Source organism: Vallitalea sp. (assembly GCF_025211055.1).
Lineage (GTDB): Bacteria > Bacillota > Clostridia > Lachnospirales > Vallitaleaceae > Vallitalea.
Genome location: NZ_JAOARO010000086.1, coordinates 1 through 57,671 on the forward strand (window position 1 = coordinate 1; position 57,671 = coordinate 57,671).

Sequence of the window (57,671 nt, forward strand, 5' to 3'; positions counted from 1 at the left end):
AAACTAATAAAACAGTAAGCAACAATATTAGTTTTTTGGCAATTAATACTTTATTTTCTATCATTCTAATTCTCCTTGTTAGTGTTCTATATTTTTATAAATAATAGTTTACAACATTTTAAATGTTATGTAAATAATAAAATTATTTAACAATAATATAGTGTGTCAACTAATTAGCATTAACAATAGAATGGGATTTCTTCGGGACTGATTCTTCCTAATGAATATTGTTTCGATAAGGATTATTGCCTTTTGGCAACTCGAAGAAGTACGAATGAAATAAAAGCTCATCCAGAAAAATATAAATATATGCCCCAAAATCAAAAATTCGATTTCCTTCCAGTTGAGAAGTTAAAAGAACTGTATCATATGCGCTGGGGGATTGAAACCTCATTTAGGGAACTAAAGTATGCCTTAGGATTAATAAACCTTCATTCAAAAAAAGTTCAGTTCATCATACAAGAAATTTTTGCTCGCCTAATTATGTACAACTTTTGTGAGCTTATAACTCTTCATACTGTTATAAAACAAAAGAAAGGCACAAAACATTTATATCAGGTGAATTATACAATAGCCATAGCCATCTGCTTGCATTTTTTCAAATGTAGGGGGCATGAGCCCCCTGATGTTGAAGCACTTATTAAAAAGAATATTTTACCTGTCAGGCCTGGACGCAAAGACCCTCGTAAAGTCAAATCCAAGTCTGCAGTAAGCTTCATATATAGAGTAGCATAATTTAATTTAAAGTAAAACTGTTTTGCAGAGAAAAATCACTCTGCTTTATTCGCATGTCTAAAAATACAATTTTTTATTTATTAATGTTAAATCGCAATAAGAAAAAAGAGTCTTGCACTATTTCATAGTGTAAAACTCTTCCTATACATCTTAACTTAATGACATTGCCTTATAGGGGCTTGTTTTTACTTTGAGTTATTACAAACTTCTAAAATACTTTTGATATAATATGATATAATATAGAAATCCGAAATCAAAAAATGTGATAAAATAGGTATTTACAAGAGTGTTATGACATGATATAATAATTAGCTGTCAGTTCGAAACCATCCTGACACTAAACAAAACTAGGGAGGAACATAAAAATGAATAGAAGTACAAAGTTTTTGACGAAAGCAGGTTTGATTGCGGCTATTTATATTGTACTCACATTAGCTTTTAGACCAATAAGCTTTGGAGAAGTACAAGTTAGGATTGCAGAGGCACTAACAATATTACCATTTTTTACTCCAGCTGCCATTCCTGGATTATTTATAGGATGTTTGCTTGGTAACTTTTTAGGTGGTGCAATATTATACGATATAATATTTGGAAGTTTGGCATCATTGATATCATCAGTACTAGTATATATGTTAAGACGATATAAATATCTAGTACCTATACCACCAATAGTAATCAATGGTATAGTAGTAGGCTTAATCCTTAAGTATGCATATGCAGTACCATTACCATTAATATCACTAATGGTATTTGTTGCAATAGGACAGACTATTGCTTGTTATGGTCTTGGATTACCGCTGTTGTTTTTCATACAAAAGAATAATATATTTAAAAATGATTAATGATTAATAAATAGTATTATTATATCTAAAGCTATAGATATAAATTATAATAAGGTATATTTAATTTTAGAAGTCATAAAAAGCGCTATATAGCGCTTTTTTAATGTATAGATCTTTAATTAATACGTTTACTTAAGATTCTCAGGATTCAAACACTCAAGTTCAGGTAAAACAAACATACCATCTTTTCTAATAAGAACATCATCAAAATATATTTCTCCACCACCATATTCTGGAGTTTGAATATATACAAGATCCCAGTGTACAGTAGAACGATTTCCGTTATCAGCATCATCATAAGCATTACCAGGGGTTAGGTGTATACTACCCATAATCTTTTCATCAAACAAAGTTTCTTTCATAGGATGAATCACATAAGGATTAACACCTATAGCGAATTCACCAATATATCTTGCACCTTCATCAGTATCAAGAACAGCGTTAATTTTTTCATTATTATTTGCAGTTGCTTTTACAATCTTACCATTCTCAAATTCAAAAATAATATTTTCATATGTATAACCAAGATAAACAGCAGGTGTATTATAGCTAATTTTTCCATTGATAGAATTTTTTACAGGTGCTGTGTAGACCTCACCATCAGGTATATTAACTTGACCATCACACTTAATAGCTGGTATATCTTTGATAGAGAAAGATAAGTCTGTACCTTCACCAATAATTCTTACTTTGTCAGTACGATTCATAAGTTCAACTAAAGAATCCATTGCCTTAGACATCTTAGCATAATCAAGATTACACACATTAAAATAAAAGTCTTCAAAATCTTCTAAGCTTGTATTAGCTCTCTGTGCCATTGCATAACTTGGAAAACGTGTAACAACCCAACGAGTATCGGGTACACGAATTTGATGATGAACTGGTCTAAAATGAAACTCTTCATATATCCTTCTGTTTTCAGTAGGTACATCACTTAATTCATTATTATTATCATCTGAACGAATACCAATAAAACAATCCATTTCTTTCATTATTGTTGCGTCTCTTTTTGCCATAATATCAACTTGTTCTTTAGTGCAATGAAGTAATAATTCTCTCTTAATAGATTCGTTTTCAAAATTAACAAATGGTACTCCACCAGCGGCATAAACCTCTTTAATAAGTTGTCTTGCAAGAGGGTCTGTATTATGACCTATTTGATTGATTAAAACTTTATCTCCTTCTTTAACTTTAACAGCATAATTAACTAGATTTTTAGCTAATTTAACAATTCTTTCATCCATTATAATTCCTCCTTTTATATACATGGAAAGTTCTTAGTTAGCATAATATACCAACTAGAACATTATACCTTAAAAAAAATAAGACTAAACCTTGCTACGAAAGAAGCATAATAGCCTATTTATTATATATATTATATGTATTATTTTAAAGTATACCACAATCAGGAAAAAAAAATAAGGTCATATCAACTACAAAAAATTATTAATTTAATTATATAAAAATCTGTTGAATATGGTATAATACCAATTAGAAAAGTGAAAAAGGAAGGAGAACTGTTATGGAATTTACAACAGTTAAAGAACTATTCAGAAATACTAGTCAGTATGTAGATAAAGAAATCACAGTAGCAGGCTGGATAAGAAGTGTTAGATCATCAAAAGCATTTGGATTCATTGTTCTTAATGATGGAACATTTTTTGAAAATTTACAAGTTGTTATTAATAGCGAACTAGAAAACTTTGCTGAGGTATCTAAATTAAATGTAGGATCGGCTATAATTGTAAAAGGTAAATTTATTGAAACTAAAGGCGCAAAACAACCTTTTGAAATACAAGCTATAAGCGTTGAAATAGAAGGAGCATCCTCACCAGATTATCCATTACAAAAGAAACGTCATACATTTGAATATCTAAGGACAATATCTCACCTTAGACCAAGAACTAACACTTTTTCAGCAGTATTTAGAATACGTTCAGTTGTAGCTCAGGCAATACATCGATTCTTCTCAGATAAAGGATTTGTATACGTTCATACTCCAATCCTTACAGGTAGTGACTGTGAGGGAGCAGGGGAAATGTTCAGAGCTACTACACTTGATTTGAATAACGTTCCAAAGGACGAAGAAGGGCATATAGATATTAAGCAAGATTTCTTCGGAAAAGAAACTAATCTTACAGTTAGTGGTCAGCTTAATGTTGAGACTTATGCAATGGCATTTAGGAATGTATACACATTCGGTCCAACATTCAGAGCAGAAAACTCTAACACTGTAAGACATGCAGCAGAATTTTGGATGATTGAACCAGAGATGGCATTTGCTGATTTGATTGATGATATGGATATAGCAGAAGAAATGATCAAATACATTATTACTTATGTAAAAGAAAATGCTCCAGAAGAAATGGAATTCTTTAATAAATTTATTGACAAAGGTTTATTAGAAAGACTTGATAATGTACTAAACAATAAATTTGAGAGAATCACTTATACTAAAGCCGTTGAGCTTCTGGAAAAAAGCGGAGAGAAATTTGATTATCCTGTAAAATGGGGAGCCGATCTTCAAACAGAGCATGAAAGATATATAACTGAAAAAGTATTCAAAAAACCTGTATTCGTCATCGACTATCCAAAAGAAATAAAAGCTTTCTATATGAAGTTGAATGAAGATAATAAAACAGTTGCAGCTATGGATCTATTAGTTCCTGGTGTTGGTGAAATTATTGGTGGCAGTCAAAGAGAAGAAGACCACGATAAACTAATATCCAAGATGAAAGAATCAGGATTAAAAGAAGAAGACTATTGGTGGTATCTTGATATAAGAAAATACGGCGGATGTAACCACGCTGGATTCGGATTAGGATTTGAACGTATGATTATGTATATAACAGGCATGAGTAACATAAGAGACGTAATACCATTCCCTAGAACAGTAAATAATTGTGACATCTAAAATAGTCTGCTAAGACTACCGTATATATAATAAAACTCGTTTTTCTAATGGAATTACGGGTTTTTTATTGAAATTTTTTCATATAATTATTGTAAATTAAAGTAAATTTGGCGATAATTATAATGAAACTTACTTGTTTTATAGAAAAACAAACTATATAATATACTAGTATCCAAATAAGAGTATCTATAATACGAATAATTATTAGGAGGTTAACTTTGTTAGAAAAACAAAGTAATGATAACAATGGGAAAAAACACTAAAGATTTGAAGGATACCAAGACTATAGATAAGAAAACAATATACAAAAGAGTTCTTAAGATTGGACTGGGGTTTCTAACACTTATCGTATTATTTATAGGATTTCTACTAATATATTTGCATAATTCGTCGTTTACAGTTGCTTTTAATCAAATAGAATTCGGTGGATATTTCAATGATAAAGAATTAGGAAAGATTATTGAGATAAAAGAAAATAATGTATCTATAGAGATACCAATAGACGTTATAACTACATCTTTTAATCATAAGATTGATGAGATGAAAATACAAAACGGTTACATTATTAATAATGGCTTCATTGATACTAATGAAAGTAAAGCATATATCAATACTACTATACATGGAGTAAACATACCAATATCCACGGATGTAACACTAGAGATCAATGATAGAGAGATACAAATTAATTTTACTAACATGAAACTAAGAAACAAGAACTTCTTATCATTACCTAAATCCATAGAAGAATCTATAAAGGATAAGTTGATTAAGAATAAAGAGATATTAAATATAAGCTTAGATGACTATAATATACCAGACATAGCAACTATCCATAGTATCAATATGGAGTCAGACAAAGTAGTTATTGGTTTAGTCATTAATGAAGCTAGAACAAAACAAATACTAGTAGACATTGCTAAGTTTAAAAGTGAAGAACTCTATGGTATATATAAAAATAATGGTGACAATACTCTAGAAAAAGTTTTAGATATTATTGATAAAGAAATAATATCCAACAAAGATATAGAAATGATACTGACAGATATACTCATAGGAAATGAAAAGCTAATAAAAAATATATTAATACTGACAGATGAGAGTAAAATTGATTACGTTCTTAATGATTATGGAAAATATATTACTCATTATAGTAAAAAAGATATAACAAATGAGAAAAACAAGCTTATTCTAGGGAAAATTAAAAATTATTGTACCTTATTACTTGAGCAAGTAGAAGAATTACCCCAAAAGAAGTACGTAGTATACCTAAATAATCCTTATGACATAGACAGAGATGTATCTGTTTTTATAAAAGATATAATCGTTAAATATAATCTTGATATACCAGAAGATGTATATGACAAGATGAATTTTTTATATAATTATATAGATAAAAATTATATGATTGCATATAAAATAGATAATAAAAAATATGCAGTGGTTGATAAAATGAATTATGACTTTATTGATAAAAAAGATTATTTAGCTTATCAATTTGAGAAACCACTAGAGACAAAAGTATTTTATGATGAAGATATTGAAAAGAGTATAAAGGAATATTTTGCTTCAGAGGTATTTATAAGATATATGAATACTGATGGTAGATATGCTTTTGCAATAGCCTCAGATTCTAATAATTATCAAAGCTATGAGAGATTTGCTCTAGAAAAGAACGATACATGGAAGATTATAGATACAGGTATTGATGATTTATATACTTTTAGTATTAATCATCCTGGATTTAATATAAGAGCTATAACTGATGATTTTATTGAAGATAATATATATAGTCTATCAGAAAAAGATATAAATGCTGTATTGGACCAATTGGAATATAGAGATATAATACCTGACAGAAAAGAAATAGGTATAAAATATTGTTCTTATGATGGTAAATACATTTCTATAAAATTGACTAATGATGAAGAATACGTATTTTCAATAAAATATTCTTATTTGGATAAGGTCTATAAAAAAGAAGTAGCAATAAATAAATGGAGAAATATATCTCCACTTATATTATTACAAGATAAAAATAATGACAAAAATGATGCAAAAACTAATCAATAGATAATTTATGGATTAGTAAGTTACTAAAGAAAGGAAGACATTATGGAAACAGTTATGAAGCAGTTAGACAATATCAAATTTAAAGCGCTGGAAATATTGACAGCATATGGTTTTAAAATCTTAATGAGTTTAGTTATCTTAATCGTAGGATTAAAAGTTATTAAATATCTAGTTAAGCTAATTGAGAAGTTCTTGAACAAATCAAAAGTAGATATATCATTATCTAAATTCTTGTTATCAGCAACAAGATTAATATTGAAGATATTACTTGGTATCATCATAATGGAAAATCTAGCTATTCCAACAACCTCGCTTATAGCAGTTATTGGAGCAACTGGTATTGGTGTTGGTATGGCTTTACAAGGAAGTCTTGCTAACCTTACAGGAGGAATCTTAATATTATTATTGAGACCATTCAAAGTAGGAGATTTCATTGAAGAAAAAGCATTTGGACATGAGGGTATAGTAGAAGATATTCAAGTGTTCTATACAACGCTTAGAACAAGAGACAATAAAGTGATAACTGTACCTAATGGAAGTTTATCCAACAGCAGTATTATAAATCATTCAACAATGGATATTAGAAGGGTTGATTTAACTTTTGGGGTAGCTTATGAAGAGGACACTTTTGCTGTTAAAAGGGCAATAAAAGAAGTTATTGAGAAACATGCTCTCATACTTAAGGATAGAGAACCATACATTAATATTAGTGAACATGGGGATAGCTCAGTTAATTTTGCTGTTTTGGTATGGTGTAAAACAAAAGATTATTTACAGGTGAAGTTTGACCTAATAGAACAGATTAAGATTAAGTTTGATGAAGAAAATATTTCAATCCCTTATCCTCATATGGATGTAAACATTGTTAATAATGAAGGTAAGATTGCCAAGTAAAGAGAATTGTATTAAGAATATAGATTCACTAATATGAAATATATTTTCAAGAGGAGATGTTTAGATGGAAAAGTACAAAGATTATATTCTTGATTTTCTAAAAAAAATACTAGAAACAGAAAGTCCCAGTGGATTTTGCCAAAACATCATGAAACTCATAAAAGAAGAAGCTAATGACATGGGCTATGACATGGAATTTACTAACAAAGGCTGTGGAGTCATAAGAATTGAAGGTAAAAATAAAGAGGTTCTAGGATTATCAGCTCACGTTGATACTTTAGGAGCTATGGTAAGATCCATTAAATCTAATGGAACAATTAGGTTCACTAGTATAGGCGGATATCTTATGAACAGTATAGAAGGCGAATACTGTAAGATATTCACAAGAGACGATAAAGAATATGATGGTACCATACTAACTACAAAACCTTCAGTTCACGTATTTTCTGACGCATCAGAGCATAAAAGAATAGAAGAAAATATGGAAGTAAGAATAGATGAGAGTGTATCATCTAAAGAAGATGTAGAAGAACTAGGAATAGAAGTAGGTAACTTCATTGCTTTTGACCCTAGAGTTAGGATAACAAAAAGTGGTTATATAAAATCTAGACATCTAGATGATAAAGCAGGGATAGCTACTATTTTTGCTTTGATGAAATACATAAAAGATAATAATATAATACCTGATAACACAATAAAAATATTTATATCTACATATGAAGAAGTAGGACATGGTTCTTCTTATATTCCGCAAGATATAACAGAGATGATTGCAATAGATATGGGTGCTATGGGGGATGACCTTTGCTGTACTGAACATGATGTATCTATCTGTGTAAAAGATTCATCAGGGCCTTATGACTATAATATGGTTAATGAATTAGTAAGCATTGCAAAAGATAAAGAGATTGGATATGCATTAGATGTTTACCCTAACTATGGTTCAGATGCATCTGCTGCACTGCGTGCAGGAAACAACATTAGAGGAGCACTTATTGGACCAGGGGTACATGCATCTCATGGTATGGAAAGAACTCATATAGAGGGCATTCTCAATACCTTAAAGCTATTATTGGGGTATATTAATTAAATATTATTATAAAGGTTAATTATGGAGTTTGGAATTTAAGTCAATATTGTTATATGTAGTATATTTTGCAATAGTATAATTTGTATACTATTTAATTACAAAGTATTTGCTTTTTATTAATATTATGATTAGACGTTATATATACAGATAAAAGCAAAAACCTCAGGAATTAACCTGAGGTTTTTGCTTTACCTACCGTTGACTAAACAAACTGTTCTACAGAGAAAATATTCTTATCTCCTCTAAATCTAGAGACAGTGTACTCTACAGGTGTCTCAAATTTATTATAACCTTTTACATGAAATAATTGTATTGCAGTTGTCTTATTAATTTCAAGTAATTCACAATCTTCCTTAGTAGGAACAACAGCTTCCATTTCTTTAACTATTTTATAGACTTTAGTATTAATATTGCTAGATAGTATGCTATATAATGATTCTTCATTCATATTATTATCGAGAATATGTTTACAAAATGAATAAGGTAAATAAGTTTGAGAAATTATTAGTGGTTCATTATTTACAAATCGGAGCCTCTTTAAATAGATAACGTCTGTATTCGGTGCGAGATTTAAAGCAGATGCAACTTCTGGGGTAGCGGAAACTACCTTAAAATCTAAAACCTTAGTACTAGGGGTATATCCATTTCGTAACATTTCATTATCAAAGCCCTCTGCTTTCTGAGTAAAATCATGTTTGATTTTGGTTTGAGCAACAAAAGTACCTCTACCTTTTACACGATAAAACTTTCCTTCATTAACTAATTCAGTCAACGCTTGTCTGATGGTTGTTCTGCTTATACCATAAATATCACATAGCTCAAACTCAGTAGGTATCATATCACCTGGTTTTAAAACTTCATCCTTCATCATTTCAATCAAAATATTTTTGAATTGAAAATAAAGAGGAATAGGAGTTGACTTGTTAACGGTATACTTTTTAAAACTATCAATACTTGCCATAATTCATCACCCTACTTTATTATATTTTTAGTATAAGGTTTATCTGCTACAACACCTATTTTACAATAATTGGAGAAAAAAGCAAGGGCTAATTTCATTAAATATTATAATAGTTAAAAATTGCTATATAAAAATGTTAGTATACTAGCGATTTTGCCCTAAAAATAAGCCAATCTTATTTTATAAAATATATTTTTAAATATTAAATGTGATTTTTACATAAAATGAAATTTCTTTTATACAAATTTGATATAGCATTTATATATTTATGTGCTTAATTTTAGAAACTTCCCTTGATAGGAGTACATAGAAATTGTACACAAAAAATTAATAATTGTAGTGTTGAGCTTTTATTACTTATGCTTTATACTAATAATATTAAGATTTTTAATGTCATTTATGTATATAATATATCGGTATTATTTGGAAAAAACTTAATAGTTACCTTGATTTTGTGCTATACTGTTTTAATAAATTAGTAGAGAGGACTTAAAATGTTTGGATATGTACAGATTGATAAACTTGAATTAAAAGTAAGAGAATATATGACATACAAAGGATATTATTGTGGATTGTGTATGGCGTTGAAACATAATTATGGAAATCTTAGCAGACTTACATTAAATTATGATATGACATACCTAGTTATCATTTTAACGTCTCTATATGAACCTATTAATAATTGCTCTAATTGCAGATGTGTGGCTCATCCTCATAACAAACAGTTGATGATAGATAATGAGGTAAGTGAATATTGTGCAGCGTTAAATATTATGTTAGCATATAATAATCTAAAAGATGACTGGAAAGATGAACGAAGTATAAAAAGTCTTCTTGCAATGATACTGTTTAATAGAGGGTATAGAAAAGCCAAGAAAAAATATCCTGAGAAAAATGAAGTAATAATTAAATTCATAAAAGAATTAGAAGAACTTGAAAAAGCTAATTGTAAGGATATTGAAAAGGTATCAAATGTTTTTGGACATCTAATGGGACAATTAATGATTTATAAACAGGACCATTGGAAGCAATATTTAAATAATATTGGCTTATATTTGGGAAAATATATTTATATTTTAGATGCTTATGATGATATAGAGAAAGATAAGAAAAATAAAAGTTATAATCCATTCTTATTATGTGAAGAAGAAAATTTAGAAGAGTATGCTAAGAACTTGTTAAACCTCAATTTATCTTTTTTGGATAGTGAACTGGATAAATTACCTTTGGTAAAAGAAAAACCTATTCTAGATAATATAATATACTCTGGAATTAAAAATAGAATGAGAATTATTTTTGACAAAGATGATTGTAATAAATGCAACAGATTAGAAGAAACCAATTAAATTCTTACTAGGAGGAAAAGATAATGAGAGACCCTTATGAAGTATTAGGTATAGAAAGAGGAGCAAGTAAAGATGAGATAAAAAAGGCGTATAGGGAATTAGCAAAAAAATATCATCCAGATAGATATGCAGACAATCCATTAAACGACCTTGCTGAAGAGAAATTCAGAGAAGTTCAAGAAGCGTATGAGTCACTAATGAACAATAATGACTATACAAGTTCAAGTTATAGCAGCAGTAATTCTAGTTCTGGGTATACATCATCAGAGTATATGAATGTAAGAAGTTATATTCAAGTTAGAAGATTCCAAGATGCAATGAATATGCTTAATGCTATGAGCGATAAAAATGCTGAATGGTATTATTTAATGAGCATCTGCCTTGTTGGTACAGGCTATACCAATCAAGGATTCGAATATGCTAGAACAGCTGTAAATATGGCTCCAAACAATATAGAGTATAGAAATCATCTAACAAGACTTCAAAATGTTCAGAATGGATATAATACTAGAGCATATCAATATAATAGAGGGAACAATAATTCAGATGCTTGTGGATGCTGTTCACAGCTCATATGTGCAGATTGTTTATGTGAATGTCTTGGAGGGGATTTAATTTCATGTTGTTAAAAACAAAGAGATTAGCATACTTAGGAATATTATTGGCGATTAATCAGATTATATTATTGTCAAGTACAATATTTGTTAGTAATACAATAATTATTTTTGCACTAGCAGCTATTTTAATAGGTGTAGTAATCATTGAATTCAATTTAGCAAGTGGTGTGAGCTTTTATATAGCATCAAGTATACTTGCACTTATATTAGTACCTGATAAGATACAAATCATAACATATATTGCGTTTTTTGGGCTATATAGTATAGTCAAATACTTAATTGAAATATTAATAAATCGTAAAAACTTATCAGTAATAATAGAGGTCGTATTGAAGATAGTATATTTCAATATGATATTGGTAATTTATTACTTTATTATAAAGCAGTTTGTATCAGTTTTACCCTTTAATGTAACATGGTGGGTCATTATGGCAGGAGAAGTATTCTTTATTGCATATGATTACTTCTTAGGTTATTTTCTACATATATATGCAAGTAAAATAAAACCAAGATTAAAAAAATATCTTTGAGAGAAATATTTCCACATAGTATGTAGAGAATAATACGATCTAGTCAGTTTTCTTGAATGTAAATATATATTTTAGGTGATAATATATATTACATTAAGTATATAAGTTGTATTAATTTTTAATACAAAATAAAATAACGGAGTGGTTTTGATGAAACAAAGGATTGGAATTGTAACAAGTGGGGGAGACTGTCCAGGCTTGAATGCAGCAATTAGAGGTGTAGCAAGAGCTTCTTATGGTATGATCGATTGTGAGATAATTGGTATAAAAGATGGTTTCAAAGGCTTAATACATTGTAATTATCAAGTGTTGACTCCAAGGGACTTCTCTGGAATACTTGTTAGAGGAGGAACAATACTTGGTACATCCAGAACTCCATTCAAGAAAATGAGAAAAATTGAAGAAGATAATATTGATAAAGTAAAAAATATGGTAAATAATTATGAGAAAATGAAATTAGACTGCTTAGTGACGCTTGGAGGTAATGGAACACATAAAAACGCTAATCTCCTTAGGGAAGAAGGACTTAATGTGATAGCTCTTCCAAAGACTATTGATAACGATATATGGGGTACAGATATAACTTTTGGATTCCATAGTGCAGTAGATATCGCAACTGAAGTAATCGACCGTATTCATACAACAGCGGATTCTCATGATAGAGTCATGTTGGTTGAGTTAATGGGTCATAAGGCAGGTTGGTTGACATTACACGCAGGGGTTGCTGGTGGAGCAGATGTAATTTTGATTCCTGAAATTCCTTATGATATAAATAAAGTTATAGATTCCTTGGATAAAAGACATTCTTCAGGTAAAGACTTCTCTATATTAGCTGTATCAGAAGGAGCACTTTCAACCCAAGAATCCAATATGAAGAAAAAAGAGTTGAAAAAATCAAGAGAAAAAATGAAGTATCCATCAGTATCCTATAGATTAGCTAAACAGATTAATGAAGCCTTAGGTCTAGAAACAAGAGTAACTATACCAGGACATCAGCAAAGAGGAGGTTCACCTTCACCATATGATAGAATATTGGCAACAAAGCTTGGTGCATATGCAGCCGAGATGATAGCTAACAAAGACTATGGAAAAACAGTTTCAGTTGTCAATAATAAATTATGGGCAACACCTTTAAAAGAAATAGCAGGTAAGTTGAAACTAGTTGAGAAAGATAATCTGCTAATAAGTACTGGTAAATTGGTTGGGGCGAGTTTTGGAGATTAAGGGAGTGAGTGAACTCTCTTTTTTTATAGAAAATAATAGAGCATAATTACTTTTCTTATATTCTACGGAAAGTTTTACGTGACGAAGTGATTAATATAAAGTAAAATAATGTTAGAAAGGGGAACGGGTATATGATAAAGTTTATTCATACAGGTGATGTACATATTGGTATGGAATTCAAAAGTGCTAGCTTCTCTAGTGAATTTGCTAAAAAGCGTAGAAACGAAATAAAAGAGACTTTTATGAATATAGTGTCAAGAGCAGGAGAAATGAAAGCGGATCTATTACTTATAAGTGGAGATTTATTCGAAGACGAATACATTACCATAGGAGAACTAAAAGAAATCAATAATAGCTTTAGTAAAATTAGTTCTACAAAAGTAATAATGATTGCTGGTAATCACGACCCCATAATAAATAACAAGTCATATTATAACCTAATAGATTGGTCAAACAATGTTTATATAATGAATACAAATACTGATAAAATTACATTTGAAGAATTAAATGTTGATATATACGGATTAAGTTGGAATAAGAAAGAGATAAAAGATAATCTGTTTAATGAATTAGAAGTTGAGAACAAAGACCGTGTTAATATATTATTAGCACATGGAGATATATATCAAAGATCCAATTATCTGCCTATAGACAAGGATAACCTAAAAAGTAAAAACTTTGACTATGTGGCTCTTGGACATATACATAAACACGATTTTATAGAATCTAATATAGCTTATTGTGGAAGTCCTGAACCTCTTGATTTTGGAGAAACAGGAGTTCATGGAATTATAGAAGGTATCATTAGAAAAGATAGATTAGATGTTGACTTCCTGCCTTTTTCTAAAAGACAATTTATTGGAATAGAAGTTATAGTAGAAGATTATATGACAATTGAGGATATAATAGATAATATCAAGCATATAGTTAGTGATTATGATTTCAAGAACCTATATAGATTCAATTTGAAGGGTATAAGGGACAAGGATATATTGTTTGATAAACAGTATATAAAAGAAAGAGTAGAAGAATACGTAATATATGCTGAGATTATTGATAATACTACCCCAGATTATGACCTTAATAAATTAAAACAAGAAAACGAAAATAATGTTATAGGTAAATACATTGAATATATGGAAAGACAGAATATCCAAGATGAAATATCAAAATTGGCTTTATATGAAGGTATTGAAGCGTTACTAAGTGAGAAGGTGAACTGATTTGTACATAAATAAAATGGATATAATAAGTTTTGGGAAATACCAAGATAAGGAGATTAAATTAACCAATGGTATAAATGTTATATATGGGGATAATGAAGCAGGAAAATCTACTATACATAAATTCATTGAAGGTATGTTATATGGTTTTTATAAGCCTTATAGAAAGAATAAGCAGTTCACACCTGATTATGATCGTTTCCTACCATGGAATAATAGTAATAAGTATAAAGGAATATTGGTCTATAAACATCAAGGCAAAGAATACCGTATTGAGAGAAACTTCATGAAACGTAACGATAAGGTGGAGATCTTTGATAATGGTACTGGAGAAAATATTACTGAAAGATTTGAGTATGATAGTGCTACCAAATTATATCAGCCAGCTTCTAGACACATAGGTATCAACAAATCAACCTTCAATAATACAATCAGTATCGGTCAGCTTAGTAGCAAAACTTCTGATGAACTGGTGAAAGAAGTAAAAGACAGCCTTATCAATCTAGGCGAAAGCAAGGACGAAGAAATATCAGTAAGGAATGTTATTGATAAATTAAAAAAGAAATTAGACGATATAGGTACCGCTGGTAGAAAAAAGACAACCCCTTATGGTAAACTCACCGAAGAAATAAAAAATCTGAAAAAAGAAAAGGTTGAAGCTGAAAAGATATGGCAGAAAGTTTTAGAAAGACAAGAAGAATTGAATAACATCAATAATAAATTAAAGGAAATGGAAAACAGAAAAAAGGATAATGAAGAATTACTTGATTATCTTAGTAAAGAGGAAGTTAAAAAAGCCTATGAAGAAGGATTAAGGCTTAAAGAATATATAGATAATAAAACTTCTGAATTAAAAGATATTGAACAGTTCAAAGATGCTGATATAGAACTTATAGATGATGCTATTAAGAAACTTAATAATCTAGAATTATGCAGAAGGCAGTATAATGAATTAAAATCAGAGCTAACCCAGATAGAGAACTATCTAAAAAAACAATATGAGATATATAATCAAGTTAAGGTATTGGAAGATGAAGATATAAATGATATTGACAGTATAGCTTCCCAGTATAATATCTATAATGATATGGTAATAAGATCTAATGAATTAAAAGACTTAATAAAGGAACTTAAGACAAGTTTAAATTATGATAATGATAACAATAGTGTTATTGAAGATGACTATGAGTATACTAGACTGGAAGAAGAAAGAAAAGAGATCAAATACAGCAAATCAGTAGAAACTGAATTAAAAGAACAAAAATATCAAGATATGCTAGCAAATCAAAAACATGGTAAATTAATATCTTCATTATCATTTCTGATTTTTGTTGGTCTTTTGGTAAGTGGTATCATATCTTCTCAAATAATAGTTATAGCTGTATCGGTAGTGTTTGCTTGTGTAGCTATATACACTACAATTGGTTATAGAAAAAATAAGGGTAAATTAGATATTCTGCTTAATGAAATCAATAGGGTCAAATCAGCAGAAGGAAAAAAACAAAATAAATTAGATGAAATTGTACAAAAGCAAAATGAAATATTGAAGAAACATAGGTGTACAGAACTTATTGAGTTAAGGAAACTAAAAGATAAAGTAATTCATATGAATGTAATTCATGAAGATAATAAGAAAAGATACACAAAGGCTATGTATGACCTAGAAAAATTAGAACTTGAAAAGAAGCAAAAAGAAGAAAGGTTAACATATTATGTAAACTTATTATTGGATTCTAAGAGCCTAGATATCAATAATATTAACTTAGTTAAAGAAAAATATGAGATTTTTAAAGATACTAGGAAAAACATTAATCATAAAAATGAAGATAAAAAGAATAGATTAGCAAAATATAATAGCATCAATGAGCAAATATCTAAGTTGAATAAAGAGATCAAAGAGATAGCTGATAGGTATAATGTTCAAGATGAAAAAGGATTTCAACAAGTAAAAGATAAGAAATATCTATATCATAACATGATAAGTAACATCAACAATAAAAAAGAATTGTTAAGCAGATTGCTTGGGGATAATACTTTAATAGAGTTGGAACAAAAGTTGACAAAGTATAATCAGGTACAAATGACTACTGATAAATCTAAAGAAGAACTATTATTAGAGCAAGATAATATTGTAAATGATATTATACATATTAGCAAAGATATAACTTCTTATGAGACTAAAATAGCTAATTTACAAAAAGATGTTAGACCTATAGTAGATATTGAAGAAGATATATCAAATAAATTGAATATAAAATCTGATTACGATAAGAAGATTAAGGCTCTCACAATGGCAAGAGATGCTATTGAAAATATTTCAAGAGATATACAGAATAACTTTGCACCAAAACTCAACAAAAAAGTTTCTAATATAATTAGTAATATCACCAATAAAAAGTATACTGATATCAAGATAAATCCTAATATGGAGATTCTTACATATGAACCTGAAAATCATGAATTAATCTCTATAGATTCTTTAAGCAAAGGAACTATTGATCAGATGTATTTTGGATTGAGACTTGGACTTATTGATATTATAAAAGAGGATAAGTCATTACCACTGATATTAGATGATTGCTTTGTCCAGTACGATAATGATAGATTAAAGATGGTTATGGAAACCCTTGAGAATCTAGATAGGCAGATAGTTCTATTATCATGTCATAGGAGAGAGGAAGAAATATTGAAGAGGCTTAATGTGGAGTTTAACTATATAGCTTTGTAAGTTATGATTTATCCAAGAAAAACTTCTAAATACAAAAAAATAATAGGTAACTAGATGCAATATATAATAGGAAACTATAGCAAAAAAATATTGAAATGTCCTTGAAATGTCAAGATAAATTATATATACTTAAACCAATAAAAAATTTAAGCGCTAATTATAGGAATATTTTTTTAGAATTTGTTATAATTTTTAACAAAAAAGGATAAAATATTATGTAAGATAAAAAATTTATATAATTAATTGGAGGTGTTTTAATGTTTACCAATATTGAATTGAAGAACTATAAATCTTTAGTAGATATTAATGTTAATTTTACTGACTCAAAAAAACAACCTAAAAAATTAGTTCTTTTATATGGTGAAAATGGTGGGGGTAAGTCAAATTTAGTCTCTGCATTTAGCACCTTGATTGATATGATAAAAACATTAGAAGTAAGAGAGTTTATAGCTAGTGTAGTTGAAGAAATGAATGAGGAAGTTAATATTGAAAGGATAAAACTTCTTCAAAAGCTTAGAAATAATTATAGAGATTTAGAAACAATTATACAACAAACACATACATGTAATTCTGAGGAGAACATGGTATTGAAGTATAGTTTTAATATTGATGGAAAAGAAGGGTATTATTATATTGAAACGGATAATGATTCAATAGTTAAGGAAGAGTTATATTATGTTATAAATAAGAATAAAGGATATCATTTTCAAATAACTAAAGATAAATCTATACTTAATCCTAATATCTTCAAAAATAAGATATATAATGAAGAACTCTATGATAAAATAGAAAAATTTTGGGGAAAGCATACTTTTCTATCAATTATTAATTATGAGTTAGTAGAGAAAAATAAGAGTTATGTCCATGAAAGATTATCACCAAGATTTCTAGAGGTATTCAAATTTTTTAGTAACTTTTGTTTTAGAGTTAATGAGGGTACTACTAATATAAGAATAAGAAGCGGTATCGAATATAATGTATTAGATGAGCTTCTTGAAGGACAAATATCTAGTACTAAAGAATATTTATTAAAGATATCTGAACGTTTTCTAAATCAATTTTTTACTCAATTATATGCTGATATTAAGAATGTATATTATGTGAAAAAGAAAGATGAAGAGAATATTAAATATGATCTATGGTGTAAGAAATTAATTGGTAATAAAATACGAGATATTAAATTTAGAAATGAATCAACAGGAACATTGCAATTATTAGAATTAATTCCGCTAATATTAGCTTCAATTGGTGGAAATGTAGCAATTATTGATGAGTTCGATACAGGTATTCATGATTTATTAGTTACTAATATTGTAACTGCTTTAAATGATTCTATTGATGGACAATTAATAATGACAACACATAATACTTTACTAATGGAAAATCAAATTCCGAAAGATTCATTATATTTTATTGTTACGGATTCAGATGGAAATAAGGAAATTCCTTGTTTGACTGATTATGAGAGAAGAACTTATCCTAGAAATAATATTCGAGATTTATATCTAAAAGGTATGTATGAGGGGATACCTTCTATGATGGATATAGATTTTGAGGATATCTTAGAAACTATGAAAGATAATTAATTTTTTGGGGGAATACTAATGAGAAAGTTATCATATACAAAAGCTGTAATAATCTGTCACGGAAAATCAGAAGTTCAAATATGTAAATATATTAAACAAAATTTACGATTAAGTATTGAAATTAGTGCTAGGAAAAATGGTAGTTTACCAATTCAAATTAATAGTTTAAAAAGTTATCTTAATAATGATGTTTATAAAAATCTAGATTCGTTTATAAATAAGTTTTCTAAGGTTAATATTGTAGGAGAGGGTAAAAATCAAAAGATTGAGAATTTCAAATTTTTTATTATAATGGATACTGATGATTGTACCAAGGAACAAAGAGAAGCCTATAGTAGCAAAGAAATGTTTAAAGATCATTGGGCTTATGAATATATAGTTCCCATTTATAATATCACTAATTTAGAAGACGTACTTAAAAATTGCTCAATTAAGTGTACAAAAAATACTAAGAATAAGACCAGTACATATATTCGAGTTTTCCCAACTGATCCCAAATATACACATTCTAATGATAGAGTTCAATTAACCGATTTTAGGAATAAGATTGAAAAATGCAAGTATTCTAATATGGATATCTTAATTGATTATTGTTTAAAATGCAAACCTAATAACAAAAATTAAAAGGCTAATAAACACAGAAGTTATCAGCCTTTTAATTGAACGCACGTGGTAGGAATCGAACCCACAACCCTCTGATCCGAAGTCAGATGCTCTATCCAATTGAGCCACACGTGCGTATTGTAAACCACTATTAAGTTTTTTACCTAACCTATTATATCACTAAAACCATAATAGTCAATATGTTTATAGTATATAATAACACTATGTTTCATTAACATTATTGATATTTTTTCATTCTTATATCTGAACCAAAGATTTTAAGTGGTTCATAGTTACCAAATATACGTGATACAATTCTATCGGAGTATTGTTTTGACCAATCAGTTGGTGATAAGTTGGTGGATATCAATGTTGATTTCTTATTCAATAATCTTGTATTAAGGCAATTGAATAACTCAACTCCAGTAAAACGATTATTAAATTCAGTTCCTAGGTCATCGATTATTAACAAATCGCAATCAAAAATAGACTCAATCTGTTCTTCGGGAACTTTTTCATCACCATTATTGAACTTATAATCCTCAAATAACTTGAAAAGTCCAAATGATGTTAAATAAATTACTGTATGAGAACTATCCAATAAAGCTTTTGCTATACAATTACATAAAAAAGTCTTCCCAAGACCAGCTTGTCCAAACAAAATGATATTTGTAAATTCACTATCAAAGTGATTAACGAATTTCTTACATTTTCCATATATTTTACGTATATTTTCTAATGGTGATAAGTTGAATCTTGAATCAATCTTATCTGAATAATAGTTAAAAGAAAATGTACTGAAATTTTCTTCTTCAATAATATTTTTAATATTAGATTGTTCATAAGCAATATTAATCATGGCTTGTTTTAGGCAGATACATTTTTCATTACCGATATAACCTGTATCTTTACACAGATTGCAATCATATTTTGGTTGAAGATAATCTTCTGGATATCCATGATCTAGCAATAAACGTATTTTCTTTGAGGATAGAATGAAATTACTTTCTTGAAGTTCTTCAATCTTTTTTTCTGACTCATCTGGATGCTCAATAATATAATATGTAGTATTAACACTATTAGAAGCTATCTCATCATCTAAAACTTTTATAAGAGGTATTCTATTGTAGATTTCTTCTTTTCTTTTAGTAATTTCATGCTTGATACTAAGCTGTTTCTTATCGTAATTTTGCATGATTAACTTATATTGAGAACGTTTTAGATTCATAATATTAGCTCTTCCTTTCTTTTAATAACACTTTATGAAATATTTTATTAGTAGCTTCCGTCAGTTTCTTTAATGAGTAGTTCCATAGCTTTTTTCTCTAATTCATCAAAATTATATGTACGTTGGTCATAATTAATGAACTTAGATTGATTTTTAGTACTGTCAGTTTTCTTAGTATTAGATTTTAAATGATGTTTTTCATCAAGCTCATTAACATTTTTAATGGTCTTTACGTTGTTCTTATGCCAGTTGTTAATTATAGCATCAATATAACTGAATTGAGGTTGATGGATTGTCTCCATTGTCCTATTACATGCTTCAATAATGATTTCTATAGAAAGATTATAATCATTTAACCATTTCTTCATATATGTAATTTGTTTTGGAGTAGGATTCCTATCACCAATACCTAGGGATTTCATAATTTTAAAATAACTATTGTTAAAAGTCTCAATTCTATTTTCTGCTTTAGCAATTGTATTAATACCTTCATCTGCCCAGTTGATGGCTACTTTTTCAATATAACTCATATTTCTATGGTTATTGGAAACACAGTACTCAATGAGAAGTTCAATAACTTCAAAAGGAAGTCCTAGCCAATCATTAAAACCGATTAGAGTGTTGATATCCTGTTGAGTCAACATTTTACCAAGATACTTTTGAGTTATGTAAATCAGTTGCTTATAATTTTGTCTACTCATAAAAGATGTAATCTCATCAATTTTATATTGAGGTTTTGATGAGATATTGATTCTAGCATCTAACTGTTTTGTTGTAGCAGCAGTTTCTTTCTGTGTATCCACAATGGCATCTACATTATCAATATTAGTAAGGTCATTTAATTTTATTGACCTAATAACTTTCTTATCATCATATTCAATTATCATGACATTAGTTGATTCCCAATATCCTATAGCCCTCATGACATCTGTTTCAGTTAGATGAAGTTTATCAGCTACGTCTAACATTGATATTGATTGTATATTTTTTGATGCATATCTAATAATCAATAAATACACTCTCACAAAATCTCCATTAGAGTTTGATAAGAATTTATCAATGAATTTATTTGGTATCAAGGTAAATTGATTAATATTTTGTGGATAAATAGTAATCATACTCATAAAACAAATCTTCCTTCCGATAACATTTTATGTAAACTAAGCTATGGTTATTTAACTTAATTAGGCTCATTAATATATAAATCGCTCTTAGTATAACATAAAAAATTATATTTGTGTGGTAAATAATGTTTTTAAAAAACTCTGAATAATATCAGAAAATTTACTGTTAAAATGTTGAAAGTGATAGTTTTTTAAACATTTGGAGTATATTGTTTAACAAAACATTAACATTTACCTGTTGATAACTTTGTGGATAGTGTGGATAAAGTTTTACATAACTTATTAACATATGTTAAAATTCTATAACAATATCTAAAAATCAAGTGTTGAAAAAAATAATTTTCGAGTTACTAACAGATATTATGTAAACTATTTAGCCAGTAACTAACCACAGTTTCCCTGTTGACAACATTGTGGATAATGTGGATAACTATCCCTTAATTAGTTCTTCCCCTATAATTCTCACGTCTCCTGCTCCCATAGTTATCAACAGGTCATTTGGATAACAATTCTGGAGTAAAAAAGTCTCTATTTCGTCAAAAGAAGAGAAATAAAAGGCTTGCTTTCCAAGTTTAGTAAGTTCAGACAATAAATCTTTGGAATGAATTTCGCCAGTATTTTTTTCTCTATCTGAATAAATATCTGTCAATATAATATTATCGGCGGAACTTAATGAATAGGCAAAGTTCTTCAAGAAAGCTTTTGTTCTTGAATAGGTATGTGGTTGAAAGACAACCCATAATTTGTTATGAGGGTATTTTGTTGCAGCTGAGAGTGTTGCTGATATCTCAGTTGGATGATGAGCGTAATCATCTATAACATTAACTCCCCTTATATTTCCTTTGTATTCAAATCTCCTGTTTGTTCCTGTGAAGTTCATTAGACCTTGTTTCATATCAATAATATCAACATCAAGGCAATTACTAGCAGCAATAGCAGCTAAGGAATTATAAACATTGTGTATACCGTTGACTTGTAAATTGATTTCTTCTATTTTTTTACCATTGTACATAAGGTCATATATTGGATAACCATACTCATTATATCGTATATTTTCAGCATAATAAGTATTATCATTACTTTTTCCGTAAGTAATGATATTACAATCTAGGTCAGATATTATTTCTTCATAATTATCAATATCTCCATTTATGATTAAATAACCATCATTTGGTAATTTATCAGCAAAAGATTTGAAAGAATGTCTTATATGATTTATATCTTTAAAATAATCAAGGTGATCTTCTTCTATATTAAGTATAATAGAAATAAAAGGATTAAACCTCAAAAAGCTATCACAGTATTCACAGGATTCGGTAACAAAATAGTCAGAATCACCTACACGAATATTTCCATCAATTACATTGAGTATACCACCTATTGATATAGTTGGATCTTTCTGTCCTTGAAGAAGGATATGGGATACCATTGATGTAGTTGTAGTTTTTCCATGAGTACCAGATACTGCAATTGGATACTTGTATGTTTTCATAATCTGTCCAAGTAATTCAGCTCTACCTATTAATGGAATGCCTTTTTCCAGTGAAGTCATATATTCAATATTATCTTCTTTGACAGCTGCTGTATATATTACTAATTCAGTATCATCAGAAATATTGGAAGTTCTATGCCCTAAAAATACATTTATACCAAGGGCTTCTAGTTTTTTTGTTGTTTGAGTAGTTTTTATATCGGAACCAGTTATTTTAAAACCTTTTTGATGCAGAATTTCTGCTAAACCACTCATGCTTATGCCGCCAATTCCTATGAAATGAACATTTAATGGCTTATTAAAATCAATTGTATACATTACTGAACACTCCTCATTTTTATTATTATATTTAGGGAATTTTTATTTTCTACAAATCTGCTATGGGAAACGAGGCGTAGCCTCTTTTGTTATGCTGTAGTGATAAAATCTTATCTAATATATAGTATATAGAATTAATTATATAATCGGCACAAAATAATAAGGATTTTATATGCCTGTATTAATCAAAGGGTAAGAAATTTAATTCACTTATTTAATATTATAACTATAAGAGTTAACTTTTAAAAGAGAAATATAAAAAAATGCTAAAATGGATGGATTCTATGTTTTTTAATGGTATAATAATAAATATGAGACGAGTGTTGAATAGCCAATTGAGTAAGTATTGCTTAAGCTAAAATATGAAGAGATAAGGAGAATTTTTTTGTGGGCAAAAAAGTGAGTAGAACAGATAGAATTGCAGTGATTACAAAGATGTTGGTAGAAAATCCCAACAAGATTTTTACATTAAATAATTTCGTGGAGATCCTTAGTTATGCCAAATCAACTTTAAGTGAAGATATTGATGTAATAGAAGAAGTATTTAAGAATTTTGAATTAGGTGAGATTAAATCTATTTCTGGTGCTGCTGGAGGTATTTTCTACAATCCTAAGCTTACAGATGAACAAATAGAGAATATATGTAATGAATTATGTGAATTGATAGATGATAAAAAGCGAATTATTCCTGGTGGGTATGTCTATATGAATGATATATTCTATAACCCTAATATCTTACAGAAAATTGCTAAATCATTAGCTGCACCATATTTAGATAAAAAGATAGATTATGTAGTAACTATAGAAACTAAAGGTATTCCCCTTGCAATTATGACTGCTAATATTCTTAATATACCAATGATTGTTGTTAGAAAATCAGCTAGGTTGACAGAAGGAACTACTATTCAGATGAATTACATAGCTGGTTCTTCAAGAAGGATTAATACTATGGCTTTGGCGAAGCGTTCTATACCAAAAGGAGCTAAAGTATTGTTTGTAGATGATTTCATGAAAGCAGGTGGAACTGCTAAAGGTATAACGGATTTGATGAAAGAATTTGAGGCGGAAGTGATGGGGATAGCAGTGGTTATGTCTACGAAAGAACCGGAAGATAAGTTAATCGATGATTATTATTCTTTATTGGAATTTGATGGTATTGATGAAAAAAATGAAAAGATTAATATATATAGGAAAAAGAATAATAATGTGTGATTAATTTTATGGGGATTTGATAAAAGATTTGTGTGAAATTGGACAACGGTTGTATGTCGAAACCATATATAATGATAATACACTCTCGTTACGTTTGTTGTTTTTAGCTGTTTTTAAGGAATGACAACAAATCGTAAAAGTTGTGGATTATCACTATATATGGTTTTTTCTATATATGGCCACATTTGAGTTGTTAGAAATAGTATTTCATAATCTAATGATGGTAATAAGATATGGAAGTAAAAATTATTATTTTCTTGTAATAAACTTGGAACAAAAGTGGTATTAATATAATAGTGAAAAAAATAGTGTATATCTAAGTTAGGAGGTAAGTAGTGAAGAGAAAAAACATTATAGCTATGCTTCTTGCTGGTGGTCAAGGTAGCAGGCTTGGAATATTAACAACACATGTGGCAAAACCAGCAATAGCATTTGGAGGCAAATATAGGATTATTGATTTTACGCTTAGTAATTGTATTAATTCAGGAATTGATACTGTTGGGGTTTTAACTCAATATCAACCATTAAGATTGAATAACCATATTGGGATTGGTATACCTTGGGACCTAGACAAAAATTATGGAGGGGTCAGTATTTTGCCACCCTTTGTCAAGAAACAAACAGGGGAGTGGTATTCGGGAACAGCTAATGCAGTTTTTCAGAATATAGATTTTATTAATAACTATTCGCCAGAATATGTACTTATTTTATCAGGTGATCATATCTATAAGATGGATTATGAGAAGATGTTGAATTATCATATTAAGAAGAAAGCAGATGCTACTATAGCAGTATTTGAAGTACCTATAGAAGAGGCTCATAGATTCGGTATTATGAATACAGATGAAACCAATAAAATAATAGAGTTTGATGAAAAGCCAAAAGTTCCTAAGAATAATTTAGCTTCTATGGGGATCTATATTTTTAATTGGAAAGTATTAAAAGAAGCTTTGGCAAGAACTAATAGTATGTATCAAAAGAATGATTTTGGAAAACATGTTATTCCTTATATATTAGGTAATGAGGGTAAGCTGTTTGCATATAAATTTCAAGGATTTTGGAAGGATGTGGGGACACTTCAAGCTTATTGGGAAGCGAATATGGAACTGATTAAGCTTGTTCCTGACTTCAATTTATATGAAACTTATTGGAAAATCTATACTAAAAATGAGATACAGCCACCCCAGTATATTTCCAAAGATGCGTGCATTGAAACCTGTATAATTGGTGAAGGTACAGAGATAGAGGGTAAAATATATAATTCTGTCATAGGGTCTAATGTAAGTATAGGTAAAGATACTATAATAAAGGATTCAATAATAATGAGTAATACAGCAATCGGTGATAATTGTAACATTTATAAGAGCATCCTCTCAGAAGAATCAATCATAGGGGATAATGTAAGGATGGGTATAGGAGAAGATGTTAAGAGTATAGATTATCCAGAACTTTACAATTCAGGTATTTCTGTAGTGGGTGAAAGAACATATATACCTGATAATATAACTATAGGAAAAAATTGCGCAGTATATGGAAATTTGGATATTAATGATTTTAAGGATAAAGTTTTAATGAGCGGTAAGTCAATAATTAAGGAAGAGGTGGATTAATGCGAGCTATTGGAATTATTCTTACAGGTGGAAAAAATGAAAAGCTCCATGAGCTTACTGATAATAGAGTATTAGCTGCTATGCCTATTGCTGGTTGTTATAGGGCAATAGACTTTTCTTTAAGTAATATGACTAACTCTGGAATCAAAAAAGTAGCAGTTATAACTCAATATAATTCTCGTCCTCTAATAGAACATTTAAGTTCTTCCAAATGGTGGGACTTTGGGAGAAAACAAGGAGGACTATTTATTTTTAGTCCAAATAGATCTCAGAAGAGTAATTTCTGGTATAGAGGAACAGCAGATGCAATCTATCAGAATCTAGATTATCTAAAAGATAGTCATGAACCTTATGCAATTATTTCATCTGGAAATGTAATATGTAAAGTAGATTATAATAAGATATTGGAGTACCATGTTGACAAAAGAGCAGATATAACCATAGTATGTAAAGATATGAAAAATACAAATGAAGATTTAAGAAGGTTCGGAATGGTTTTGAAAGATGATGAAAACAGAATAATTGATTTTGAAGAGAAACCTCTAGAACCACAGGGAACAATCATATCTACAGGCATTTATGTAGTCAGAAGACGATTGTTGATTGAGTTGATTGAAGAGATATTATCTGGAGAAAGATATGATATAGTTAATGATATTATTATCAGGTATAGAAAGAAGAAAAAAATATATGCTTACATGCATAATGAATATTTTAATAGTATTGAAAATATTAAATCATATTATAATTGTAATATGGATTTTTTAAATAAATATAATAGAAAATATTTTTTTGGAAATTTTCCATATATTTCTTCCAAAGTGCAAGACGAACCACCAGCAAAATATAATTCTGGTTCATTGATAAGCAATAGTCTGATATCAGGGGGATGTATAATAAATGGTAGAGTAAATAATTCGATACTTTTTAGAAAAGTTTTTATTGGTAAAAATACTTATATTAATAACTCAATTATACTAGATGGAGCCTATATAGGTAATAATTGTTGCATCGAAAATTCTATAGTTAATACTGATACAGTTATAGGGGATAATTGTAAGTATAAAGATAGAAAAGGAAATATCAAAATTGTTGTAAATAGAGAGTGCATATATATGTAGTTCAGATAAATATTTAAAAAAGCTGAAATTATACAAAAAAACATTGAACTTTTCTGAAATATGTAATATAATTATTGTGAGTTATCACTAAAGAAAAAATATGTGTGTAAGGTGGAGGGGGATTCTTCCCCTTAACAACAAGTTACGGAAAGGGGTTAACACATGCAAATCACAGATGTAAGAATACGTAAAGTTGCAAAAGATGGGAAAATGAAAGCAGTAGTATCAGTTACTTTTGATAATGAATTTGTAGTTCATGATATCAAAGTAATTGAAGGAGAAAAAGGATTATTTATTGCAATGCCTAGTAGAAAGGCGCTTGATGGTGAGTTTAGAGATATAGCTCATCCAATTAATTCTGAAACTAGAGAAAAAATTCAGAAATGCGTATTAGAAAAATATGAAACTCTAGTACTTACAAACGATGATACAGCTGATGAGATAGCAGTATCATTCGAGGAATGATTCTTCAGGGCACTTCATTATGAAGTGCCTTTTTGTTCTTATAAGAAAGTCCTGCTTTTTAAGCATATGAAATAGAAACGTTTTCATGCTGTTAAGGAAACTTTACTAACTACTGAAACTTCTCTATGAAGACGAGGCATAGCCTCTTTTTTTAATGCAGAAATATACTTTTCTGGTTGTAAATATTTTGCTTTTTTACTTGGCAAGAATATCAGAAAACTATGATGGTTTAATATTAATTTATAAGTTATTTAACTTGCATATATTTAGTAAGTGGTGTAAAATGATTAGGGTTAATTAAAAACCAAAGGTGGTGTATAAGATGAGTAGATTAAAAGCAGTCATATTGGCAGCTGGTGCAGGTACAAGAATGAATTCAGAATTACCAAAGGTTATACATAAAATACTTGGCAAAACAATGCTTGATTATGTTATCGAAGCAGCTATGGAAGCTGGTGCTGAGGATATCCTAGTAGTAGTTGGACACGAAAGTGAAATTGTTAAAAAAGAAATCTCATATAATGTAGAATTTGTTTTGCAGGAAGAACAATTAGGAACTGGTCATGCTGTAATGATGGCTAAAGATTTCATTGGTGATGAAGGAAATGTACTTATATTATTTGGAGATACACCATTAATTACTGGAGATACACTAGCTAAGATGGTAGATTATCATATTAGGCATAACAATGCGGCAACACTTTTATCTACTATAGTAGAAGATCCTACTGGTTATGGTCGAATTATCAGAGACGAATCTAATACTTTTATAAAAAGTATAGAACATAAGGATGCATCAGAAAAAGAAAAAATGGTAAAAGAAATTAATTCAGGTATGTATTGTTTTGATGCAAAAGAACTTAATAATGCTCTTGATTATTTGACTAATGATAATGCTCAAGGAGAATATTATCTACCTGATACACTTAAGACTATTATGGCTAAGCATTTGAATGTAAATGCTATGATTAGTGATATTTCTGAAGATATCTTAGGAGTTAATTCCAGAGTTCAATTATATCAAGCAGGACAGATTATGCAGCAAAGAATTAACTATAAGCATATGGATAATGGAGTAACCATAATTAATCCATCATGTACTTATATAAGTAAAGATGCTTGTATTAATTCTGATACTATAATATACCCTAATTCTTTTATAGAAGGAAAAACTATAATAGGAAATAATTGTATTATTGGATCTAATAGTAAAATTGTAAATTCGAATATTGGTAACAACATAAATGTTGAATCATCAACAATTCTCGATAGTAGTATAAGCGATAATACTAATGTTGGACCATATGCTTATATTAGGCCTAATTCCCATATTGGTTCTAATGTAAAAATAGGTGATTTTGTTGAAATTAAAAATTCGAGTGTTGGAGATAATACTAAAGTAGCTCATTTGACATATATTGGTGATGCAGACGTTGGAAAAAATGTTAATTTCGGATGTGGAACTGTAGTAGTTAATTATGATGGTGTCAATAAACATAGAACAGTTATCGAAGATAATGCTTTTATTGGTTGTAATACTAATCTAGTATCGCCAGTCAAAGTTAATAATAACGCATATACAGCAGCGGGTTCTACAATAACGAAAGATGTACCAGAATACTCATTAGGAATAGGAAGAGCTAGACAAATTAACATAGAAGATTGGGTAAGAAAAAAACGGTAATCTATATAAGGAAATTGTTTCTATCTAAAAATTTAGAAATGGTTTCCTTATGTTTTAAAAATATTATAGGAGGATTCATATGACAAGTACAATTAGGAACAATGACGGCATTAAGATTTTCTCATGTAATGCTAATCCCCAATTAGCAGAGGCGATTGCAGCTGATTTAGGATTAACTTTAGGAGCAGCTGATGTTGGGCAGTTTAGTGACGGTGAAACGTATGTGAAGATTGACGAAATTGTTCGTGGTGTAGATTGTTACATTGTTCAACCTACATCAAGCCCTGTAAATGACAATTTAATGGAACTATTAATTATGATTGATGCTCTAAGAAGAGCCTCAGCAGGTAGGATTACTGCAGTAATTCCTTATTATGGTTATGCAAGACAAGATAGAAAAACAAGAGCCAGGGACCCAATTAGTGCAAGATTGATAGCTGATCTAATACAAGCAGCAGGTGCTGATAGAGTATTGGTTATGGACTTACACTGTGCTCAGATTCAAGGATTCTTTACAATGCCAGTGGATCATATGTTAGGTGCTCCACTACTATTAAAATATTACAAAGAAAAATTTGCTGATGATATGGATAACATTGCAATGGTATCACCAGATATTGGAAGTGTTAAAAGAACTCGTTCTTTCGCAGAAAAATTAGATATTCCAATGGCTATTATTGATAAGAGAAGACCAGAAGCAAATGTTTCAGAAGTTATGAATATAATTGGTAATATTAATGGTAAAAAAGTTATTCTAGTTGATGATATGATTGATACAGCTGGAACAATATGTAATGCAGCTAGTGCATTAAAAGAACAAGGTGCCCAAGAAGTGTATGCATGTTGTACTCACGCAGTATTATCAGGACCTGCAATAGAAAGAATTCAAAAATCAGATATAAAAGAATTAGTTGTACTTGACACAATTGCTCTTCCAGAAGAAAAGAAAATCGATAAGATTAAACAATTATCTGTTGCACAGATTCTAGCAGAAGCTATACATAGAATCCATTGTAACAAATCTGTTTCAAAATTATTCGGTTAAAAAATTGACTATTGTATGAAAATATGGTAATTTGATTATGTTAAAGCCCTAGTAATATACTAGGGCTTTTAGTAAATAATATAGAAAGGTGAATACAAATGTATATAATTGCTGGATTAGGTAACCCAGGCATGAGATTCACTGCAACAAGGCATAATGTCGGGTTTGAAGTCATAGAAAGATTGGCATATGAGAATAATATCAAATTGAATAAGAAAAAATTCAATGCTGTATTAGGAAGCGGTATTATTGGTGGAGAAAAGGTCGTTTTAGTTAAGCCACAAACATATATGAATCTAAGTGGGGAAAGCATAAGTCAGGTTATAGATTTTTATAAATGTACTGAAAAAGATTTGATAGTTGTTTATGATGATATCTGCTTTGAAATAGGAACAATAAGGATACGGAAAAAAGGAAGTGCTGGTGGACATAATGGTATGAAAAACATTATTAGACACATAGGTACTAACGAATTTATAAGAGTAAGAGTTGGTGTTGGCGCTAAATGTCCCCAATGGGATCTGAAAGACCATGTATTAAGTAGATTCAATGATGAAGAAATAAAGCACATTGTTGAAGAAATAAAAAGAGCCAGTGATGCTATAGAAGATATAGTAATAAAAGGTATAGATAAAGCTATGAATGTATATAATGTTAAGGTTAAACGAGAGGAATGTGATTAATGAGAAGAGTAGTATCATTATTGTTAATTATTACAGGTGTTATACTTATAGCTTTACCGCTAATTGGTAAATATAGAACCCACAGATTGCAAGAAACTATGTTAGAAGAATTCTACAGTGATTTCCAGCCTCAGAATGAAGAAGAATTAGATGTTTCAAAACACAACAATATGGTTTTGAACGATATATTCATTTGGGGAGACAAAAATGAAAATCAAGATAGTATAGACCCTATTGATGTAAATGAACAATCTTTGAGTAATAGTGATGCGGATGCTAAACAAACTAACACAGAGGACACTGATAGTAAAACTAATGATGACTCTAATAATATCACACCAGAATCTGAAATAAATGAAGCTCCAAAACCAGAGGAAAAAAAGGATAAACCTAAGCCTAAGCCAAAACCAAAAGCAATAGCCATAATTAAGATAGATAAAATAGGTATTCATCTGCCAATAGCTAATGGTATTGACCTTGAAACATTGAAATATGCTATAGGCTATATGCCAGAAAGTGGTGGTTTCGGTCAAATTGGTAATGCAGTACTAGCCGGTCATAGAAGCCATACTTATGGAGTCTTCTTTAATAGGTTGAATGAATTAGAGCAGGGAGATAAAATAAATATAATCACTAAGGAAAAAGAATTTATATATACAGTTTACGATAAGAAAATAGTTGACCCAGATGATGTATCAGTTATGAGAGGGAGCACCAAATCAAAAGTCGTCACATTAATTACATGTGATCCAGTTATTGGTGCTACTCATAGATTGATTATACATGGAATGATTGATAACTAAGCAAAATACTACTATAAAGAATATATAATTGTTTATAATTGCCTTGAAATATTATATAATAATTGGTATATAATATAATATATTTACTTTTGTACATTCTTAATATAGGAAAAATCAGGATGTGATGATTTGAAAACACTAGTACAACCTTTAAGAGATTTAGAGGCTTTTAATAATGCCCTTGAAAAAGTTAATAAAAAAGTATCTCCAATATATCTAACAGGAGCTATTGATTCAGAAAAATGTCATCTAATACATGCACTAGGTGAAAATAGAAACAAACTTATTATTACGTATAACGAACTTAGAGCTAGAGAAATATACGAAGACATGAAGTTTTTTAGCAATGATAACGTTTTTCTGTATCCTGCAAAAGATATAATATTTTATAGTGCTGACGTACATAGTAATGACATTATAGAGCAACGTATAAATATAATAAAGAAATTATATGACAGCAGAGGATATACAGTTATACTATCAATAGAAGCATTGATGGATAAATTAATAAGTAAGTCTATTTTTGAATCAAGTATAATAAAAAGTAAAGTCGGGGATGTATGGAATCTTACTAAGATAAGTGAAAAATTTATGTTCATGGGATATGAAAGAGTGTCTCAAGTAGAAAGCAAAGGACAATTTGCTATTAGAGGGGGAATAATTGACATATTTCCTCCAACAGAAAAGAATGCCTATAGAGTTGAGTTATGGGATGAAGAAATTGACTCTATAAGGTCTATGAATATAGAGAGTCAAAGGTCAATTGATAAAGTTGATGAGATAGAGATATACCCTGCAAGAGAAGTTATTGTAGACAAAGAAAAGATAGCAAAAGCAATAGATAAGATAAAAAAAGATAGGGACCAGTTAATTAAGACATTTGAAGCAAATAACAAACAAGACGAAGTAGATAGAATAAAACAATCTACCTCTATTTTGCTGGACAAAATCACCAGTCAAAAAACATTTAATGGTATTGAAGGATACATCGAATATTTTTATGATGAGACAGTATCCTTTGTAGACTATTTCCCTAATGAAACATTATTATATATTGATGAACCAGCAAGAATAAATGAAAAATGGGAAAGCACCAAAAAAGAATTCAACGAAAGTATAATTAATAGATTCGAAAAAGGCTATTTATTGAAAGGTCAAACGGAAATACTTAGAACCATAGATGAATTAATATTAAAATTCGAAGACTATACATGTGTTTTATTAAGCACACTACAGCAGAAGATAGATAGATTCAATTATAAATTTAACGTTAATTTTTCCGTAAAATCAATTAATCCATATCACAAAAGTATGGAAATACTGGAAAAGGATCTAAAATATTGGAGTAATAATAGATATAGGACATTATTGCTTACAGGCTCTAAGACCAGAGCGGAAAGACTATCTTATGAATTAAAAGAAAGAGGAATAGATGCCTTCTATTTGTCAAAATTGGATGCAGAGATTCCAAAAGGAAAAGTTGCAGTTAGTTATGGTAGTCTACATAAAGGGTTTGAATATCCGCTTATTAAGTTTGTTATAATATCAGAGACTGATCTAGTAGGTAAAAGCAAGAAGAGGAAAAAGACTAAAAAGAAAAAGTTTAAGGGTAGTAAAATAGAAAGCTTCACTGAGCTAAAAGTCGGAGATTACATTGTTCATGAAAATTATGGAATAGGTATTTTCAGAGGAACTGAAAAAATAGAGATTGATGGGATCAGTAAAGACTATATTAAGATATCCTATAGAGACGAAGGAAACTTATATATATCAACTAGTCAATTGGATGTTATCCAAAAATATATTGGTTCAGAAGGTAAGAAACCAAAACTAAACAAATTAGGTACTAATGAATGGAAGAAAACCAAAAACCGTGTTAAAGGTATAGTAGAAGACCTTGCAAAAGACTTGGTGGCTTTATACGCTAAAAGACAAGCAAAAGTTGGTTATGAGTTCACAACGGATACTGTTTGGCAAAAAGAATTTGAAGAGATGTTTCCATATGAAGAAACAGATGACCAGTTAATAGCTATAGAAGAAACCAAAAATGATATGGAAAGCAGAAAAATAATGGATAGACTAATCTGTGGTGATGTAGGATATGGAAAGACAGAAGTAGCTATAAGAGCTGCATTCAAGTCAGTTCAAGATGATAAACAGGTAGCTTATCTAGTGCCTACTACCATATTAGCTCAGCAGCATTATAATAACTTTGTCCAAAGGATGAAAGATTTCCCTGTAAGAGTTGAGATGTTATCAAGATTCAAAAGTCAGAAAGAACAGAAAAAAATAATAGATGATACCAAAAAAGGCTTAGTTGACATACTTATAGGTACTCATAGGATAATATCAAAAGATGTTGTATTCAAAGACCTGGGGTTACTTATTATAGACGAGGAACAGAGATTTGGAGTAGCACATAAAGAGAAAATCAAGAAAGTAAAACAAGATATAGATGTATTAACTCTAACTGCAACCCCTATACCAAGAACACTTCATATGAGTCTCATAGGTATAAGGGATATGAGTGTGCTCGAAGAGCCACCAGAAGAGAGACATCCTATTCAGACTTATGTACTTGAGCATAACGAAGAATTGATTAAAGATGCTATATATAGAGAATTATCAAGAGGCGGACAGATATATTATGTTTACAATAGAGTCAAAAAGATTGATGAAGTAGCTGACTGGATTAGCAAGATGGTACCAGAAGCTAATGTAGCATTTGCTCACGGACAGATGAATGAACGGGAACTTGAAAATATCATGTTTGAGTATATTAATGGTGATATTGATATACTTGTCTGTACAACAATCATTGAAACAGGTCTTGATATTCAAAATACCAATACAATAATTATTCAAGATGCAGATAGATTAGGTCTGTCTCAGCTTTATCAGTTAAGAGGTAGGGTTGGAAGATCTAACAGGGTTGCATATGCTTACTTACTGTACAAAAAAGATAAAATATTACAAGAAACAGCTGAAAAAAGATTACAAGCCATAAAAGAATTTACTGAGTTTGGGTCAGGCTTCAAAATAGCAATGAGAGATCTTGAGATCAGAGGAGCAGGTAATCTTCTTGGAGCAAGACAACACGGTCATATGGAATCAGTTGGTTATGATTTATATTGTAAACTATTAGAAGAAGCAATCCATGAAGTCAGTGATGACAAAGTAGAGGAACGTTTTGAAACATCTGTAGAATTGAATGTTGATGCTTTCATTCCATCTACTTATATCAAAGATGAAATAAGAAAACTTGGAGCCTATAAAAAAATTGCCAGCATTGAAGACGAAAAAGATTATTATGATGTGCAAGAAGAGCTTGAAGATAGATATGGTGACCTTCCAAAATCAGTTGTCAATTTACTTAATATAGCTATGATGAAAGCTATTGCCAATAAAGCTGATATAGTAAACATTGAGCAAAAAGGTGAAAACATCAAGTTTGAAGCTAGAAAAGATGCTAGAATTAATCCTGACAAAATACCTAAGCTGTTAAATAAATATAGAAATAGGTTGTTTTTTACCATTAATAAAGCGCCATATTTTACGTATAAGATTAACAGAGTCGATAAAAAACAATTTTTCAGACATATTAAGAATGTGTTACAAGACATAAAAGATTTGAAGGATTCATAGGTTTAAACTATAATTAAGATAGACACATAATTAGGAAACAATGAGTAACTTAAATAATTTAAGTAAATGATATAAGTTGCTAACTGGTTTCTATGTTAGGAGAGATAAAAATGAAAAGCACTTATGAATGGATGAGTAAGTATATTCTGCTTTTCATGTGCATCTTCTGTTTAGTGGGTTGTAGTAGTAAAAAAGAAATAAAAGAAAAACTTGATTTCTATGAAGATAATGATGAGTTGATTACCATTGATGATGTAGATATTAAGGTTGATGAGGTAATGCCATATTTACTGCAGGTTAAAATGGAGTTTGAAGAATTAGGTGGAGAAGATGTCTGGGATCATAATGATTTTAGTGGAGGGAAAAAGGCTGAAGATGTAGCCAAATTAGCAGTACTTGATAATCTTATACGTACTAAGATTTTGGTAAAGAAATCAGATGAAATGGGGATAACTATTACTGAGAAGGAAGAAAAAGATATAAAAACCCAAGCACTAAAATACTATAATGATTTAGAAAAAGCAGATATACAAAATTATCATTTAACCAAAGAAAGTATTTTTAATTCTTTTAAGGAATATAGACTAGTAAACAAGGTCATTATTGAAATGACAAAGGAATATGTTCCAAAAGAAGAAGAATTAACCAACAAGTTGTTAGAAAATGAAAATTATGCAAAATTAAAATCAAGTAACCAAGCAGATATCCTGCTAAGCTTAAAAGTGATACACATATTTATTAAGACTCATGAGAAAAATGAGAACGACGAATATGTACTTATATCACCTGATATTGAAGATAAAGCAAAGAAAGAGATAAAAGATATATATAAGAAAGCTGTTGCTGGGGAAGAATTCGCTAGTCTAGTTAAGAAATATTCACAAGATGAATCTGCAGGAGATAATAATGGTGAATATATACTTCCAGTTAGACTGTTAGACGATAATTTCCAGAGTCTCATAGAATTAGAACCCAGTGAAATAAGTGATATAAAGAAAAGCGACTATGGATATCACATTTTTAAAGTACTGGAAAAAATTCCTCCTACAGATGAAGAAGTACAAGGATTTGAAGAAGAATTAAAGAAATATGAGAGTCAGTTAAAAGAGGAATATAAAGAACAACTTAAGAATAGTGCATTTGATAAAATATATGATGAATGGAAAAATAATACAATTGTAGACTTGAATGAAGAATTGTGGACTAGAATAGATATTTTCGGTAATATTAATGAAAATCCAATAAGAGATAAAAACATTGAATGAAATAAATAGTAATATCTAATAATAAGGACTAAGAGGTAATCTTAGTTCTTTTTTTTATTAACATCATTAAAGCTGATAAGAGTTAAATTTAATTTGAATAAATTGGTATTTGGTCTTAAGTTTAAAACTGTCAAATTATGAATATTATAGTTAAATTGTTGCATACTATTATTGACAGCTTTGTGATGACTATCTAAAGGAGGTAATAATTTGAAAGCAACAGGTATTGTAAGAAGGATAGATGATCTTGGTAGAGTAGTTATACCAAAAGAAATAAGAAGAACATTAAGGATAAGAGAAGGAGACCCCTTAGAGATATTTACTGATAAAGATGGAGAAATAATACTTAAAAAATACTCACCTATCGGTGAACTTGGAACATTTGCTAAACAGTATGCAGAAGCTTTGGCACAAACTACAGGACATACTATCTGCATATCTGATAAGGATCAAGTTATAGCTGTATCTGGTGGCTCCAAAAGAGAATTCTTAGAAAAACAAATAAGCAAGGAATTAGAAGAAGCAATAACTGAAAGAGAAACAATACTTGCTAACAAAGATGAAAAGAAATTTATAGATATTTTATATGATGGAGAAAACAATGAATATATTTCTGAAGTTATAACTCCTATAATATCAGAAGGTGACGCTATAGGAGCTGTCATATTCTTAAGCAAAGATAGCAAAATAAAAATGGGTGAAGTTGAAACCAAACTAGCTCATTCAGCAGCAGGATTTTTAGGAAAACAGATGGAACAATAAGAAAAAGGCTGGGTTAGATAACTCAGTCTTATTTAATACACTTTATTATAATAGTAATAAAAGACTATCTGGAAGAGCATATATCCCTATACGACTTAATAAGACCTATAGAAAAATAAAAAAAATTGATAATATTAAACTAATTTACATAGACTACAAAAAATATTTATTTATTAGTAAATTATATTATGGTATAATTTGTTATATATTATCTGATTGGAATGATTATGATGACAAAAATTAACAAAAATAATAAAAATTATTCATTTGAAGAACTCAAAAATATCATTAGAGTATTGAGAAGTGAAGATGGTTGTCCTTGGGACAAAGTTCAAACACATAAAAGCCTTAGAAGTGGTACCTTAGAAGAAGCATATGAAGTATTAGAAGCAATTGATAATAATGATATGGAAAACCTACAAGAAGAACTTGGAGATATGTTATTGCACGTAGTATTTCATTCTCAAATAGCTACTGATAATGAGAACTTTACTATTGATGAAGTAATTACAGGTATATGTGAGAAACTAATCAGAAGGCATCCACATGTATTCAAAGAAAAGCAAGATAAATCTCCTGAAGAAGTTACTATAAAGTGGAATGAGATTAAAAAAGTTGAAAAAAACAATATTTCCTATACTGAAGACATGAGAAAAGTGCCAAAAGCCCTTCCTGCATTAATGAGAGCAGTAAAAGTTCAAAAAAAAGCAAGAGATGCAGGTTTTGATTTTACAGACATAAGCCAAGTTATTGCTAAGGTACATGAGGAATTGGAAGAATTAGAGGAAGCTATGAGAATTGGTGATGATTGTAATATTATGGAAGAATATGGGGATTTGCTATTTTCAATAGTTAATATTTCAAGGTTTTTGAAATTAAATACTGAATTTTCCTTGACAAATGCTACAGAAAAGTTTATAAATAGATTTGAGGGAATAGAGAACCTTGTAATACAAAAAGGTTTAAGCATGAAGGACATAACAATGACTGAACTGGACAAGTTATGGGAGCAGCTTAAAGAACATTAAGAATAATCGTTTAAACGATTGTTTATAAAGCTAAGAATATTCTTAGCAGCGCATATATGCGCCTTTGTTCAAAATAATATAATATTAAAGTAGAGGAGGAGTTATTATGAACAAAGCTGAATTAGTTACGGCTATGGCAGAACAAACTGAATTAAGTAAAAAAGATGCAGAAAAAGCGTTAAAATCATTTATTGATGTAGTTTCAAATGAGTTAAGTAATGGGGGCAAAATTCAATTAGTTGGATTTGGTACTTTTGATGTTACTGAAAGAGCAGCAAGAGAAGGTAGAAACCCACAAACTGGAGAACCAATGCAAATTGCAGCTTCAAAAGCTCCAAGATTCAAAGCTGGAAAAGCTTTAAAAGACGCTGTAAATGGTCGCTAGGTAAAACATTTAATTTATTAAAAATCTGCACTATATGGTGCAGATTTTTTTGCTTTATTATATAAATATTAATCTACAAAAAGGTAGGTGATAACATGAGATTAGATAAATATCTTAAGGTATCAAGACTAATTAAAAGAAGAACAATAGCTAATGAGGCATGTGATGCAGGTAGAATCAAAATCAATGAAAAAGTAGCTAAAGCAGGAGCGAAAGTAACTGTTGGGGATATAATAGAAATTCAATTTGGTAATAAAGCCGTTAAGGTAGAGGTATTAATGGTAAAGGAAACAGTCAAAAAAGATGAAGCTAAAGATATGTTCAAGTATCTATAGATCAGGAGGTTGTCTCATAGATTTTTTTCCATGAGACAGCCTCTTTTTTATATTTTTAATAAGTACGTCCCATAAAAACATATTAGATTAGAATAAATCCCTCGATAGGTTAATATAATGAATTATAGGTAATCCACATTAAGAGGAGGGTAAACATGGAAGAAAAGCATACTAATATAAACCATAGGTTAGTTATCAATGATAGAGAAAGAATTTCTATAACAGGAGTTTCTGATGTCATATCTTTTGATACAGATGTTGTCATGGTTGAGACTGAGATGGGAACACTTACCATCAAAGGGTTAGAACTACATGTTAATAGGTTGAATCTAGAAAAAGAGGAATTAGAATTAGATGGGCAGATAGAAAGCTTAGAATACAGTGATGGTGCTAGATACGGGTCTAAAGGATCATTTATGTCAAAATTATTTGGTTAGGTGATTTATGAATAGTTTAGTAAGTTCTCAAGCAATCAGCTTCATTATGTCAATACTAAGTGGTCTTTTTCTAGGATTTGTGTATGATTTAGTTAGAGTTCTAAGAAGAATAATAAAACATCCTAAATGGCTTATCAACATACAAGACTTTATATTTTGGCTTTTTGGAAGCCTTATAATATTCCTGGATATATTCAAAAACAATAATGGTGTCCTTAGAGGATTCTTATACATAGGAGTATTCTTAGGCTTAATAATCTATTTCTTCTTAATAAGCAAACTAGTATTAAGGATATTTATGAAAGTATATACTTTCATAGCTAATATAATAAAATTCCTATTCAAGATAATTATTAGACCAATAAAACTTTTATTTAGTCCCATCAATTTTGTGGTCAGAAAAATATATAAACTCTTGAAAAAATTCGGTAAATGGTTGATAATAAAATATAAGAAGACTATTAAGGACGTAAAAGTAATATTTAAAAAGAAATAGATATATTAACTTAAAGAATGATAAAACAACTTGAAGCATATACAAATTTGTTACGTGAAAGGAATGATAGTTTACTTGAGAAGAAAAAGAAAAAAAACAAAAGCTATATTGTTTTCTACACTAGTATTAATACTACTAACTGTTGTCGTAAGTATTAGAGTATCAACACTGTATGTTAAGAATCTCCAACTAGAGAAAGATGAGATGAAACTAGAACAGGAAATAAAAGAAGAAGAACAAAAGTACATAGACTTATTAAAACAAAAAGAGTACATTAAATCAGATGAATACATAGAACAATTAGGAAGAGAAAAATTTGGACTAGTTAAACCTGATGAAATAATATTTGTAAATGAAGAAGAATAAGAGGTTTCCTGTTTAAGGAAATACTCTTTTTTTTGTGAGCTTTTATATTTTTAGAGACTTAAGAATAAACATATTAATTGTTTTAGACTGTCGTGGAAAGGATTAAGATTGAAATAGACAACGGTTGTATGTTGAAACCATATATAGTGATAATCACTCTGGTTACGTTTGTTGCTTTTAGCTGTTTATAAGGTATGGCAACAAGCCGTAAAAGTTGTTATTATCACTATATATGGTTAGTTCTATATTTACCACTCTTAAGCCAGTAAAAAGAATATTTAAACACCGAGTGGAGATAGTATAGGGGAATATGAAGCAGTGAGCCATGGACGGCGAACTCAGCCCTTTAAACACGGACGTTTAACGGGCTGACGTAATATTCCCCTATACTATCTCCACGACCGTTACCCACCTATAAACATAATAACCCACCTCTATTCGATAATTAACCTATTCATGAGAAAATTTGTCTAAAACTTTTTTTATTTTGGATACAAGTTATGACAAACAATTCCATTTACATCATATATAATTAGTTCTCACCAAGAGATGATTGGATTAATCCACCAGCGATTAATCATAATTAAATAATTTTTTGAGAAGGGGAGGAGAGTATATGAGTAAAACTAACATAACAGTAGGACAAACCAAGATGCTAATATCAAAAAAAGATAAAATACAAAAAGAAGGATTGAAAATACTAAAATTAATTTTTATGTATGTTGTAGGTTTAATGATGGGTAGAGCAGTAATATTTGGCAATATGAATCCTATGGCAATGGCATACTTTTCAGCTGTATATATTGATAAGAAAAATCGAATATGGATGTTCTTTTCAGTTTTGATAGGGTTACTTACTGCTATGCAGGTAATAGATGCATTAAAATATGCACTAATTATGATACTCATAGTAGCAGTAAATTCTATTTTAGATATAAAAGGCAAGAAACCCTTGCTGATCCACGAGGGGGTGATAGCTGCAACCAGCTGTTTGATTATTACAATCACTGCTGGAATCATACAAAACAACTTATTCAATAATATATCTGTTTCATTATTAGAAAGTGCTTCTATATTTTCATTAGTATTAATATATGGGCGTGGACTCAAATATTTATTTGAACACGAAGAAGATAAAAAAGCAACTAATGAAATACTAATCAGTGAAGCCATAATAATGGGTACAGCAGTTGCTGGTATAGCTGACATAACTGTTATGGGATTAGGATTTATAGAAATCTGGATATTCTCAGTTATCTTGATTCTAGGATACAGGCATGGCATTGGTACAGGTGCCATTATAGGTGTGATATCTGGAATAGTATTAGTTCTGATGGGTAGATATCAACCAGAGATAATAGGTATATTCGGTATGGTTGGGATATTGTCAGCTCTATTTCGGGAATTAGGGAAAGTAGGTAGTATAATAGGATTTTCTCTAGGGACAATTGGTTTATGGTATTTCATATCTCCCCTTAACCTAGATTTCCAGATAGTAAAAGCCTTGATTGTAAGTGTAGGTATATTTGCTATATTACCCAACGAACAGGAGCAGATATACTCAATGAAAAAAACCTCAATAGAAGAGGATAAATATATAGATAAAGTACAGGGAATTATAAGTGAGAAGTTAAATAATTTTTCCGATTCTTTTCAAAATATCGCTAAGACTTTTGAACATATATCTGAAAGGAGAGTAAATCTAACAACTGAGGAGGTGAATAAGCTCTTAGATGATGTAGCGGAAAAAGTATGTAAAGACTGTAGCATGTGCAAAATGTGTTGGCAAAAAGAGTTTTACGATACATATAGAACGGTATTTAGTATTTTTTCCGCAGTAGAAAATAAAAATCAGATAACCGAAGATGATATTCCTGATGTCTTTATAAAAAAATGTATAAAGCCAAAGGAATTCGTAATAACAACAAATAGATTATTTGAATTATATAAAATAAATCTAACTTGGGAAAATAAAATTGCTGAAAACAGACAACTAATATCCCAGCAGTTTTATTCCGTTGCAGATATCATTGACAAGTTAGGGAATAATCTATATAAGAATATAGAGTTTAATACAGATTTGGAAAATAAAATATCTGAGGAATTAAAAAAGGATGATATTCTTGTTAAAGATGTGGTGGTATATAAAGCAAGGAATCAAAGGATGGAAGTAAGTCTCAAGATAAAACATAGTGGAGATAAAACAAAAAGCATGAAAGATATAACTCCTGTAATTAATAAATTCACCAAGAAAAAAATGAGATTAGAAGAAGGGTGTAAATATATTAATGGGAGTAAATATTGTCAAGTGAAATTTATTGAAAGTGAGGTTTACAGAATTGCAAAGGGGGTTGCTAGAGCCAGTAAGGACTATAAAGATATATCCGGTGATAGCTATACCTTTTTGAATCTACCAAAAGGACAAGATATTGTTGCACTCTCAGATGGAATGGGTACAGGATTGAAAGCTTTCAAAGAAAGTAAAGCTGCTATTGAATTATTAGAACAATTACTAGAAGCAGGATTCGATGGTGAAACAGCAATAAAAATGATAAATTCAATACTTGTATTAAAATCTAGTGAGCAAACATTTTCAACTCTGGATATGGGTTTAGTTGATAGATATACGGGTGTATGTGAATTTGTAAAAATTGGGGCTGCATCGTCATTCATAAAGAGAGGAAATAAAGTGGAGGTAGTAAAATCAACATCACTCCCTATGGGAATGTTGAATGAAATAGAAAGTGAATCAACTACTAAGAATCTAAGAAATGGCGATATGGTTATAATGGTTACAGATGGAATATTAGATTGTGAGGATGAGGAAATTGATAAAGAGAAGTGGGTAGAGGAGTCTCTACATAAATTGGATAGTAGAAATCCACAAGATATGGCTGATTACATATTAGAAGCAGCCAGAGAGAAGACAGGAGGTATGTTGAAAGATGATATGACTGTACTGGTTATGAGAATATGGGAAAAAGCGGGATAATAATTATTATAAGTACTAATAGCGGAGAAATTATTAAAAGGTTTTCTCCGCTTTTGATCTTTTAGCATATAAATTAAAAGCATTTTCATATATGCTAAGGAAACTTTCCTAACGGACAAATACGAAATATTCCCCTATACTATTGGAGCGACTGTTAGACAATCAATCAATAACTACAAGATATTAACAAACTGTTAATAATGAAGCATATATAACAAAGATTTAACTTGACTATTGATTTATTTGAACAAGTCTAGTATATTAAAAGAGTCATTTATTTATGGCTAAACAGAAATTATAAAGGATGTAAAGATGTATGGTAGATAAGGTGTTAAACACTATCCAAAAGTTTAATATGATTGACAAAGGAGATAATATCATTATTGGTGTATCTGGTGGAGCCGACTCCATATGTTTATTACATATGTTATGTAGTTTGAAGAGTAAGTTAGATATAGATTTACATGTTGTACATGTTCAACATGGTATTAGAGGAAAAGATGCAGATGAAGATGCAAAGTTCGTAGAAAAATTCTGCGATGAAAGAGGTATTGTATGTCATGTGTATTATTTTAATGTTAAAAAGTTAGCAAAAGAAAAGAAAATGTCCGAAGAAGAAATGGGTAGGAAAGTAAGATATCAAGTTTTTTCAGATGCAAGTAAAGAATTGGGCGGAACTAAGATTGCATTGGCACATCATATTAATGATAATGCTGAAACAGTAATAATGAATTTACTAAGAGGAACAGGAATTAAGGGAATTGGTGGAATACGTCCCAAAAGAGATAATATAATTAGACCATTGATAGAGTGTACAAGAGAAGAAATTGAAAAATACTGTGTAGATAATAATATAGAGTACAGAGACGATTATACTAATCAGATGGAAATATACACAAGAAATAAGATTCGTCATACTGTTATACCTTACATTGAAAATAATTTTAATCAGAACTTCATTGCTAATCTAGTTAACACAGCTAATCTAGTAAGAAGCGAAGATGATTATATAGATAAAATTGTTTTAAGAGAAAAAGAAAAAATTGTAAAGATAAAAAATAAAGAATATTCCATAGATACGAATAAATTTTTACAATTAGATACAGTCATAAAAAGAAGGCTGATAAGAAACATAATCGGAGAGATTAGCTCATTAAAGGATATTGAATACAAACATATTAATGAGATAATTCAGTTAGCCGATAAACAAGTAAGTAAAAGAATAAATTTACCAAAAGGATTAATAGCAAAAAAGACGTATGACAGTATCATAATAACCAATTTGGGAGAAAATAAGATAAATGATTTTGAATATCAAGCAGAAAATTTATCAAGAATCTATATAAAGGAATTAAATAAACATTTAGATTTTCGCATTATTGAGGAGAAAAAATATAATATTCCTAAAAATTTATATACGAAATGGTTTGATTATGATAAAATAAAAGATAATTTGAAGGTTAGAAGTAGAAAGAGTGGAGATTTAATCGCCATAAAAGGAATTAATGGCACTAAAAAGTTAAAAAAATATTTTATTGATTGTAAAATTCCGAAAGAACAACGAGATGCTATACCACTTTTGACTGATGGAAACAATATAATTTGGGTCATTGGTTATAGAATAAGTGAAGTATACAAGGTTACTGCTTCAACCAAAAAAATATTAGAAGTAAGATACTATTAGAGGAGGATATCATGATGCATAATATACAAACATTAATATCTGCCCAAGAGCTAAACGCAAGAATTGCAGAATTAGGTAAACAAATATCAGAAGACTATGAAGGTAAAGAAGTTCACTTAATTTGCGTACTCAAAGGCGGAGTAATGTTTATGGTTGACTTATCAAAACAGATTCAAGACATTCCTGTTACAATGGACTTTATGGCTGTTTCAAGCTATGGGAATGAAGTATCGAGTAGTGGTGTAGTTAAAATAGTAAAAGATCTTGATGAGTCAATTGAGGGTAAGGAAGTAATAATTGTTGAAGACATTATAGATTCAGGTAGAACACTTAGTTATTTGGTTAATATCTTAAAAGACAGGAAGCCAAATAGTATCAGAATATGTACATTATTAGATAAACCAGATAGAAGAGTTGTTGATGACGTACAAGTTGATTATACAGGATTTACTATACCTGATAAATTTGTTCTAGGTTATGGTCTTGATTATTTACAAAGATATCGTAACCTACCATATATTGGAACAATGGATAGTTAATATTTGATAGACAATTGTAATTATTCTAAAGATAGGAAAGGAGGCAAGCACATGAAAAAAAATATTAAAGGATTTAGTTTTTATGCGCTTTTACTTTTAGTTTTACTTATCGTAGTTTATTTATCAAGTAACAGATTTGATACTATGAAAGGTGACTATGGATATCAAGATCTAATTAAAGAGATTGATGATGTTGTCAGAATTGAAGTTAAACAGAATGCAGAGATACCTACAGGTGTTGTAACAGTCTATTTTGAAAATACTGATTCTAGAAGTTTCCCAATTACTAATACATCAAAATTTGAAGACAAAATGGAAGAATACGGGAAGAAGATATATGTAAAAGATATTGTAAGACCAGGTTGGTTTATTCAGATACTTCCATCACTGATAGTTCTTATTCCAGTAATTTTCTTATTAATTTTTATAATGAATCAAGCCCAAGGAGGCGGCGGTGGAAACCGTGTTATGTCATTTGGTAAAAGCAAAGCTAAAATGGTAGTAGATGAAAATAAAAAGATTACATTCCAAAACGTAGCTGGACTTGAAGAAGAAAAAGAAGAATTAGAAGAGGTAGTAGAATTTCTTAAGAGTCCTCGTAAATTCGTAGAACTCGGTGCTAGAATACCAAAAGGTGTTTTATTGGTAGGACCTCCAGGAACAGGTAAAACATTACTTGCAAAAGCAGTAGCAGGAGAAGCAGGAGTACCTTTCTTTAGTATTTCTGGTTCAGATTTCGTTGAGATGTTTGTTGGTGTAGGTGCATCTAGAGTAAGAGATTTATTTGATCAAGCTAAAAAGAACGCTCCTTGTATAGTTTTTATTGATGAAATTGATGCTGTTGGTAGAAAAAGAGGAGCAGGACTTGGTGGAGGTCATGATGAAAGAGAGCAGACTCTTAACCAATTACTTGTTGAGATGGATGGATTTGGAGTTAATGAAGGTGTTATTGTTATTGCTGCAACCAATAGAGCAGATATATTAGATCCTGCATTATTACGTCCAGGTAGATTCGATAGAAAAGTTGTTGTGGGAAGACCTGACGTCAAAGGTCGTGAAGAAATATTAAAAGTTCATTCCAAAGGGAAGCCTCTATCAGATAATGTTGAGCTAAAAGTTATTGCAAAAACAACAGTAGGATTTACTGGTGCTGACCTTGAGAACTTATTGAATGAAGCATCAATATATGCTGCAAGGGCTAATAAAAAGGTTATTGAACAGGAAGATATTCAAAAAGCATTTATTAAGATAGGTGTAGGTACAGAGAAGAAGAGTAAAGTACTAACCCAAAGAGAGAAAAAGATAACTGCTTATCATGAGGCTGGTCATGCAATACTATTCCATGTATTACCTCTTGTAAGCCCTGTACACAGTATTTCAATAATACCTACGGGTTATGCGGGTGGTTATACTATGCCATTGCCAGATAGTGATGATGCTTATGGAAGTAAGAAAGAGATGGAGCAAGATATAATTGTTTCTCTAGGTGGTAGAGCTGCTGAACAGATTATCTTTGACGATATTACTACAGGTGCATATAGTGATCTCCAAAAGGTTACTCAAACTGCAAGAAATATGGTTGTTAAATTTGGTATGAGCGATGTTATAGGGCCTATGCAGTTTGGAAATGATAGCGATGAAGTATTTATTGGAAGAGATTGGGGTCATACAAGAAATTATGGCGAAAACATAGCTGGATTAATTGATAGTGAGATAAAACGTATTGTTGATAATGCATATAACGAAGCTTTAAGGATACTAAATGAGAATATAGATGTTATGCATAAAACAGTACAATTATTATTTGAGAAAGAAAAAATATCAGGAAAAGAATTTGCAGCTTTATTTGATAAAGAATATAAAAAGGTAGATAAAAGCGATGTAGATTCAGTTGTAGTAGCTCCTTTAGAGAAGCAAGTGAAATTAGATGTAGATAGTGGAGAAGATAAGTAATAAATTGCTAACAGTCACTCCAATAGTATAGTGGAATATTTATTATATGTATTACAATAAAATTAGCTTTATAAGAAAAGGATGACTTTTGTCATCCTTTTTTATAGAGTAATATCATTACTTAATGTATTTACTATTAGTTTTCGAAAGTTATTTTCGAATTTGGTGTCGTGGTCTATGCACCTTTTTTTTATTTTGGAATAACGTTTTTTTGCTCTTCTAGCTTGGCCGGATATATGTCTTTCCATAAGGAGTCTATTTATATTGTCGTTGGAATATATAAAGCCGTTTGGGTGGATAGCAGAGGCTTTTTTGCTTAGAGCCATGGTTGCTACGCCGTAATCTCCAGTTATTATTATATCTTTTTCATCTGTTCTATTTATCAAAGCAAAATCAACAGCATCTTTTCCTTTCCCAATAACAAATATGTTACAGTAATCATTTTCATATATATGTGATGAATCTATAAAAATGTCTACAGGGATGTTATATTCTTTTGCAATTCTAATAATAATATTTTTTACGGGACATGCGTCTCCATCAACAAGTATTTTGATAATAAACCTCTCCTTAAAAACAATAAATTCATCTTTCCCACCTTTAATCTAATACAGGTAAATAAAAGGTTATAGGTTCGGTTTGCAGAATAAAAGATAGAAGAAACACCTATATTTTTATTCTGCAAAGCCTTTTAATTAGATTACCTACATACAATATTGAAGTGGGAAAGTTGAGTTAATAATATTATTATACAATAATATTAGATTGTTTGCTATAATATAGACAGGTCTATTTGAATAATTGCTATAGAGCTAGCAATTATTTAGTTCTATTAGGATTATAAAAGCAAGGAAAATATATTGAACTTATTGAAATGGGTGTATTGAAATGTCTTCTAATAAATTAAGTATATCAGTAAGAGAGCTCATAGAATTTGTTCTACGTTCTGGTGATATTAAGTCAGTTTTCTTAAGCTCAAGCAGAGCAGTTGATGGTATAAAAGCACACCAGAAGATTCAGAAGAGATTTAGCAAAGAATATGATGCTTACGAATGGGAAGTACCAATAAAAGATAAAGTATCAATAGATGATATAGAATTAGATATAAGTGGGCGTATTGACGGTATTATTTTTGGGGATACAATAATTATTGATGAAATAAAATCAGTAAACAAATCATTAGAAAATATTGATGAAAATTACAATAAGCTACATTTAGCTCAAGGTAAGATGTATGCATATATGTATGGAAAGCAAAAAAATGTAGACAAGCTAATAGTTAGGTTAACATATGTTGAGCTTGGTAACTATGCTATAAAACAGTTTCAGAATGAATTTACTCTTAAGGAATTAGAAGAATTTTATTATAGTGTAATAAATCTATATATAGATTTTGCTAAGAAGATAATCAATTATAATAGCTTAAGAGATAAAAGTATAAAAGATCTACAATTTCCATTTGATTCTTTTAGAAGAGGTCAAAGGAAATTTATGAATAGTGTATATAAAGTGATAATGGAAGATGAGAAATTATTTGCTAGAGCTCCAACAGGAATAGGAAAGACTATAGGGACTCTTTATCCTGCTATAAAATCTATGGAGAAGAAGAATTCCAAGATATTTTACCTTACAGCTAAGACCATTGGAAGAGATGTAGCTGAAAAAGCTATTAAGCTCCTTGAAGGCAATGGACTAAAGTTAAAAAGAGTTCTTATAACTGCGAAAGATAAGATATGCTTGAATGAAGAGAAAAAATGTGACAGTAAATATTGTAAATATGCAAAAGGACACTATGATAGAATAAACAGTGCTATTGGGGAGTTGTTAACAGCAACTGATAATTACAGTAGGGATACTATTTTGGAGTACTCCAAAAAATATCAATTATGTCCTTATGAGTTGACTCTTGATTTAGCGCTTTTTAGTGATTGTATCATATGTGATTATAATTATGCTTTTGACCCTAGTGCAGTGCTCAAAAGATTTTTTGTGGAAGGTAACGGTAGCTATATATTTTTAATAGATGAAGCCCATAATCTGGTTGACAGGGCAAGGGAAATGTATTCTGCTACTATGTACAAAAAGCCTATATTGAAATTAAGGAGAATAGTTAAAGATATTGATAAAATCCTTTATAAATACTTGGGAAAATTGAATAGTTTTATGATTGAAAAGAGACGTGAATGTGAAATTGTAGGAGATTTCATTGTAGAAGAGTATTATTCAGAGGATTTTGTAGATATACTTAGAGGAATCATACACAGAACAGAAAAGATATTTGCCAATCTAGTTGAATGGGAACATATGGATGAATTACTTGACTTCTACTTTGACAGCTATGATTTTGTAAAAAAAGCAGAACTCTATGATGACAGATATATAACGTATTATGAAAAGATACAAGATGATGTATTGATGAAGCTTTTTTGTTTAGATCCATCGGGGAATCTAAGGGATTATATGGGAAATGCAAAATCTACGGTGCTTTTTTCGGCTACATTAACGCCTATGGATTATTTTGTTAAGATACTTGGAGGTAATGAAAAGAATTATGGATTGACCCTTGAATCACCTTTTGAACAAAAAAATCTATGTTTATTAATAAATAATAAGGTATCTACAAAATATAAGAACAGGCAGAAAACCTATATAAATGTTGTGGAGACTATATACAATACAATTAAGGGGAAAAAGGGGAATTATATTATATTCTTCCCTTCTTACAAGTATATGAATGATGTATATGACACTTTTATTAACATAATAGAAGATGATGACATAAATATCATAAAACAAGAAAGAGGACTAAGTGAAAGTGAGAAAGATGATTTTCTAGGAGAGTTCCATAATGAGAGAGAAGGTTCATTTGTAGCTTTTGCAGTATTAGGAGGTATGTTTGGTGAAGGTATAGATTTAACAGGAGAAAAACTTAGTGGTGCAGTTATAGTAGGGGTTGGGTTACCTTCTATATGCAACGAAAGAAATCTTATCAAGAATTACTTTGACAATACATCTGATAACGGTTTTGAATATGCTTATATGTATCCGGGGATGAATAAAGTTATGCAGGCAGCAGGAAGGGTCATAAGAACAATGAGTGACGTAGGCATAGTTGTTCTTATAGATGAAAGATTTGGTAGTAATTATTATAAAAGGATTTTTCCTTATGAATGGAATCATGCTGTCTATGCATCTAGTGATTTGCTGAAGGAAAAGGTTGATGATTTCTGGGAGAACATATAATCAAACAAAAATATGGGTAAGACCAGCTAGTAAAACTCTTGACTATTACTAGCTAGTCTTACCCTTTTTCTTCTTGAATTTTTTACTATTTAATTAAAATGCTTTGTCACTACTTGATTATATACAATCACTGACTTAATAGAGTAGAGTATACAGCTAACATTGTACTGATAAATTTTTCGTATTCTTCATTTGCTAATTATAATTTCCAACCTACTGCTTGTTCTCTTGTACAAATAAATCTGCTGTAAATACCATCTTCCTTTATCAAAGCATCGTGTGTTCCTTTTTGTACAATGCTTCCATCATTCACCACAAGAATTTGATTTGCGTTTCTAACGGTCTTTAATCTATGTGCAATCATAATAATCGTCTTGTTGTGTGTTAAGGCTTCAATGGCTATTTGCAGTTTATCTTCATTTTCAGGGTCAACATTGGCGGTTGCCTCATCCAAGATAACAATAGGTGCATCTTTTAATAAAGCTCTGGCAATAGATAACCTCTGTTTTTCACCACCGGAAAGAGTATCTCCACCTTCTCCTATAACAGTATCATAACCACTTGGCAATGCCATAATAAAATCATGACAACAAGCTTTTTTTGCAGCTGCAACTACTTCCTCATGATTAGCTGAGGGTCTACCAAATTTAATATTATTTTCAATGGTATCAGCAAAAAGATATACTTTCTGAAATACCATACTGATTTGTTCCATAAGAGATTCCAAGCTGTACGCCTTGATGTTTTCACCACCAATGGATACACTACCGCTGTCTACATCCCAAAATCGTGCGATTAAATTGCACAGGGTGGTTTTCCCCGAACCAGATGGACCTACAATGGCTGTAGTTGTTTTTTCCGGAATAGTAAAACTAACATTATTGAGGATTTTTTTATTTTCGTAAGAAAAAAATACATTTTTGAACTGAATACCATAACCTTTCGGTGTAATAGGTCTTCCGTTTTCATCAATTTCAGGAATCTTGTCTGTTTGGTTTGCCTCGTCCATAGCACTGCTTACAATTCTTAAAAGAGAAATGCTACTACCTGCTGATTGGATATGAGAGAACACTAAAAACGAGATAATGATCATCATCAATGCGTTTAATAACACCATTGTTCCGTTTAAGTAGAAATTAACACTGAAAAGAATGATAGCAACACTAAAAATTTGTAGTGATAAACCTTGTAGCATAATGTAGGGAGTAAATAGTTTCTCTATTTTCAAATTACTTTCACAGTTATACTCCAAAGCATCACGTAGCGTTTTATCACCTTTTCCCGTCAAATTAAAGGATTTTACAACACTCATACCCTGAAGATATTCCAATACAGCAGATACCATCACTGTTTGAGATTTCTGTCTTTCGGGTGCGAGGGTTGCAGATTTTTTTTCCATAGAGGAGGAAATCAATAAATAAATTAGTGTACCCAAAACGACAAGAAGTCCTATTCTCCAATCAAATGCAATAATCACTATGGAAAAAATGATAGCATTGACTAAACCACCAAGAACATTTACTAGAACAACAGAAGCCTGAAATTCCAATAGCTCTAAAACAGTAGTTGCAACTCCTGTGATTTCACCTAAGCTATTATCATTAAAATAACCCATTGGAACACGCTTCAGCTTGTCTGCAATTTGCATTCGCTTGTTTGCTGCCATAAAAAAGCCTGCGTGAGTTTGTTGGAGCTGTGAGAAATACTTCATACAAGCTTTCCCCAAAATACTTATCAGCAGTAAACCTAAAGAGTACCAAGCATTTTTAAGATTTTGGTTTCCTTCTAAAACCTTGGACAGAATGAGATAGATTGCGGCGATTTCCCCCATTGAAAAAATAGCGTATATAAAATTAAGGATTACCGATTTGTTTATATTTGATTTTTCTACTCCTGCAAAGCTCCATATTTTTTTTAATGTCTCTATCATGCAAGCTCCTCCTCTCTCGTACCCATGTGTGCTGTCCACATATCGTTGTACAGTTTACTTTTTTGAAGTAAGTCATGGTGAGAACCCTCACACTCAATCATGCCATTATTAACAACTATAATTTTGTCTGCACCCACAATGGTAGATAGGCGATGTGCTATCAAGATAAGTGTTTTTCCTGCGACTAATTTTGCAACAGCTTTTTGAATGATTATTTCATTTTCAGGGTCGATGTAAGCAGTCGCTTCATCAAGCACCACAATAGGAGCATTTTTCAACATGGCACGAGCAATGGAAATTCTTTGTTTTTCTCCACCCGATAAATGTGCACCACCACCGCCGACTTTTGTTTGATAGCCATTTTCTAATGCAGTAATAAATTCATCACAGCCTGCTTTTTTTGCTACATTCATTACTTCTTCATCGGTGGCTTTTGTATTACCCATTCTAATATTGTTCATTACGGTATCGTCAAAAAGAAAATTATCCTGTGAAACAAATGCCACTTCATCATAAAGCTGTGTTAAGGGAATGTTTTTTACATCTTGTCCACCAATTGAAATTTTGCCCGTATTTACATCCCAAAAACCTGCAATCAGCTTTGCTACTGTGGATTTTCCACTGCCGGAGGGACCCACTAAAGCTGTTACCGTTTTGCTTGGAATAGAAAGGGTAATATTATGTAAAATTTCTTTATCATCGCTATATCCAAAAGAAACATTGGATAATAAAATATCTCTGTTTTTTAAATTCACTTGGGATGTTCCGTGGTCTTGCTCCTTGGCATTCAAAAGCTCATCAACACAACCGACAGTAGTCCTCACTTTTGCTACATTATCTATAAATCCCATTGCAGCAAGTAAGGGAGCAACCATACTCATCGCCAATATAATAATAGTAATAAAGCTATCCACTGATAAGCTACCGTTTACATAAAATAAAAAGCCAAAGGGTAAAATAGTGATAAGTGTGGTTGGTGCAATGGCATAAGCAAGTGAAGTTCCAAACTGGCTTCGTTTCATCCAATCATAATAATAGGAAGCGTTCGCCATTACTCTTTCCTTAAATTTTGCATAAGAGTTTTTGCCTTGGTTATAGGCTTTGATTACTTCAATACCGGCAATATACTCAACTATGGTTTCGTTCATATCCTGTGTGGTTTTAACCGATTGCTCATAGTCCTTTGCATAATTACGCATAATCAGCATCATAAAAACCATACCAAGGGGGATAGATACCAGTGATAAAAGTGCTAGTCTCCAATCTAAAATAAGGAGATAAATAATTACTAAAATAGGTGCGATGATGTTAGCGGTCATTTCAGGTATAAGGTGGGCGAGTGTAACCTCCATTCCTTCGATTTGGTCTACAATCACCTGTTTCATTTTACCGCTAGAAACCTCCATAACAGATCCCAAAGGTAGCTTTGGCAGCTTTTCTAAAACCATTTGTCTAATATGCTTTAAAATTCTGAAGGTGCCTTTGTGTGAAAAAGCAAGAGCCATATTATAGAGTAAGGTTCGTAAAACATAACAGCCAAGGGCAATAAAGCACCATAAAACATAAAATCTAAAGTCTTTTTGATCATTTAATAAGGCGACTATCACTTTTGCAGCACAAAAAAAGGGAACAATTCCAAAAATTACACCCAAAATAGCCAGTACCATAGCTAATTTTAATTTTTTATGCTCATTTTTTCCTAACTCCCATAAGCGGAGTAGGGGTTTTTTTGTTTCCATTAAATTTCCTCCTTGTTTTTTATCAGTTGTCTTTTCACTCGTCCTTGATGGATTTCTAAAATATAGTCAGCGCATTGTTCAATTAATTCTATATCGTGGGTAATAACTATTAAGCAATCCACTTTTTCCTTTAAATCTTTCAAAATCAAGGATACATTCAGCATATTTTTATAATCTAATCCACTTGTGGGTTCATCAAATACCAATATTTTTTTGTCTAAAAATAATGCACAGGCAATTGCCAATCTTTGTTTTTGCCCGCCCGATAATGCCAAAGGATGACTTTCTACATAGTCAATAAGGTGAAGCTTGGTAAGTATTTCCTTTGCCTTTGCAATTTCCTCATCAGTTTCCTCTGTTAAATCAACTAATTCGTCCAATACAGATTCTGAATACAACTGACAATTTACATCCTGCATAACCATATAGCTTTGCTTCATGCAGTCCTTCTTTTTAGCTTTTTTGCCATTTAATATAAAGTGATTTGTCTTATCAATACCTACAAGAGCACGAACAAAACTTGATTTGCCTGCTCCGTTACCTCCGACAATTGCCACTACCTTATGTTTGGGTAGTTTTAGATCTGTAATATCAACTGCTACTTTATTGGGATAGGTAACAAGCAATTCGTTGATACAAATGCTATCTTCTATTTTTCTTTCCACTTTTTCATAATAACTTTTGCAAAGCTTGTCAATAGAATTGGCATAAAAGCTCCTAAGCCCATGTGTTTTTTGATCACATTGATTCATAAATTCTTCTTTTTCTTGATCAAATACTATGCGTCCCTGTTGCATGTAAATTACTCGGTCACATACCTCTAATGCATAATATAATCTGTGTTCTGCAATTAAAATGGTATTTCCAAGTTTTCTTAATTCAAGTAAAATGTTTTTTAGTTTCTTTATACTTTTTGGATCTAAATTAGAACTGGGTTCGTCCAGTAAATAAATAGATGGTTGGCTCATAGTCACAGAAGCACATGCTATCTGTTGTTTTTCTCCACCAGATAGTTGTAAAATGTTTCGATTCATCAAATCTTCTATAGAGAATAGTGCTACTGTTTCATTAAATCTGTCTTTAATTTTTTCTATAGGAACTCTATGATTTGCAGCACCAAAACATATTTCATCCGAAGTATTCAGATGAAAAAATTGAGATTTTGGATTTTGGAAAACCGAACCAACAAACACTGACCTTTCAGCAATACTTAAGGTATCTGCTCTCTGATCTTGTAATAGGATTTCTCCCTCCACAGTTCCATGTGTAAATTCAGGGATAATACCATTGATTAACTGCAAAAGTGTTGACTTTCCGCACCCTGAAGCTCCTGTAAATAACACACATTCTCCTTTCTTAATAGAAATATTAATATCTTTTAAAATTAGTTCCTCAGGTTTTTCATCTGGGCTATGGTAAGAAAAATTTACATGTTTAAACTGTATCATAAAGCTATCAACCCCCTTCTCATACAAATAAGTGTTACTATCACACATAAGCTGATAATATCAAGTAAACCACATTTAGATTTTTTTAATGGAGTTGCCTGTGGATATAGACCCATTCCTCTTGTATAGGCAGATGCACTCAATTCATCTCCAATTTTAATGCAATTAAACAAAAGTGGTACATAGATATGTTCCACTAATTTTATGGGATTTTTACTTACTCCTTTAAGTTTCATGGCTGCTTTAATATTTCTCACCTCACTGTGTAGTGAGGGTAAAAAACGAAATATGACCAATAAAATCAGTATGAATTTATTGGGGACTTTAAACTTTTGTAATGTCGCCTGTAAATCGCTAATCTGTGTAGTTGTAAATGTTAGTATTGCATAAATAAACAACGGCATAAAAAGTAGTAGGGGGTATATTACAAGTCCCCAGGCAGATACCACTGCCTTAGGGGCAAAGCTTATAAGATAATTTACCAATGAATATGTAAGATATGCAATTCCTGTTTTATATGCTGTACCATGTTTTCCTAAGAGGAATATCAAAAAAATTGCATACCAAGTAGCAACAGTAAGATAGATTGGGTCCCCGTAACTAAATAGCAAAATATTAACTAAAAGTATTAAGATGATTTTTGTTATTGGATTCATGGAAAACATCAGTTTCATATTAGATAATCCCTGCCTTCTTGAAATGCTTTTTAAACATTCCCTTTGCAAATACAATGCTGATTATAGCAGCTACAGCGATAGCAGCTAATACAATTACAAACGATAATGGTGTTGATAATTTAGAGACACCATCAACCCACTCTTGTGTATAACCACCATTTAAAGATAGCTCTGCTGCAAAATCTTTAAAGAACCAGAAAGAACCACTCTCACCCATAGTCCAAAAAGATACTACAAAATAGCTGATTGCATTCAGTTTGAAGTTCTTATAGCCACCTGCTTTTGCAATCAATTCTGCGGCAATAAAGATTATCATATTCACTAAGAAACAAAAAACATTACCATACACTAAGAGGCCAACAAATGCAGAGCAAATAACGCCTAAGATGGTAATTGCAAGAGGTTTACCTACCTTTGCCAAATACAGCAAATAGACAGGTGCATATAGCAATGCACAAATTGGAGACACCATAATTTGAAGAATTGGTAAAAAGGCACATCCTGATACTATAACAGTAATTGCTAAAAATATTGCAGTAAAAATACCCACAAAAATGAAATCTTTTCCTTGAAGCTTATTGTTTTTTACACATTGG

At 30.3% G+C, this 57,671-nt stretch carries 47 protein-coding genes and 1 tRNA gene (1 of these 48 running past the window's edge); 36 read left to right on the forward strand and 12 right to left on the reverse strand.

The annotated features are described in order from the left end of the window. The first annotated feature begins 252 nt into the window (after positions 1 to 252). Entirely contained in the window at positions 253 to 735 is a 483-nt protein-coding gene (locus tag N4A55_RS12060) for a transposase (RefSeq protein WP_293756677.1), read from the forward strand. Positions 736 to 1,100: 365 nt separating this feature from the next. Next, a complete protein-coding gene (locus N4A55_RS12065; protein ID WP_293756679.1) occupies positions 1,101 to 1,577 on the forward strand; it encodes a QueT transporter family protein in 477 nt (158 codons plus the stop codon). 128 nt (positions 1,578 to 1,705) lie between these two features. Here N4A55_RS12065 and N4A55_RS12070 read toward each other — a convergent pair whose 3' ends face one another. Beyond that, positions 1,706 to 2,821 (reverse strand): aminopeptidase, encoded by a 1,116-nt coding sequence (locus N4A55_RS12070; RefSeq protein WP_330666397.1) that lies wholly within the window; start codon positions 2,819 to 2,821, stop codon positions 1,706 to 1,708. A 278-nt stretch (positions 2,822 to 3,099) separates the two neighbouring features. Here N4A55_RS12070 and asnS point away from each other — a divergent pair, with 278 nt between their 5' ends. From asnS to N4A55_RS12090, 4 genes are all read left to right on the forward strand, one after another. Next, positions 3,100 to 4,491 carry an asparagine--tRNA ligase gene (gene asnS / locus N4A55_RS12075; RefSeq protein ID WP_293756682.1) on the forward strand — a complete coding sequence of 464 codons (1,392 nt, stop codon included), beginning with the start codon at positions 3,100 to 3,102 and terminating at the stop codon, positions 4,489 to 4,491. Positions 4,492 to 4,728: 237 nt separating this feature from the next. Next, a complete protein-coding gene (locus tag N4A55_RS12080) occupies positions 4,729 to 6,564 on the forward strand; it encodes a hypothetical protein (protein WP_293756684.1) in 1,836 nt (611 codons plus the stop codon). 42 nt (positions 6,565 to 6,606) lie between these two features. After that, the gene (locus N4A55_RS12085; RefSeq protein WP_293756686.1) at positions 6,607 to 7,458 is read left to right on the forward strand and encodes a mechanosensitive ion channel family protein; all 852 of its coding nucleotides are present in this window, start codon (positions 6,607 to 6,609) and stop codon (positions 7,456 to 7,458) included. A gap of 64 nt (positions 7,459 to 7,522) precedes the next feature. Next, entirely contained in the window at positions 7,523 to 8,548 is a 1,026-nt protein-coding gene (locus N4A55_RS12090) for a M42 family metallopeptidase (RefSeq protein WP_293756688.1), read from the forward strand. Between the two features lie 202 nt (positions 8,549 to 8,750). Here N4A55_RS12090 and N4A55_RS12095 read toward each other — a convergent pair whose 3' ends face one another. Then, positions 8,751 to 9,509 carry a GntR family transcriptional regulator gene (locus N4A55_RS12095; protein ID WP_293756690.1) on the reverse strand — a complete coding sequence of 253 codons (759 nt, stop codon included), beginning with the start codon at positions 9,507 to 9,509 and terminating at the stop codon, positions 8,751 to 8,753. A 494-nt stretch (positions 9,510 to 10,003) separates the two neighbouring features. On the opposite strand from N4A55_RS12095, the gene N4A55_RS12100 reads away from it, so the two are divergent. The 8 genes from N4A55_RS12100 (at position 10,004) to N4A55_RS12135 (ending at position 19,387) form a co-directional block, all read left to right on the forward strand. Further along, on the forward strand, positions 10,004 to 10,855 hold the full coding sequence (locus N4A55_RS12100) for a DUF5685 family protein (protein ID WP_293756693.1): 852 nt from the start codon (positions 10,004 to 10,006) through the stop codon (positions 10,853 to 10,855). A gap of 23 nt (positions 10,856 to 10,878) precedes the next feature. Next, positions 10,879 to 11,484 (forward strand): J domain-containing protein, encoded by a 606-nt coding sequence (locus N4A55_RS16935; RefSeq protein ID WP_293756696.1) that lies wholly within the window; start codon positions 10,879 to 10,881, stop codon positions 11,482 to 11,484. Continuing rightward, complete coding sequence (locus tag N4A55_RS12110) at positions 11,475 to 12,002, forward strand: hypothetical protein (protein WP_293756698.1); 528 nt, start codon at positions 11,475 to 11,477, stop codon at positions 12,000 to 12,002. Before N4A55_RS16935 ends, N4A55_RS12110 begins: the two co-directional genes overlap by 10 nt. Positions 12,003 to 12,152: 150 nt before the next feature. Next, entirely contained in the window at positions 12,153 to 13,226 is a 1,074-nt protein-coding gene (locus N4A55_RS12115; protein ID WP_293756701.1) for a 6-phosphofructokinase, read from the forward strand. Between the two features lie 131 nt (positions 13,227 to 13,357). Further along, entirely contained in the window at positions 13,358 to 14,449 is a 1,092-nt protein-coding gene (locus tag N4A55_RS12120) for a metallophosphoesterase family protein (protein WP_293756703.1), read from the forward strand. 1 nt (position 14,450) lies between these two features. Then, positions 14,451 to 17,177 carry an AAA family ATPase gene (locus N4A55_RS12125; protein WP_293756705.1) on the forward strand — a complete coding sequence of 909 codons (2,727 nt, stop codon included), beginning with the start codon at positions 14,451 to 14,453 and terminating at the stop codon, positions 17,175 to 17,177. Positions 17,178 to 17,434: 257 nt separating this feature from the next. Next, positions 17,435 to 18,763 carry an AAA family ATPase gene (locus tag N4A55_RS12130; protein ID WP_293756707.1) on the forward strand — a complete coding sequence of 443 codons (1,329 nt, stop codon included), beginning with the start codon at positions 17,435 to 17,437 and terminating at the stop codon, positions 18,761 to 18,763. An 18-nt stretch (positions 18,764 to 18,781) separates the two neighbouring features. After that, positions 18,782 to 19,387, forward strand: a complete 606-nt coding sequence (locus N4A55_RS12135; RefSeq protein ID WP_293756710.1) for a hypothetical protein — start codon at positions 18,782 to 18,784, stop codon at positions 19,385 to 19,387. Between the two features lie 40 nt (positions 19,388 to 19,427). Here N4A55_RS12135 and N4A55_RS12140 read toward each other — a convergent pair. The 4 genes from N4A55_RS12140 to murC all read right to left on the reverse strand — a co-directional run bounded on the left by N4A55_RS12140 (position 19,428) and on the right by murC (position 23,528). Then, a tRNA-Arg gene (locus tag N4A55_RS12140) sits at positions 19,428 to 19,501 on the reverse strand. Between the two features lie 103 nt (positions 19,502 to 19,604). Next, the gene (locus N4A55_RS12145) at positions 19,605 to 20,594 is read right to left on the reverse strand and encodes an ATP-binding protein (protein WP_293756712.1); all 990 of its coding nucleotides are present in this window, start codon (positions 20,592 to 20,594) and stop codon (positions 19,605 to 19,607) included. Between the two features lie 47 nt (positions 20,595 to 20,641). After that, entirely contained in the window at positions 20,642 to 21,718 is a 1,077-nt protein-coding gene (locus N4A55_RS12150) for a DnaD domain protein (protein WP_293756715.1), read from the reverse strand. Positions 21,719 to 22,148: 430 nt separating this feature from the next. After that, a complete protein-coding gene (gene murC, locus N4A55_RS12155) occupies positions 22,149 to 23,528 on the reverse strand; it encodes a UDP-N-acetylmuramate--L-alanine ligase (RefSeq protein ID WP_293756718.1) in 1,380 nt (459 codons plus the stop codon). A 387-nt stretch (positions 23,529 to 23,915) separates the two neighbouring features. On the opposite strand from murC, the gene purR reads away from it, so the two are divergent. From purR to ftsH, 21 genes are all read left to right on the forward strand, one after another. After that, complete coding sequence (purR, locus tag N4A55_RS12160) at positions 23,916 to 24,740, forward strand: pur operon repressor (protein ID WP_293756721.1); 825 nt, start codon at positions 23,916 to 23,918, stop codon at positions 24,738 to 24,740. Between the two features lie 335 nt (positions 24,741 to 25,075). After that, complete coding sequence (locus tag N4A55_RS12165; protein WP_293756723.1) at positions 25,076 to 26,350, forward strand: glucose-1-phosphate adenylyltransferase; 1,275 nt, start codon at positions 25,076 to 25,078, stop codon at positions 26,348 to 26,350. Next, positions 26,350 to 27,471, forward strand: a complete 1,122-nt coding sequence (glgD, locus tag N4A55_RS12170) for a glucose-1-phosphate adenylyltransferase subunit GlgD (protein ID WP_293756726.1) — start codon at positions 26,350 to 26,352, stop codon at positions 27,469 to 27,471. The genes N4A55_RS12165 and glgD overlap by 1 nt, the downstream gene beginning before the upstream one ends. 162 nt (positions 27,472 to 27,633) lie before the next feature. Continuing rightward, a complete protein-coding gene (gene spoVG, locus N4A55_RS12175) occupies positions 27,634 to 27,936 on the forward strand; it encodes a septation regulator SpoVG (RefSeq protein ID WP_113673174.1) in 303 nt (100 codons plus the stop codon). Between the two features lie 322 nt (positions 27,937 to 28,258). Beyond that, complete coding sequence (gene glmU, locus N4A55_RS12180; protein ID WP_293756730.1) at positions 28,259 to 29,620, forward strand: bifunctional UDP-N-acetylglucosamine diphosphorylase/glucosamine-1-phosphate N-acetyltransferase GlmU; 1,362 nt, start codon at positions 28,259 to 28,261, stop codon at positions 29,618 to 29,620. 79 nt (positions 29,621 to 29,699) lie between these two features. Beyond that, a complete protein-coding gene (locus N4A55_RS12185; protein WP_293756732.1) occupies positions 29,700 to 30,665 on the forward strand; it encodes a ribose-phosphate diphosphokinase in 966 nt (321 codons plus the stop codon). A 98-nt stretch (positions 30,666 to 30,763) separates the two neighbouring features. Then, positions 30,764 to 31,348, forward strand: a complete 585-nt coding sequence (pth, locus tag N4A55_RS12190; RefSeq protein WP_293756734.1) for an aminoacyl-tRNA hydrolase — start codon at positions 30,764 to 30,766, stop codon at positions 31,346 to 31,348. After that, a complete protein-coding gene (locus tag N4A55_RS12195) occupies positions 31,348 to 32,151 on the forward strand; it encodes a class D sortase (RefSeq protein ID WP_293756737.1) in 804 nt (267 codons plus the stop codon). Before pth ends, N4A55_RS12195 begins: the two co-directional genes overlap by 1 nt. A 129-nt stretch (positions 32,152 to 32,280) precedes the next feature. Then, complete coding sequence (mfd, locus tag N4A55_RS12200) at positions 32,281 to 35,796, forward strand: transcription-repair coupling factor (RefSeq protein WP_293756740.1); 3,516 nt, start codon at positions 32,281 to 32,283, stop codon at positions 35,794 to 35,796. 110 nt (positions 35,797 to 35,906) lie between these two features. After that, complete coding sequence (locus tag N4A55_RS12205; RefSeq protein ID WP_293756743.1) at positions 35,907 to 37,061, forward strand: peptidylprolyl isomerase; 1,155 nt, start codon at positions 35,907 to 35,909, stop codon at positions 37,059 to 37,061. A 210-nt stretch (positions 37,062 to 37,271) separates the two neighbouring features. Further along, positions 37,272 to 37,823 (forward strand): stage V sporulation protein T, encoded by a 552-nt coding sequence (gene spoVT / locus N4A55_RS12210; protein ID WP_293756746.1) that lies wholly within the window; start codon positions 37,272 to 37,274, stop codon positions 37,821 to 37,823. Between the two features lie 230 nt (positions 37,824 to 38,053). Further along, a complete protein-coding gene (mazG, locus tag N4A55_RS12215) occupies positions 38,054 to 38,851 on the forward strand; it encodes a nucleoside triphosphate pyrophosphohydrolase (protein ID WP_293756748.1) in 798 nt (265 codons plus the stop codon). 106 nt (positions 38,852 to 38,957) lie between these two features. Further along, the gene (locus N4A55_RS12220; protein WP_113673183.1) at positions 38,958 to 39,236 is read left to right on the forward strand and encodes an HU family DNA-binding protein; all 279 of its coding nucleotides are present in this window, start codon (positions 38,958 to 38,960) and stop codon (positions 39,234 to 39,236) included. A gap of 95 nt (positions 39,237 to 39,331) precedes the next feature. Beyond that, positions 39,332 to 39,571 (forward strand): RNA-binding S4 domain-containing protein, encoded by a 240-nt coding sequence (locus tag N4A55_RS12225; protein WP_293756752.1) that lies wholly within the window; start codon positions 39,332 to 39,334, stop codon positions 39,569 to 39,571. A 155-nt stretch (positions 39,572 to 39,726) separates the two neighbouring features. Next, entirely contained in the window at positions 39,727 to 40,008 is a 282-nt protein-coding gene (yabP, locus tag N4A55_RS12230) for a sporulation protein YabP (RefSeq protein WP_293756755.1), read from the forward strand. A gap of 7 nt (positions 40,009 to 40,015) precedes the next feature. Next, on the forward strand, positions 40,016 to 40,504 hold the full coding sequence (gene yabQ / locus N4A55_RS12235; RefSeq protein ID WP_293756758.1) for a spore cortex biosynthesis protein YabQ: 489 nt from the start codon (positions 40,016 to 40,018) through the stop codon (positions 40,502 to 40,504). 75 nt (positions 40,505 to 40,579) lie between these two features. Beyond that, a complete protein-coding gene (locus N4A55_RS12240) occupies positions 40,580 to 40,870 on the forward strand; it encodes a septum formation initiator family protein (RefSeq protein ID WP_293756761.1) in 291 nt (96 codons plus the stop codon). 616 nt (positions 40,871 to 41,486) lie between these two features. After that, positions 41,487 to 43,862, forward strand: coding sequence for a stage II sporulation protein E (spoIIE, locus tag N4A55_RS12245; protein ID WP_293756763.1), 2,376 nt, complete (start codon positions 41,487 to 41,489; stop codon positions 43,860 to 43,862). Between the two features lie 316 nt (positions 43,863 to 44,178). Then, positions 44,179 to 45,546, forward strand: coding sequence for a tRNA lysidine(34) synthetase TilS (gene tilS / locus N4A55_RS12250; RefSeq protein WP_293756765.1), 1,368 nt, complete (start codon positions 44,179 to 44,181; stop codon positions 45,544 to 45,546). A gap of 11 nt (positions 45,547 to 45,557) precedes the next feature. Beyond that, entirely contained in the window at positions 45,558 to 46,085 is a 528-nt protein-coding gene (hpt, locus tag N4A55_RS12255; protein ID WP_293756767.1) for a hypoxanthine phosphoribosyltransferase, read from the forward strand. Between the two features lie 51 nt (positions 46,086 to 46,136). Next, positions 46,137 to 48,038 carry an ATP-dependent zinc metalloprotease FtsH gene (gene ftsH / locus N4A55_RS12260; protein WP_293756769.1) on the forward strand — a complete coding sequence of 634 codons (1,902 nt, stop codon included), beginning with the start codon at positions 46,137 to 46,139 and terminating at the stop codon, positions 48,036 to 48,038. Between the two features lie 101 nt (positions 48,039 to 48,139). Here ftsH and N4A55_RS16940 read toward each other — a convergent pair whose 3' ends face one another. Further along, positions 48,140 to 48,643, reverse strand: a complete 504-nt coding sequence (locus N4A55_RS16940) for a YaiI/YqxD family protein (RefSeq protein ID WP_334303783.1) — start codon at positions 48,641 to 48,643, stop codon at positions 48,140 to 48,142. 283 nt (positions 48,644 to 48,926) lie between these two features. Between N4A55_RS16940 and N4A55_RS12270 the strand changes: the two genes are divergently transcribed. Continuing rightward, complete coding sequence (locus tag N4A55_RS12270) at positions 48,927 to 51,281, forward strand: ATP-dependent DNA helicase (protein WP_293756772.1); 2,355 nt, start codon at positions 48,927 to 48,929, stop codon at positions 51,279 to 51,281. 199 nt (positions 51,282 to 51,480) lie between these two features. On the opposite strand, the gene N4A55_RS12275 is transcribed toward N4A55_RS12270, so the two are convergent. The 5 genes in view from N4A55_RS12275 to N4A55_RS12295 are tightly spaced (at most 1 nt apart) and all read right to left on the reverse strand, a layout consistent with a single transcriptional unit that may run on beyond the window. After that, a complete protein-coding gene (locus tag N4A55_RS12275; RefSeq protein ID WP_293756775.1) occupies positions 51,481 to 53,211 on the reverse strand; it encodes an ABC transporter ATP-binding protein in 1,731 nt (576 codons plus the stop codon). After that, positions 53,208 to 54,950 (reverse strand): ABC transporter ATP-binding protein, encoded by a 1,743-nt coding sequence (locus N4A55_RS12280; RefSeq protein WP_293756778.1) that lies wholly within the window; start codon positions 54,948 to 54,950, stop codon positions 53,208 to 53,210. Before N4A55_RS12280 ends, N4A55_RS12275 begins: the two co-directional genes overlap by 4 nt. Beyond that, positions 54,950 to 56,398: an ABC transporter ATP-binding protein gene (locus tag N4A55_RS12285; RefSeq protein ID WP_293756781.1), complete on the reverse strand. Its 1,449-nt coding sequence runs from the start codon at positions 56,396 to 56,398 to the stop codon at positions 54,950 to 54,952. The genes N4A55_RS12280 and N4A55_RS12285 overlap by 1 nt, the downstream gene beginning before the upstream one ends. Continuing rightward, positions 56,395 to 57,072, reverse strand: a complete 678-nt coding sequence (locus tag N4A55_RS12290; RefSeq protein ID WP_293756784.1) for an energy-coupling factor transporter transmembrane component T family protein — start codon at positions 57,070 to 57,072, stop codon at positions 56,395 to 56,397. Before N4A55_RS12290 ends, N4A55_RS12285 begins: the two co-directional genes overlap by 4 nt. A gap of 1 nt (position 57,073) precedes the next feature. Further along, positions 57,074 to 57,671: the 3' portion of an MptD family putative ECF transporter S component gene (locus tag N4A55_RS12295; protein WP_293756786.1), read on the reverse strand. Its footprint extends 8 nt past the window's final position; only the last 598 of its 606 coding nucleotides appear in the window; the start codon falls outside the window, past its right edge; its stop codon occupies positions 57,074 to 57,076.

Bases quoted from the DNA above. Each gene is read 5' to 3' on its own strand.
- N4A55_RS12065 (WP_293756679.1), top strand. From the start codon at position 1,101: ATGAATAGAAGTACAAAGTTTTTGACGAAAGCAGGTTTGATTGCGGCT.
- N4A55_RS12070 (WP_330666397.1), bottom strand. From the start codon at position 2,821: ATGGATGAAAGAATTGTTAAATTAGCTAAAAATCTAGTTAATTATGCT.
- asnS (WP_293756682.1), top strand. From the start codon at position 3,100: ATGGAATTTACAACAGTTAAAGAACTATTCAGAAATACTAGTCAGTAT.
- N4A55_RS12080 (WP_293756684.1), top strand. From the start codon at position 4,729: ATGATAACAATGGGAAAAAACACTAAAGATTTGAAGGATACCAAGACT.
- N4A55_RS12085 (WP_293756686.1), top strand. From the start codon at position 6,607: ATGGAAACAGTTATGAAGCAGTTAGACAATATCAAATTTAAAGCGCTG.
- N4A55_RS12090 (WP_293756688.1), top strand. From the start codon at position 7,523: ATGGAAAAGTACAAAGATTATATTCTTGATTTTCTAAAAAAAATACTA.
- N4A55_RS12095 (WP_293756690.1), bottom strand. From the start codon at position 9,509: ATGGCAAGTATTGATAGTTTTAAAAAGTATACCGTTAACAAGTCAACT.
- N4A55_RS12100 (WP_293756693.1), top strand. From the start codon at position 10,004: ATGTTTGGATATGTACAGATTGATAAACTTGAATTAAAAGTAAGAGAA.
- N4A55_RS16935 (WP_293756696.1), top strand. From the start codon at position 10,879: ATGAGAGACCCTTATGAAGTATTAGGTATAGAAAGAGGAGCAAGTAAA.
- N4A55_RS12110 (WP_293756698.1), top strand. From the start codon at position 11,475: ATGTTGTTAAAAACAAAGAGATTAGCATACTTAGGAATATTATTGGCG.
- N4A55_RS12115 (WP_293756701.1), top strand. From the start codon at position 12,153: ATGAAACAAAGGATTGGAATTGTAACAAGTGGGGGAGACTGTCCAGGC.
- N4A55_RS12120 (WP_293756703.1), top strand. From the start codon at position 13,358: ATGATAAAGTTTATTCATACAGGTGATGTACATATTGGTATGGAATTC.
- N4A55_RS12130 (WP_293756707.1), top strand. From the start codon at position 17,435: ATGTTTACCAATATTGAATTGAAGAACTATAAATCTTTAGTAGATATT.
- N4A55_RS12135 (WP_293756710.1), top strand. From the start codon at position 18,782: ATGAGAAAGTTATCATATACAAAAGCTGTAATAATCTGTCACGGAAAA.
- N4A55_RS12145 (WP_293756712.1), bottom strand. From the start codon at position 20,594: ATGAATCTAAAACGTTCTCAATATAAGTTAATCATGCAAAATTACGAT.
- N4A55_RS12150 (WP_293756715.1), bottom strand. From the start codon at position 21,718: ATGAGTATGATTACTATTTATCCACAAAATATTAATCAATTTACCTTG.
- murC (WP_293756718.1), bottom strand. From the start codon at position 23,528: ATGTATACAATTGATTTTAATAAGCCATTAAATGTTCATTTCATAGGA.
- glgD (WP_293756726.1), top strand. From the start codon at position 26,350: ATGCGAGCTATTGGAATTATTCTTACAGGTGGAAAAAATGAAAAGCTC.
- spoVG (WP_113673174.1), top strand. From the start codon at position 27,634: ATGCAAATCACAGATGTAAGAATACGTAAAGTTGCAAAAGATGGGAAA.
- glmU (WP_293756730.1), top strand. From the start codon at position 28,259: ATGAGTAGATTAAAAGCAGTCATATTGGCAGCTGGTGCAGGTACAAGA.
- N4A55_RS12185 (WP_293756732.1), top strand. From the start codon at position 29,700: ATGACAAGTACAATTAGGAACAATGACGGCATTAAGATTTTCTCATGT.
- pth (WP_293756734.1), top strand. From the start codon at position 30,764: ATGTATATAATTGCTGGATTAGGTAACCCAGGCATGAGATTCACTGCA.
- N4A55_RS12195 (WP_293756737.1), top strand. From the start codon at position 31,348: ATGAGAAGAGTAGTATCATTATTGTTAATTATTACAGGTGTTATACTT.
- N4A55_RS12205 (WP_293756743.1), top strand. From the start codon at position 35,907: ATGAAAAGCACTTATGAATGGATGAGTAAGTATATTCTGCTTTTCATG.
- mazG (WP_293756748.1), top strand. From the start codon at position 38,054: ATGACAAAAATTAACAAAAATAATAAAAATTATTCATTTGAAGAACTC.
- N4A55_RS12220 (WP_113673183.1), top strand. From the start codon at position 38,958: ATGAACAAAGCTGAATTAGTTACGGCTATGGCAGAACAAACTGAATTA.
- N4A55_RS12225 (WP_293756752.1), top strand. From the start codon at position 39,332: ATGAGATTAGATAAATATCTTAAGGTATCAAGACTAATTAAAAGAAGA.
- yabP (WP_293756755.1), top strand. From the start codon at position 39,727: ATGGAAGAAAAGCATACTAATATAAACCATAGGTTAGTTATCAATGAT.
- yabQ (WP_293756758.1), top strand. From the start codon at position 40,016: ATGAATAGTTTAGTAAGTTCTCAAGCAATCAGCTTCATTATGTCAATA.
- spoIIE (WP_293756763.1), top strand. From the start codon at position 41,487: ATGAGTAAAACTAACATAACAGTAGGACAAACCAAGATGCTAATATCA.
- tilS (WP_293756765.1), top strand. From the start codon at position 44,179: ATGGTAGATAAGGTGTTAAACACTATCCAAAAGTTTAATATGATTGAC.
- hpt (WP_293756767.1), top strand. From the start codon at position 45,558: ATGATGCATAATATACAAACATTAATATCTGCCCAAGAGCTAAACGCA.
- ftsH (WP_293756769.1), top strand. From the start codon at position 46,137: ATGAAAAAAAATATTAAAGGATTTAGTTTTTATGCGCTTTTACTTTTA.
- N4A55_RS12270 (WP_293756772.1), top strand. From the start codon at position 48,927: ATGTCTTCTAATAAATTAAGTATATCAGTAAGAGAGCTCATAGAATTT.
- N4A55_RS12275 (WP_293756775.1), bottom strand. From the start codon at position 53,211: ATGATAGAGACATTAAAAAAAATATGGAGCTTTGCAGGAGTAGAAAAA.
- N4A55_RS12280 (WP_293756778.1), bottom strand. From the start codon at position 54,950: ATGGAAACAAAAAAACCCCTACTCCGCTTATGGGAGTTAGGAAAAAAT.
- N4A55_RS12285 (WP_293756781.1), bottom strand. From the start codon at position 56,398: ATGATACAGTTTAAACATGTAAATTTTTCTTACCATAGCCCAGATGAA.
- N4A55_RS12290 (WP_293756784.1), bottom strand. From the start codon at position 57,072: ATGAAACTGATGTTTTCCATGAATCCAATAACAAAAATCATCTTAATA.